Genomic DNA, 57671 nt, shown 5'->3' on the forward strand with positions numbered 1-57671 from the left:
TTTACAGAACGAATTCGATGTTCAACAAATACTCGCTTGCATGAAAACTCTTTGTTCTCTTTTTTCTGGTCAATTGTTAACTTTCCATTTCTTGGTATTTTAATCGGTGTGTCAATTAAATCTTCTCCAAGATATCCTAAATCTCCCTTAAACTTTTGTTTGGGGTCAAAGTTATCGCGGTTTTCTCGAAACAAAGTTATATTACTTTTTGGCCCAGGTTCGCCAGCTATAACATCAACGATATCCTTGGCATCCGGCAAGATAATTATCTGACTTTTAAATGTATGTTTACATGCCAAGACAAGAGTAATATTTCTCTTGTTCTTTATTATCCCCAGGTCTTTCCCTCACTTGTTCATAGCTATCTACAATTAATTCATAATCTGTAAGTATTTCTTTAACTACCATTAAGTCAGATTCGTTTTTTTTTACTTGTTCAATTAAACTGGATGGTAGCAATTCTCACTCGTATTGGCAACCAATAGTTAAATGTATCATTTGCGGTGGACTCACTCACCCCAAACTGGATACCAAGAAGCTCAAATGTAGTCAGATGCCTGAGATAAACCAACGTTAAAATTATTTGTTCTTTTAGCGATAGTTTTGGTTTACGACCTCCACCACCAGCAATAATTCTAACTTTTTTGGATTCTAATAACTCTTGTTTTTCATGATGTAATCGCTCCGCATTTTGAATTAATTGTTGTAACTGTTCATACTCCAGACCAATTAACCGCTTTGTCTTTTTAGGATTTTGTTCAAGATGATTCAGTATGTCGCTCATGTTTCTGTGTCAAAAAAGCTATTTGATGTTCTTTTACCACAGAATATTACTATTTTGGAGATGTCTATTACGAACATTCTTAGTACCCTGCATGAACTGGTCAAAAGATGGACGCTAACCCAAGCGCTTATTGAGCCGGAATATTCGTGGCGTTGCCTGACCCTATCCAATATTGGAACGTCAGTAAGAATTGAGTATCAGGGTGGAAGTGAATGCCCCTCACTCTAGGGCTATTTCATTCTAAACATAAATCGCCCAGAACTAAAGTTCCCCGGCTCATAAATAAAGTCCGTTAAAACGGACTATAACCTTTTATCAGTCGTCTTTAGACGACTTTTGTTTGCTATTAGACTCAGAATTCATTCGGAGGTGGGCTAGATGAGAATGAAATAGCCCTGCTCTCACTCATGCTTAATTTTTCTTTTGTTTGCTAATGTTTATTGACTAATAAATGATTTTAAAATATTTACTTAAGCAATTTATATAAATAAAATTTTCATGACAACCACTTTCTTCTGTAGCAGATTTATGATAGTTAATAGGCACCTAAATTTAATGCTTTTTTTTAGATAACCTGGCAAAGATTAGTAATGTATATGCCATAATGTCACGAGCTAGGGGTATATAAAGTTATTGTTATGCTTCAACACGCAAGTAGAGAAGGTATCACTATTGACTACGAAAAAATATAATGCTACTAGCTCGAACCGATCGATGAATGATGCGGTTAAAACTCCTGCTATATCTGGGAATCCAGTATTTGAATCTGGATTTAATCTACAGCAGGGGTTGATTGAGTTATGGATAGGGAGAAAATTTGATGAACTTGTTAGATATAAAGAATCCTGAGGTTAAATTAGCCTCTAATACTGATAATAACTTTGTGGACTTAACAGCAACACACCCCCGACCATTGTTAAAGCGATCGCACTGGCTAAATTTAAATGGTGAGTGGAAGTTCGCATTTGACGATGAAGGGCGATGTGTTCAACCAGATGATATCCAGGGGTGGAGTCATCATATACAAGTTCCCTTCGCTCCCGAATCTACCAAAAGTGGTATTGGTGACACAGGTTTTCATCCAAACTGCTGGTATGAGCGAGAATTTGAAACGCCTGAAGGTGACGGTAGATTATTACTGCACTTTGGGGCTGTGGATTATCGCGCCCGTGTATGGGTCAATGGTCAATACATGCTAGAGCATGAAGGGGGACATACTCCTTTCATGCTGGATATTACCACAGTTTTGAATGATACTGGCATAACTAAAGTAACACTCTGGGCCCAGGATGATCCTTGTGACCTTGCCAAGCCCAGAGGAAAGCAGGATTGGCAATTGGAACCGCACAGTATTTGGTATCCTCGCACCAGTGGTATTTGGCAAACAGTCTGGATTGAACGTGTGGGTAGAACTTACATCGATAGTATTCGGTGGAGTCCCGATATCGAGCGGTGGGAAGTAGGCTGTTATGCTGCGATCGCAGGTGATGCGCCTGCTGGTATCCAAATCAAGGTAAAACTGAGCATTGGCAATACCGTACTGGCAAACGATACTTATGAAGTGTTTAACGGAGAAATTGGCCGTCGGATCTCCCTTTCCGATCCAGGTATCGACGACTACCGCAACGAATTGCTGTGGAGTCCAGAAAAGCCTACCCTCATGGATGCCCATATTGAACTTTGGCATAATAATCAACTATTGGATGAAGCAAAATCCTACACAGCAATGCGGACTGTGGGAATACAGCGCGATCGCTTTATGCTCAATGGTCGTCCTTATTATTTGCGCTTAGTTTTGGATCAAGGCTACTGGCCCGATTCCCTAATGACAGCACCGGACGATGGGGCATTGCGGCGCGATGTCGAACTGACTAAAGCAATGGGTTTTAACGGAGTCCGTAAGCACCAGAAAATTGAAGACCCGCGATTTTTATATTGGGCAGATGTGCTGGGGTTGTTAGTATGGGAGGAGATGCCCAGTGCATATCGTTTCACACCTAAAGCAGTGGAACGCACGACACGAGAGTGGGCTGAGGTGATTAGGCGGGATATCAGCCACCCTTGTATCGTAGCTTGGGTAACGTTTAATGAATCTTGGGGAGTTCCGAATCTGGTTGAAACTGCGGCTCACCGAAACTACGTTTTGGCAATGTTTCACTTAACTAAAACTCTCGATCCGAGCCGCCCAGTGATTGCCAACGATGGCTGGGAAAGTACAGATACAGACATTCTGGCTATTCATGACTACGACACCCACCCACAACAATTAGGTCATCGCTATGGCCCAGAAGTAAAGCTATCAGATTTGTTTGATCGGAAGCGTCCTGGAGGGCGCATCTTGACACTGGATAACTTTCCGCATCAGGGACAGCCAGTAATGCTGACTGAGTTTGGTGGCATTGCCTATGCTCCTGTTGATAACCCCGATGCCGATAAACTTTGGGGCTATGAACGTTGCTCCAATATTTCCGAGCTAGAAATGAAATACGCTTCTCTGCTTGAAACGATTAATAACATCGAGTTGTTTAGCGGATTCTGTTACACCCAATTAACAGATACTTTCCAAGAAGCTAACGGTTTATTATACGCCGATCGCACCCCGAAATTTCCTATTGAGGCGATCCGCGCTGCAACCCTCTCAGGACAAGGATTATGTACTCCCACAAGCTGTTAAAGCCCGACGGACGTAAACTCAAGTTATACAGTCGCTACCCAATTACTAGTCAGTTAGAAGCCACTAGCCCTAGTAATGAGCCAGTGCAAGCTAATCCACACCTGCGCTGGCACCCCTTGCGGGGTGAATGGGTAGCTTATGCTAGTCACCGTCAAGGCCGGACGTTCATGCCGCCCGCAGAATATAATCCCCTCGCACCTACCACCAACCCTGAGTTCCCAACGGAACTACCCCAAGGTAAGTATGACGTGGCAGTGTTTGATAACCGCTTTCCCTCAATGACTCCGACAGCCAACAATCCACCTGATACCATCGTGGAAACGTTACCAGCTAATGGAGCTTGTGAGGTAGTGGTTTTTACTCAAGATGCCAGCGCCTCCTTGAGTTCCTTAGAGTTGGATCATTTAGATTTGCTATTGGAAGTGTGGGGCGATCGCACCCGTGAATTAGGATTAAATCCCCAAATTCAGTACGTGCTGCCCTTTGAAAATAAGGGTGTAGAGGTGGGTGTAACATTGCACCATCCCCACGGGCAAATTTACGCCTATCCTTTTATACCACCTGTTCCGGCGCGGATGCTGGCAATGCAGCAGGAGTATTATCAAGAACATCAACGGGGTTTACTGCAAGACTTGATTCAGAAAGAGATTGCAGCCGATCAACGGATTATTTATCAAGATGAGTATGCGATCGCATTTGTCCCGGTATGCGCTCGTTATCCCTATGAAGTCTGGATTGCACCCAAAGAGCCAGTTAGCACTTTTACCGAACTCACCCCAGAGCAACGTTGGGGACTCGCCAACGCGTTAAAAACTGTCACTCTTAAGTATGACGGTTTGTGGAATCGCCCGTTTCCTTACTTGATGGCTTGGTTCCAAGCACCCACGGACGGTTTAGCGCATCCAGAAGCGCATTTACACGCCGAGTTTTTTCCGCCATATCGGACAAGCGAAAGGCTGAAGTATCTGGCGGGAACTGAACTCGCAGCAGGGATGTTTGCCAATGATGCTTTACCGGAGGAGAAAGCGAAGGAACTACAAGCTGTGGTGGTAAATATTGAAAAACCAATTTCGGTGTGACAGGGTTTGAAACTGTAACTTAATTTCTGGACAAACCTACTCATTTATTGATTGTTTGTTCACCTCTTGAATTAGTTCATCAACAAACTCTCCTAGAGGGTATTTGAAAATTATACGCTTGTATTCAGCTCCCCCCTTAAAAAAGGGGGAATAACCTTTTCAAAGTCCTCCTTAAAAAGGAGAATTTAGGAGGATCTAAAGTTTTGGATACCTCAGTCACCACTTTTTAAACAACCTCTTAACCATTCCTTCTAATTAGGGATGGTTTTTAACTTTTTTGTAATACTGTTTCACTTTAAAAACAATCATACAAATACTTAAGACTACAGCATTGCTATGCCCTTACGAGAAATCTGTATAACTCCAGACTGGATTCTAATAGTTCTGCTATAAGCCTTCTGATAGTGTATTTCTCCAAACAAAAAAGTTTAGACTAGGGGTGCTTAGTTATTAAGAATGAGAGGTAATAGTTATGCCTAGTGGACATGCTGGCCATAAGGGCGCTTCTAATAAACCCAATATTAATGCCAATGGAGTAATTGATGATGCTGCTAATGAATCATTAAATGCTGATGATTTCTTGTCTGAAGAGCAAACTAACACAGAAGTCCATAGAGTCGAAGAAGCTGTTAAGTTTCCTCCTGCTACCGAACGCCCAGGTGAAAAATCAAATACTAGTACCTGAAGTAACGATAGGAATCATATTTAATTTTTGAAATACGCGTAGGGTGCGTTACGCTTTGCTAACGTACCTTATTGTTTAGATTTTTTCAAAAATAAAATCGAATTGCCATAGGTGTAGCAATCTGCTAACGAGTAGATAGTCACAATGAGCTGAGTGCTTGCAAGTGCTTTCAATATACAAAAATCCCCCTCTCACCTAATGGTATAAAGGGGGATGATAGCTAAGGTCAGAGGATATCTATTAAAAACTTCAACCAAATTTCCCGGCGGTTGAAGCTATAAGGAATGCTCCATAGGTAAGGATGTAGCCAACTGTGAAGTGAGCTAGGCCTACTAACCAACCCTGGACGATAGACAGAGCAACAGGCTTATCTTTCCAGTAAACTAAATTAGCTAGGGGAGTGCGTTCGTGTGCCCAGACTAGAGTTTCAATTAACTCTTGCCAGTATCCACGCCAGGCAATCAAAAACATGAAATCGGTTGCCCAAACCAGGTGTCCAAAGAGGAACATCCAAGCCCAGACAGACAAATTATTTGTGCCGTAGGGGTTATAACCGTTAATCAACTGAGCAGAGTTAGCCCAGAGGTAATCACGGAACCAACCCATCAGATATGTAGAGTTCTCATTGAACTGAGCGACGTTACCTTGCCAAACACCGAGATGCTTCCAGTGCCAATAGAAAGTCACCCAACCAAGGAGATTCAGCATCCAGAAGATAGCAAGATAAAAAGACTGTTGCCAAGAGGAAGTTTGGCAAGTACCGCCCCGACCTGGCCCATCGCAGGGGAAGGTATAGCCGAAGTCCTTTTTATCAGGCATCAATTTAGTCCCACGAGCATCCAATGCGCCCTTGACACAAATTAAGGTGGTGGTATGCAAACCTAAAGCAATCGCATGGTGAACCAGGAAATCACCAGGCCCAATCGTCAAGAACAATGAGTTAGTGCCGGAGTTGATCGCTGCTGTCCAGTTTGGCAACCAGACGTTACCGTAGTTGGGCCAAGCTGTGTAGGCGATGCTATCTGGGTTAGATAGTAACGCATCCATGCCATACAGTAGTTTACCGTGAGCAGATTGGATGAATTGAGCAAATACTGGCTCAATCAAAATTTGCTTTTCAGGAGTGCCAAAAGCAACTACAACATCGTTGTGGACGTATAACCCCAGAGTGTGGAAGCCTAAGAATAACGACACCCAACTCAGGTGAGAAATAATCGCTTCTTTGTGCTGAAGTACACGCTCCAGGACGTTACCTTTGTTTTGCTCTGCGTCGTAATCTCGAACCCAGAAGATGCCGGCATGGGCAAACGCACCAATCATGAAGAACCCAGCGATATACTGGTGATGGGTGTACAGCGCCGCCTGTGTCGTGTAATCCTTACCGATGAAGGCGTAAGGAGGCATCGAATACATGTGCTGTGCAACTAACGACAGGGCAGTACCCAGTGCTGCCAAGTGTATAGATAACTGGAAGTGCAGTGAGTTGTTATAGGTGTCGTACAGCCCTTGGTGTGGTAAGTTGAACTGACCTTCAGTTTGAATGCCAAAGAAATTTTTGGCATTAAGCATCTCTTTGATGCTGTGACCAATCCCAAAGTTAGTCCGGTACTGATGACCGGCAACGATAAAGATGACTGCGATCGCTAAATGGTGATGAGCCATATCAGTCAGCCACAGCGATTCAGTCTGGGGATGGAAGCCACCCAAAAAAGTCAGAATAGCCGTCCCTCCGCCTTGAGATGTACCAAACAAATGCCCTGGCGTTTCAGGATTCTGAGCATATACACCCCAATCACCCCTCCAGAAAGGTGCTAAACCTGCTGGGTGCGGCAAGGTAGTCAGAAAATTATTCCAACCAACATGAACACCACGAGATTCGGGAATGGCGACGTGAATAAGATGTCCAGCCCAAGCCAGAGAGCTAACACCAAACAAACCTGCCAGGTGGTGATTCAGGCGAGGTTCAGCACTCTTGAACCAAGCCAAGCTAGGACGATACTTGGGTTGCAAGTGCAGCCAACCAGCAAATAAGAACAATGCTGCTAACAGCAACAAGAACACTGAACCTTGGTAAAGGTCATTGTTTGTCCGCATCCCAATGGTGTACCACCAGTGGTAGACACCAGAGTAAGCAATGTTAACAGGATTAGTAGCACCCCCTTGGGTAAAAGCTTCTATAGCTGGTTTACCGAAGTGAGGATCCCAAATCGCGTGGGCAATTGGGCGAATATGCAGCGGATCTTTAATCCATTGTTCAAAATTACCTTGCCAGGCTACGTGGAACAATAGACTAGATGCCCACAGAAATATGATTGCTACGTGACCGAAGTGAGTAGCGAAAATCTTTTGGTAAAGATTTTCCTCGGTGATGCCATCATGGCTTTCAAAATCATTTCCTGTTGCGATCGCATACCAGAGCCGACGTGTAGTCGGGTCTTGTGCAAGATCCTGGTTAAATTTAGGATATTTTGTGGCCATGCAATTTAATTACATCTCCTTAAACGCTAATCCAGGTTGCTAGTTCTAACGAGTTAGCAACTTTTTACAATTGAATCAGCACCCTTCCAGCCTTGGATTGGAGGTCAATCTAAACAGCCAAAGCTGATGAGTATTGAGGATAAAACAGGCTTAATTCTTAGACTCACATCATTAGGCGGGATGATGCAATTCATTTCCATAGATGTAATAAAATAATTAATGACTAGCATTTCCATTTAACTATCGGACGATATTTGTATTAAATTAACTTGTAGTCTTAGATACAGCCTCAGAGCTACAAATCTTAGTAATTTTTTTATTAGAATGAGCTTAAACTTTTGTAACTACGTGATATGTTAATAATGTTTTTAGCAAAGTAAAACAAAAAATTAAGCTCAAGTTTATGTAGCTCCTGGTAAGCTCTGATACCAAGATTTTTACTTTTTTGAAACCTAAGTTAAGTAAATTAGTTAGGGGTTAATAATTCCGTAGTAAAGGGCGACAACAAATAAGAAAGTAGCCAATATAACCACGGTAAACCCATAGCGAACTAGTGGATTGGGTAAGTCCTGATTGGTGATTACATTATCCTTTTGTACCTGAGTGATCTGCTCAAATTTATCAGGTTCTTGAGCATTCATATCGTTAGGTGGGTTCTCTGGCAGAGAAACATTATTCTCTGTTATTTTGTTTTGAGTCTCTTGGGATTTCATGGGCTTTTTTTGATGTCTTTGTAGCTAGTGCGCTTTTATAATTTCAAACATTTACTAATGATTACATCATTCTTGAGAACTACCTTGGCTCAATGTGCGATTGCCTAAAGAGGTTAGTCGATGTGAAGTTGCTCTGTAATTGTCAATACACAGCAAAGAAAAATTCAGAATCAATTAGTAGATGTAGGGTATGTTATGCCGTAGGTTAATGTAGCGTCAATTCAAGGTGCAGTGCTTGGCAGCAACCCACCCCACACCTGAAAAATTAGATTTTTTCTTAATTTACTCTGTATCCAAAACCTTAAAAAGTCTAAAAAGTTACATAAAATATTTTTGCCTATTAGTGATCGTGGTATCGTATGATAATATATCAAAATATCAAGAATCAAATAACATGAAATTCAGAGGAATAAAACGCGGTCAAAATATAGAAATATTAGAGCAACTAAATAATATTCCCGATGGAACAGAAATAATTATAGACTTATAATTTATTGAAAAACAAATACCTGAGCCAAAACTAAATTTAACAGAAGAAGAGAGATTAGCTAAATTAAATAAATTATTTGGAGTATGGAAATATCAACCAGATTTAACAGAAATATTTGTAGACATTGACCAACAGCGTCATACTTATCAAGGTAAAAACATAGACTCAATTGATAATCAGGATAACGGCTAATGTATCTGTTAGACACTAAAATTTGCATTGCACTTCTCAAAGAAAACCCCCAAGCAGTGAAAAAATTAATCGCTACTTTAGCCAATATTATTTATCAACAATTATAGTTGCGGAACTTTATAAAGGCGTTTACTATTCTCAACAGATGTCCAAGAATCTGGAAAGTTTGCAACAGTTTACTGATCTATTACCCATAGAATCATTTGACTTAAAAGCAGCTATTGAATTTGGCAAGATTCAAAGCGAACTCAAAAATATTGGTAAACCAACTGGGGAATTAGATGCGTTAATTGCTGCTATTGATCGTTCTCGCAATGATATTCTCGTGACTAATAATATCAAAGATTTTAGTAATATTGATAACTTACAATTAGAGAACTGGTTAGAAAGTTAGATATAGATTAATACAATTGATACACTGCCATAACAGGATTGTTGAGTAATCCAGCAGTAATTGCGATCGCTAGTGTACCATTTGGAATACCAACCTCAGACAGACGCAGACAGACCTAGATAAATTTGATAATCATCTGTATCTATCTGTGTTTTTCCTATGAACGAAGAAGTCTCCAAAAAGCTAGAGTTAATCAGGCAAACCTTGCATGAAACCGAAGTGCAAGGCGTGCGTTTGCGGGGTACAGACTGGTTTGCCTGGGCGACGGCTGGCGCTTCTAACACCGTGCTGCTGACTGCTGAAACTGGCGTAGCAGAAGTATTAGTAACTACTGACGAGGCTTGGGTATTAACGGATGAAATAGAAGCCCAGCGTCTTAAAGATGAAGAACTACCTGCTAATTTTAAGGTGTATGTGAACCCTTGGGCTGATGGTGCTGCCCGTGAGTCTTTTGTTCGTGATGTAACTGGCGGCGGAAAAGTAATTAGCGATCGCCCCATCTCCAATTTAGAAAAGCCGTTACCCCCATCCCTGCAAAATCACAAACGGGTAATGATGTCAAGTGAATTAGAGCGATATCGTCAAGTCGGGCAAAAAGCTAGTCAGGCAATGACAGAGGTACTCAAAGCCGCCAAGCCAACTTGGACAGAATATCAATTAGCAGGTGCGGGTGCAGAGGCATTATGGGCGCAAGGGTTACATCCAGCGCTGACACTAGTAGCGGGTGAGAGGCGTTTACCGCTATACCGTCATGCAACAGCCACCGGAGAACAGATTGGACAGCAAGCAATGCTGGTGTTTTGCGCGAGAGGTTACGGTTTGTATGCAAATCTAACGCGATTTGTTTGTTTTGGTAAGCTTTCAGACGAACGGGCCGAATTACATTCCCATGTGCGTGAAGTAGAAGCAGTAATTTTAAATTTGTGCCAACCCGGAACCACACTCGATGCAGTTTATCACGCCCTAGCTCAGGCTTATGAGCAGCACGGATTCCCCAATGCCATCCGCGAACATCACCAGGGAGGAACCACTGGATATCTAGCGCGAGAAATCGTAGCCAATCCAACCACTACTGATACTTTAGCAGAAGGCATTGCTGTTGCTTGGAACCCTAGTTTAGCAGGGGCAAAGGTTGAAGATACTTTTGTGATTCTCAAGGATGGAAAGTTAGAAAATCTGACTTTTGATCCAAATTTTCCTAATGTTGAAGTAGAAGGAAGGTTACGCCCTCTACCTTTGTACAATTAAAAATTATGGATTTTGAACAAATATTCGGTAAACCACCTGAAACTCAAGCCAGTGCGCCGGGAAGAGTAAATTTACTAGGCGAACATACAGACTATAACGATGGCTTCGTTCTGCCAACTGCGATTCCTCAATCTACCACGGTACAGCTAGGTTTGAGTAGCGATAGTCAGCATCACTTTTACTCGGAAAATCTCAACGAGCAGGTGAGCATTTCAGATATCAATCATACCCCGTCTGGATTTGCCAGTTATATTTTTGGCTGTATTGAGCTTTTGCAAAAAGCAGGACACGCAATACCATCACTTTGTGTGTACGTCAAATCATCGGTTCCTATGGGTTCGGGTTTGTCTAGTAGCGCGGCTTTAGAAGTAGCAACGCTGCGGGCATTACGCCAACTTCTGAACCTTCCCATTGATGATGTTGAAATCGCCCAATTCGCCCAGCAAGCAGAAATTCAATATGCTGGCGTGCAATGCGGCATCATGGATCAGATGGCTTCTAGCTTGGCTGATACCGAGCATATCTTATTTTTAGATACTCGGACTTTAGAACGCCGGATAATGCCTTTGCCTGAGAACGCGGAGATTTTGGTTATTGATAGCGGCGTACCCCGCACCCTTGCCACTAGTGGTTATAACCAGCGCCGGGCTGAGTGTGAGGATGCGGCGCGATCGCTAGGAGTTAAAGCACTACGAGATATTACTGATGTCGAAGTAACAGAAAAACTACCCGAACCTCTACGGCGGCGTGCCCGTCATGTAGTTACAGAAGATAACCGCGTCTTGGAAGTATTGCAGGGAGTAACATCTGAGCGCTTTGGCGAATTGATGAACGCATCCCACGCCAGTTTGCGAGACGATTACGAAGTGTCTGTACCTGCACTGGATACTCTAGTAGAACTGTTGCAAAAAACTCCGGGAGTATATGGTGCGAAACTCACAGGTGCGGGTTTTGGCGGTGCAAGTGTCGCTTTGGTTGCGGTTGGTGAAGCCAGAAGTATTGCAACTCATGTTCTTGAACAATACAAGCAAGCAGGTTATAGCGGACAAATTTTGGTTCCTTCCTTGGAGTTAAGTGATGCAGCCTAAAGTTGTTTATGGAAATGCAGGCGTTGAAGGTGTAAATCGTTGGGGATGGTTTATGGGTCACTTTATCACCCCTGAAGACGATCCGCGTTCTACGGAAATGCTAGAAGTAAAATGGGCTGTTCACAAAACAGGTGAAAGTAGAACTGATTGGGCAGTAAATAACCAAGCTGCGACGCTTTCAATTCTCATTCACGGAGAATTTCGCCTGCAATTTGAAGATAGAGAAATTTTATTATCTCGTGAAGGTGATTATGTTCTTTGGTGTGCAGGTGTAGCCCATTGGTGGGTAGCTGAGTCCGACTGCACTATTTTGACTGTCAGATGGCCTTCAAAGCCGGGTGATAGTGTTGAATTGGCTGGAGTGTCAAAGAGTTCGTTTGCTAAGTAATTGAGCATAATTAATTTTAATTAGGTTCGATGCTCCCTCATTTGTCAGAATTACTTTGCTTCTCAACATCAGATTTAAGATACAAAGTCAGATACTTAAGTAGTTGGCTTAAATAATTATAGTTGCGATCGGGCAGAAGCAGGAGGAAAAAGGGTTTCAGCCTTCTTTACTTTTCTTTACATAGTTTGCTTTTATTGTGCCGACTTACTTATCATTTTCAAAAATCTTTGATATCTACCCTACAAACTTAATTATCTCTATCTTTAGTATTTTTTTTAATCCGTCGAACTCACGTAATATTAATCTAAAGATTTTTTGAAGATGAGTTTGTTTCACGTCAAGCCGTGATTTTGATGAAACATGCATCTAATGCGATCGACAAAATATCTAGACATATAGAAAATTTATTGCGGATTTCAAGTTAGTGAAGTACACAAGCTAAGTCTCAAAGTCAGGTATAAAACCTGTTTGATATCATGCCCGCCAAATTACCAATAATAAAAGAACCCGACCCCCATCAAAGCTGTGCTTTGTCTCCCCTCCCCGCCTGTGGGCAGGGGTGGGGTGATTCGATTTTAATAAGTAATCAAGCGGACATAATATTACTTCTGAATTATGAATTCTGACTCCTGAATTCTGCTGTATTGCGGCAAAGCTGGAGTCATTAGGCTTTCTTAATCCCTTGGATTGAGACGGAAAAATTATGCAGTGTATAGATTCAACTAATCAGCATTTTGTTTCATGCTAAAACCTGATTATCTACTTAAATACTTAAGCCTATTACTCGCAAACCCAGTATTAGTTATCGTACTAATGCTCACAGGATTGACGAGTGGTTGTCAAAAAAACGATCCGGCAGCTAATGCTCAAAGCCCACCACCATTACCAGTAAAACTTCAGAGAATTGACGCAGGCACAATTGAAGAAAGTTCCGAATTTGTCGGATCGTTGGAGGCGCAGCAAAAAGTCACGCTACAACCGCAAATTCAGGGTCGAATCGAATCAATTCTCGTTTCAAGTGGTCAGCGAGTGCAGCAGGGTACGCCGATCGCATCTTTGAGTTTAGATCAGGCTCAGGCCAATGTCACCAGTTCGATCGCAGCTGCTAGTTCGGTGCAAGCAGCATTGGGTACTGCTCAAGCAGAACAACAACAAGCCGAAGCCCAACGCACCAAAGCGGCTGCAAATGTTCAACTGCAACGGACACAATTCAATCGTACCCAACAGTTAGTCAGCGAAGGAGCTGTAGCTAGGCAAGAATCAGACATTGGCCGAAATAATTTACAAACTGCTCAAGCAGACCTGCAAACATCCGAAAAGCAAGTTGCAGCAGCTAGGGCATTTGTCCGCCAAGCACAGGCAAATATCCGCCAAGCTCAAGCAAGCACGGCTGCGGCGCGAGTCAGCCTCAATTTTAAGCAAGTGGTAGCACCCATTACTGGCATAGTCGGTGAATTTCCGGTCAAAATTGGTGATTATGTCAACATCGGACAAACAATCACCACACTCACACAAAACGATTCACTGGATCTCAATCTTTCTATACCCTCAAATCGATTGCGTCAATTACGAACGAACTTACCCGTTCAGTTAATCGATCCCACTACCCAGCAAGTGATTGGTACAGGTGCGATTAGCTACATTTCCCCAAATGTAAGTTCTAACCAACAGTCAGTTTTGAGCAAAGCCCGCTTTCGGAATTCCCAAGGGCGATTGCGCGATGGACAATACGTTAGAGCTCGCGTGATTTGGAATCGACAACCAGGTATCTTGATTCCCACCGTCGCAATTTCTCGCATTGGCGGACAAAGTTTTGTGTTTGTCACCGAAAACAAAACCGTAAATGGACAACAGCAGCAAGTTGTGCATCAGCGTTTAGTGCGCCTGGGAGATATTCAAGGCACAAATTATCAAGTTATCGATGGGCTTAAATCCGGCGAAACGATTGTAACTTCTGGCATTCTCAAACTTAGAGAAGGCGCACCAATCCAACCAATATCATAAATCCAGGATCGATAATTTATGATTTTTTCGATCGCGAATACCTTCATTAAACGCCCGGTATTAACTACCGTTTGCACTCTACTGATTCTGATTGTCGGTGGCGTGTGTATTCCGTTGCTGCCGCTCAATTACTTACCAGATATTGCACCGATTCGCGTTCAAGTCTCAGCTTCCTATACTGGGGCGGATGTGGAAACTGTCGAAACTGCGGTGACAACTACGCTGGAGCGACAAATTAACGGCGTTGAGGGAATGCAGTACATGACCTCGAACAGTTCCGCAGGTAGTAGCCAAATTTCAGTATATTTCGGGGCGCAGACAGATAAAAATATTGCTCAAGTTAATGTCCAGAATCGCCTCGCCCGTGCTACACCTCGCTTACCAACAACGGTGCAACAATTCGGTGTGACAGCACAAACATCTTCTACAAGTATTTTGTTAGTCTATGCTCTTTATCCCGAAAATAATGAGTATGACGCGCTGTTTATTAGTAACTATATCGATCTGAATTTGCGAGATCAACTGCTGAGAACGCCCGGAGTTGGGGATTTAACAATTTTTGGTGAAAAGCAGTATGCAATGAGGTTGTGGCTCGATCCGAATGCACTGGCAAGTCGAGGCTTAACTGTGGCAGATGTCTCTACGGCATTGCGATCGCAAAATATTCTCGCCGGAGCCGGAACGTTAGGTCAATCGCCTATCCCTCCAGGTCAAAGTTATGAAATTCCGTTGCGAATTAATGGTCAATTTAAAGATGCGTCAGAGTTTCAAAATCTAGTCATTCAAGCCGGAAGTAATGGCAATTTAATTAAACTCCAAGATGTTGGTCGTGCAGAACTCGGCTCGGAGACTTACAGCAGCAATGCGAGAAATAATGGTAAGCCGTCGATTGGGATCGCAATTTATCAGTTACCTGGTAGTAACGCCCTGGATGTGGCGAAAAATGTTCAGGCTCAGATGAATGAGTTGATGAAAGACTTTCCACCAGGCTTAAAAGCTGAGATTGTCTACGATACCGTGGGATTTGTGCAAGCGTCACTCGAAGAAGTATTGAAAACACTAGTTGAAGCGATCGCTCTTGTCGTACTGGTGATTTTTCTGTTTCTACAAAACTGGCGAGCCACAATTATTCCCCTGGTTTCCATTCCCGTTTCACTGATTGGGGCGTTAGCATTCGCTTATATATTTAAATTCTCGTTGAATAATTTAACGTTATTTGGCTTAATTTTGGCAACAGGATTAGTTGTAGATGATGCCATTATCGTTGTTGAAGCGATCGCTCGCAAAGTTGAACAGGGAATGCGACCACTGCAAGCATCAGTCGAGGCAATGGATGAACTTACCGGAGCGGTAGTTTCAACGTCGCTGGTATTGATGGCAGTTTTTATCCCAGTGGCATTTTTCCCAGGTTCGACCGGAAAAATGTATCAACAGTTTGCGTTGATTATTGCTTTTTCAATCGCCATCTCAACGTTTAATGCTCTTTCCTTTAGTCCGAGTATATCTGCAATTCTGCTCCGTCCACCTCAGCCGGCACGTGGCCCGCTTGGTTGGTTTTTTGGTCGTTTCAATCAAATTTTACAATGGATCATTGACAAGTATTTAGCCAGCGTGAATTTTCTGATTCGCCTTCGTTATGTGGTAATCGGATTATTCGTCGTTGGTTTAGCTGCGACTTATTTTATGTTTACCCATGTTCCCACCGGGTTTGTTCCGAGTGAAGACCAGGGAATTGTCTTAGGTATTATTCAAGGGCCAGATGGAGTTGCCCTCAACTATACCGACCAAGTAATTACAAAACTCGAACAGATTCTCGAAAAAGAACCAGAGGTGAGTAACGTTTTCGCCACTTCGGGATTTGGCTTCGCTGGTAGTGGCTCAAATCGCGGTGTGTTCTTTGCAAAACTCAAGCCGTGGGACGAGCGCACTCAACCCGATCAAAGTGCCTCTGGAATCTTAGCCCGAATCAATAAAGAATTTGCAACGATTCCAGAAGCTATTATTACCGCAGTCAGTCCCCCACCGATTCAAGGCTTTAGTACGTTAGGGGGATTTGAGTTACAGCTAGAAGACCGTACCAACGGAAGATTAACAATCAATGATTTTTTTGCGAATGCTCAAGCGGTGCTAGCCCAAGCAAATCAAAAACCAGCGCTCAAAGGCGGCGTTTTTACACAGTTTACTGCTAGTACACCACAGTTTCAAATTGACTTCGATCGCACTCGTTTAGAAGCACTTAACATCGATTTTCAAGAAGCTGTTACCACACTTGGAGCTGCAATTGGTTCCCAGTATGTCAACGATTTTACTTTGGGACAGCGTAGTTATCGCGTATATGTTCAGGCAGATGCTAACTATCGGCGATCGCCTGATGATATTCGACGGCTTTATGTGCGATCGGCAAATAACCAAATGGTGCCATTGAGTGAGGTTGCAAAAATCACGCCCACTACAGGCCCATCTGTAATTTCCCATTACAACGGCTTCCGCGCGATCGATTTACAAGGTAGAGAAGCATCGGGCTACAGTAGTGGACAGGCGATTCAGGCAATGCAAGAAGCGGTGACTCAAGCAGCAACACCGGGGGTTGGCAGTGATTGGATTGGCACAGCCCGCGAAGAATTAAGTGCAGGTAACTTGGGGATTTTGATTTTTGGCTTCGGGATCATTATGGTGTTTCTGACGCTGGCTGCTCAGTATGAAAGTTATATCGATCCGGCGATTATTCTCTTAACTGTACCGTTAGCGTTGTTAGGCGCATTGAGTGCCTTAGCTTTGCGCGGTTTGGTGAATGATGTCTACGCGAACGTAGCGTTAGTGATGCTGATTGGATTAGCGTCAAAGAACGCGATTTTGATCGTCGAGTTTGCCAATCAAGCCCTAGAAGAAGGTGCGACAATTCGACAAGCAGCCGTAACCGCAGCGCAAGAAAGATTCCGACCGATTGTGATGACTTCAAGCGCCTCCTTGCTAGGATTTTTCCCCCTGGTAATTGCCACCGGAGCCGGTTCTGCCTCGCGCTGGTCGTTAGGAACAGCCTTATTTGGCGGGCTACTCGTAGCAACGGTTTTGAGTTTGCTGATTGTTCCAGTCCTGTACGTAATCATCAAGACTTTGGAAGAACGCTTTTTGAAGAAAAAACCTGCTAATCCCTCTCAACCACCATCCCCAGATGGAAACCAAGATGGACAATCAAGAGCTAACGCTCATCAACATTCATCTATAATTGTCAAGCAGAATTTTGATGATAACGGACATAATAATTCGAGTAAGTAAAATCTGAAATAGCTGATTAACTAAGGTTTTACCCCACCCTAACCCTCCCCTTGTGAAAGGGCTACGGTGTACACACAAGTTATCGAATCACTACTAGTCCTCGAATTACCCCACCCTAGCCCTCCCCTTGTGAAAGGGAAGGGAACAAGATCCTCTTGTTTCCCTCCTTTCTAAGGGGGAATAAGGGAGGTAATACGACTTGTGTGTACATCGCAGTTGTGAAGAGGAAGGGCTGGGGTGAGATCAAAATCCTGTACATCGAATTCACCGTATTGTTAATGTATTGGCTTGCATTGTTAATGTACTGGCTTACATTGTTAATGCGTTGGCTTACATTAAAAACACTAAGCTTTTACGCAAAGCTGTACTTAGAAAGCTAGTTTTATTTTTGCTCTGTTTGTTTGAAACCGCCCTGTCTCTTCGCTGGTGCAGAGGGGTTCAGTATCAACTCAACTCAGAATCAGTATTATTACAAGAGGTAAAGATTAAGTTATAACTTTGGAAACCACTGACACAATGAAGAGTATCTTCTAATAATTTAGCAAAGCTATAAGCATTGGAGCAAAGCAAATGAACGCTAAATTAATCGTTTTTTCTGGCTTTGTGACAGCATTTGTAGGTGCAGGAATTGGTTTTATTACTGCTAATTTACTTCCTTGCCCTTACACAAGTCAAATGTATAAAGGTTTGGAGCAAAAATATACGATCGTTGGTGCAGTTGCGGGTTTGCTAATTGGTTCTAGTCAAGAAATGATTCGAGAACTCAAGCAAGAGCGGGATGCAGAAGAAGAATTGCTGCGGGATTTGAACAAAGCTATTCACTCAAGTACAGATCAAAAAAAATTATGACAATTTTTTGACAAGGACTAACAGCTATAGCAAAAATCTTGATCGCGGTTCTGAAAAACTGCAAGGTAAAGCGCCATTTTCACAAGTGGTAACTCTGGAATTGAACGGGTAGTTGCACTTACCTTCGCCCGTGAAGCTGCCGATGTGCTGATGTATGCAGGTGTGTCTATTGGTGGTTTCCTGAGTCCAACTGCACTATATCTGACTGTTACATGCCCTTCAAAGCCAGGCGATCGCGTTGCATTGTCTGGAGTATCAAAGAATTTAGTTATGTTAACTAATTCGTCAGAATTAATTTTAATTAATTGTTGCAGAGGATTGGTATAAGCCACTAATTTTAAAAATAGTGCGCTAGTATCGACAAGCAATAAAAAAAATTTCTAGAGGTCATTAATACCACTCTAGTTATAAGTTGAAGAGGATAAAAAAGATGGTTCAAAGTATAGGCGGTATAGCGAAATATTCAGCTACCGACCTAGACCGATTTGCTCAAGAACTGAATCAAGATGGAATTTGTGTCATTCCTGGTGTTTTTGAGCAAAAATTAATTGATGAGTGGACACAAGCTTTTGAAAAATTATTTCACGAGCGTCAAAACCAACCAGATGGATTGGCTCCTCGTGAAGTTTCCCGCTACTATCTAACCTTGCCTTGGATTTACCCATTTGCTAATGAGTTAGTTTTTGCCAATCCAGTGATTATGGGTATCCTAGATCGCGTGTTTTTCCAAGAATACGTAATGGTTCAGATGGGAGTTGATGTCCCATTCCAGGGTTCAGATTATCAGGAAACCCATCGGGATTTTCGACCATTATTTAGCGATCGCATAGTTACCCCACTTTACGCCCTCGCAGTCAACTTTCCCCTTGTGGAAGTAACCGCAGAAAACGGGCCGTTTCAAATGGCGCGTGGTACCCATGTCATACCGCGAGAAGAGGGATTAGAAAAGGTTGCTAGTGGTGAAATTCCGATGGAATCCTTTTATATGCAGCCAGGTGACGTGATGGTGCGATCGCCTTTAGCACTGCATCGCGGTTCCCCAAATCGGACAAACCACCCAAGACCGATGGTAGTCATGGGCTATGCGATGCATTGGTTGCATACGCCAAAGGTAGATTTGACTCTCTCACAAGACTACTATGAAAGCCTCTCAGAAAAACTAAAGCAGATGCTACGGTGTCAGCTAGTAGAAAGCTTACCTAAGAACAAAGTCGAAACTTACGTGAATTTTAAATACTAGTCGTCTATCGCATTAAGTCTGATAGGTGAATCAAATTTCAATTTCCCTTCTTTCCTTCTTCCTTTGCGTCCTTTACGGTTCGTTCTCTTATCTCTCAATAATGGGACAGACCACTAGCAATACGGTGCGGGTTTTGATCCCCCCGCCTACGGCGACCCCGGCTTGAAAGCCCCCCTTTTTAAGGGGGTTGGGGGATCTTCAAAATATTAAAACGTTAACCGAACCGTATTAAGACCACTAGTAGAAGAAGGACTTTTGTCATTCTATAGATAATTAAGATGCAAACTTATACTAATCCAGTCTACAAAGGTTATTTTGCCGATCCTTTTGTTTGGCAACACGAAGGCGTATATTATGCGATCGGCACTGGTGCAGCAGAAGCAGAAGGAACGGTAGATGAAATAGCGGACGCACCAGATATTAACTCCAATAACAAATCGCGTGTTTTTCCTCTGTTACGCTCTTTCGACTTTGTAAATTGGGATTATGTTGGTAACGCGCTACAACGCCCAGATCCCGCCCTAGGCGATAATTTTTGGGCCCCCGAAGTTGCTTACAGCGATCGCCAATTTTATCTCTACTATTCTGTAGGACATGAAGACAAGAATCATCAGTTACGTGTGGCTACAAGCGATACTCCGTTAGGCCCTTATCAAGATGTTGGTGAGCCAGTCGTAGATCCAAAATCTTGTCCTTTTGCGATCGACCCGCACCCATTCCAGGATGACGATGGACAATGGTATTTGTTTTACGCCCGTGATTTTTTGGATACATCGGATGGAGTGCATGCTGGCACAGCATTAGTTGTAGACAAACTCCAAACCATGACTAAGCTTGCTGGTGAGGAGAAAGTGGTTTTACGGGCGCGATCCGATTGGCAACGGTTTTTAGCCAACCGTTTGATGTACGGTGAAATCTATGATTGGCATACTTTAGAAGGCCCCTGCGTTCGTAAGCATGAAGGGAAATACTACTGCTTTTATAGTGGTGGACGCTGGGAAACTGAGAACTACGGCGTGGATTATGGCGTTGCTGACAACGTGATGGGGCCTTACTCTGATGCAGGAAACGAAACTGGGCCACGGGTGCTAAAGTCTGTTCCTAATTTTGTTAGAGGCCCGGGACATAACTCTATTGTTATTGGGCCAGATGGTAAGACTGAGTATGTTGTCTACCATGCTTGGACGAAAAACATGGATATGCGGCAAATCTGCTTAGATATGCTGATCTGGAAACCAGAAGGGCCATCTTGCAATGGCCCTACCTGGACACCGCAGACTATCAGCAACTATTGAAGATTTTGCGATACATTAACACCGCTTACTTTGGCTGGTATAACAATGCCATAGTAGCCAGCTGCGATCGCTGCTAATGCATTAAGCAAAACATTAGCACCGAACAATGGCATTAAGCCGAAAAATGTCTTACCCAAAGGCAACAATCCAATAACCGCCAGCAAAGCATAAGAAACTGCAAAACCACGAGTGAATAGACGCGCGGTGGTACTATTGTTGTAAGAAGTAATTCCTAACAACCCTACGGCACAACGTACAATGTTATGCAAAAAGTTGGTGGGAATTGCACCAAAGATATAACCAAAACCCGCAGAATAAGCACTAGTAGATTCATCAAGTGGAACAAAAGATTCGTTTGTTCCTGGTAATGAAACCAAAGCTGGTACAAATCCAGCTAAACCTAAAAGTAAATAACTAATTCCGATAGCCAAAGCAATGTAACGCTCGATCAATTTTGCCTGGTTAATGTTTTCCATCGTTTTTCTCTTGGTAAGTATGTAGATGTTTACGAAATAGTAACCGCTAGCTAAGAAATCATGAGAATCTAATTTTTTAATAGATATAAATAGATTGCTCTTAGCTAGTTAACCGTCTAAACACAATATTTATAATTCAACTTTGTCTTTTATATATTTCACTCTATCAAAGGTGATGAATACTATCTTAAGCAAGGCTTTCATGTATTCTCTGTCAGTCGTTTTAAGATTAGGTTGGAGTTTTTATACCTAAAGTCATAATTCTAATTGAACAAATTAAATCTTTCAGAGTAAAAAGCTTCCAGGACTAGCTATCTATTTTTTTGAAAACTCCGAGATAGAAAAACGCGATCACTTCTAATGATGGAGCGATCGCGTGAGGTTTATGAATTGAATTAGAACCAATGTTACACACAGCCAAAAGGCTTTTAATCCTACCCAAGGTTGAGAGAACAGATATATCATCAGGGTGAAAATTATAATACTTGTTTCTAATAAGCCAACAATACAGCATTTACGGCTGTTATGAGGTACAGTAGCAGCAACTAGCAAACCAGTTTCTTAAATGTTGAGGATTTATTAATTGGAGTGCAACTGAGATTAATTTATCAACCATTTCTGTTGTAGTTGGAGCAAAACTGCGTAAAAAAGATTTAAGTTGTGACCACCATAATTCAATTGGATTAAAATCGGGGGAGTATGAAGATAAACAAATAACTTTCGCACATAAACTAGATTCAATCATTGGCACAATTGAATCTAGTTTATGTGCGGATAAATTATCCATTACTACCACTGCTCCTGACCATAAATTTGGCACTAAAAACTTTTCAATAAATAATTCAAATGCGATGCCATCCATTGAACCATTCATTGTCATTAATGCAACCACTTTGTTAATACTAATTGCTCCAATTACTATAACTTTTGAGCCTCTATAGAAGGGGGTAAGAGAGTAAGCTCTTGTTCCCATTTGTGAACGGGCATGAGTCCTCATTAACCCAAGTAGAACACCAGTTTCGTCCAAAAATACTAAATTTTCTGGCTCTATATGTTTGACCTTTTCCCAGTAATCTAATCTTAAATTTAGGACTCTTTCTGTTCCAGCTTGGGTACTCCGCTTTGTTTTTTTTTCCGATTTAATCCTAATTTATGTAATGCTCGACACATTGCACTTAGACCCACCCAATTGCCAGTCTTGTCTGCAAAGAATTCACATAACTCTATCAATGTTGCATCTGGATGTGCTTCAACTAATTCCCTTAACTCTACTTCAGCATTTGTTAAATGACTAAATTGTGGTTTTCCTCGCGGCTTGGGTTGTAAATTTCCTTCAAGTTTTTGTTGCTTTACAAGCTTTTGTACTAAACTTTTTGAGACGGAAAATATGTTAGCTACTTTCCTGATTGAGATGTTTTTTTGAAGATGTGCTGCAACTATTTTTTCTCGAAGCTCGACAGAGTATGACTTCATTTAAAGGTATTTATACTTTAATTTAGTGTACCTCATAACAGACGCAAGTGCTGTAAAAGAAATTACTTCATTTACTATGGTTTATAAAATAATTGTTACAGTAATATGTATTAAGTGTAACAATTTAATATATTTTTTGTAAAAAAGAATACTGTTTAATCCTTAACAAGTAATCAATTTATATATACTATTAGGGTTAAATATTTAATATGAATAAAAAAGTCAGGTAATAAATAAGCTAATTTTATTAATATTAATGATAATTGTTTTAATGATTTTGTGTACGAAACCGAATAGACAGGCATAAATATGCTTACGTGTTTTTACGGGTATTAAAAATTACATTATATGTATTAATACTTACCTTTGAATTTTAGATATTCATAAAAATAGTGCTTAGGACTTAATAAAAAAACTAAATTTATATTTATTTAGGTAGATGAAAGAAGTACATATAAAATAGTACATTATTATTAATGCAACCAAGTATTTATTATACCGATTGGATATTGAAAAGCAGCAAAATATGTTGCAACCTTTTACCTGAAAGTAAGCTTGGTGCTGCCTTACAAAGAAAAGGTATTAGCGTTTAGCTAGTCAGAATTAATAATTTAAATAATGAGACGAACTATGACAAGTGAAAAATCTCAAGTTAACAACAACGGTGTCAGCAATGTTATTTCGCCGAAGCAGCGTAAAACCAAGCGATCGCAGTTAGCCCAAACACAATCATCGAGTCCGTCACGGTTGAATTTAACTTCGTCTAACAAAAAAGTTCAATCAACAGAAACCTTTAAAGACACACCTGATATAGTTTGCCTATCTCATTTGCGTTGGAATTTCGTCTATCAAAGACCACAACATTTACTAACTCGCTGCGCTCAAGGAAAGCGAGTGTTCTTTATTGAGGAGCCAATTTTCTCTGAAGAACCCTTGGCAAGGTTAGATATCAACGAAGATTCTAATGGAGTAGTTGTGGTCGTGCCGCACCTGCCATTCGGTTTAAGTGAAGAAACAATCAACGCAGATTTACAAGTATTAATCGATGGTTTGTTTGCAGAGCATAACATCAACAAGTACATCTGTTGGTATTATACACCAATGGCGATCGCTTTTACCCGCCACTTGCAACCCCAAGCTGTGGTATACGATTGCATGGATGAATTATCTGCATTCCAAGGAGCATCACCCACTTTAAAGAATTACGAAGCCGAATTATTCAGCCGTGCAGACTTAGTATTTACAGGGGGAGAAAGCCTTTACGAAAGTAAGGTGAACCAGCACCCCAACGTTTATGCCTTTCCCAGCAGTGTAGATGTCCCGCACTTTGGACAGGCGAGAAATGTTCAAGAACCAGAAGATCAAGCTCATATTCCTCATCCTCGCCTTGGGTTCTTTGGCGTAATTGATGAACGGATGGATATCGAACTGCTTGCGGGTATTGCCGAAGCACGTCCCGACTGGCATTTAGTAATTATTGGGCCAGTTGTCAAAATCGATCCAGCAAATCTGCCACAGCATGAAAATATTCATTATCTCGGTGGCAGAGATTATAAACAACTACCTGCATATTTAGCAGGCTGGGACTTAGCAATGTTGCCGTTTGCGCGTAATGAGTCAACACGCTTTATTAGCCCGACCAAAACTCCAGAGTATCTTGCCGCAGGTAGACCTGTAGTATCTACCTCAATTCGAGATGTCGTGCGTCCTTACGGAGAGTCCAAGCTGGTGCGAATTGCAGACACCGTTTCTGACTTCGTTACCGCCGCAGAACAAGGAATGCAAGAAGACACCGCAGCCTCAGAATGGTTGAGTCGAGTAGATGTATTTTTAGAGAAGATTTCTTGGGATCGCACTTGGGCATCAATGATGAAGTTGATTGACTCTGCGATCGCAGCCCGTGATGGTGAAGACAAAGCTAACTCCACAGGTGCAGCTGGTAAACAAGCACCAAATATCATTACCAGAGATTTTGTCTTCGATTACTTGGTTGTCGGCGCTGGTTTTTCTGGTAGCGTCATTGCAGAACGTTTGGCAAATCAAGGTAAAAAAGTGCTGGTTGTAGACAAACGCAACCACATAGGCGGCAATGCCTACGATCATTACAACGATGATGGCATTCTTGTACACAAATACGGCCCCCACATCTTTCACACCAATTCCCGCGAAGTCTTTGAATACCTCTCACGCTTTACTCAGTGGCGGTCTTACGAACATCGTGTCCTTGCCAGTGTAGACGGGCAACAAGTTCCGATTCCAATCAACCTCGACACCATCAACAAGCTGTATGGGATGAATCTCAATTCATTTGAGGTGGAAGAGTTTTATAAATCGCTTGCTGAACCCGTAGAAAACATCCGCACTAGTGAAGATGTGGTGGTAAGCAAAGTTGGTCGAGTACTGTATGAAAAGTTTTTCCGTAATTATACCCGTAAGCAATGGGGACTCGACCCATCGGAACTTGACAAATCAGTAATTGCCAGAATTCCCACACGGACTAATCGTGACGATCGCTATTTTACCGATACTTACCAGGCAATGCCACTGCACGGCTTTACCCGGATGTTTGACAATATGCTCAATCATCCGAACATTAAGGTAATGCTTAATACCGATTATCAGGAAATTCAAAAAGCTATACCTTGCCGCGAAATGGTTTACTCCGGGCCGGTTGACGAATACTTTGATTATCGTTACGGCAAACTACCATACCGTTCCCTTGATTTCAAACATGAGACGCACAACACGAGTGTGTTTCAAAAAGCGCCAGTAATTAACTATCCCAATGAACAGCTTTATACTCGTGTGACAGAGTTTAAATACTTAACTGGTCAGGAACACTCGAAAACGAGTATTGTTTACGAGTTTCCCAAAGCTGAGGGAGACCCTTATTATCCTGTACCGCGTTCTGAAAATCAGGAAATTTACAAGAAATACAAGGTGCTGGCTGATGAAACTCCAGGGATCTATTTTGTCGGACGATTAGCGACCTACAAGTACTACAACATGGATCAGTGTGTTGCTCAAGCTCTCTCTGTGTACAAACAAATTGCGGTTAAGGCTTAAATAATTCGTAATTAGGACTGCTCTGTATTTATTAGGGTGCGTTATGAACATTAAAACGTGTTTTCAAACTACTCGTTTAGCCTCCTAATTTTTTAGATCCCCCTAAATCCCCCTTTTTAAGGGGGACTTTAAAAGATTCTTAGCCCCCCTTTTTAAGGGGGGTTGGGGGGATCTAAGACTTTGAAAACACACCCTAGTTCTAACGCACCGAAAATTTAGCATGGTGCGCCTCCGGCATAACACACCCTACAAAACTGAAAAAGAACGCATCAAATAAATAAAATATCAGCTTGAGTTGTAAATTATGGCTTCTGCTTTCAACTCGACACTCAACAGCAACAAAGCACAACTTCCCCTAGAAGTTTGGGGTGGTGTCGAATGTACGGTCAATCGTGTGGGTGAAGAGTATTTCGATCAGTTAGAACGCAATGGTCATGCAACCCGCTTAGATGACCTAGATTTATTCGCTGAACTTGGCATACATGCTATCCGTTATCCAGTAATTTGGGAGAAGATAGCGCCCAATGGTTTGGAGAATGCTGATTGGTCGTGGGCGGATGAACGGCTGGGACGCTTGCGCGAACTCGGCATCTGTCCAATTGTGGGGCTAGTACATCATGGCAGTGGGCCGCGTGATACCAGCTTAGTAGATCCAGAATTTCCTGAGAAACTAGCGGTGTTTGCTCGTGCGGTTGCAGAACGCTATCCTTGGGTTACACATTACACACCCATCAATGAACCACTGACAACAGCACGATTTAGTGGAATGTACGGTCACTGGTATCCTCACGGAAAAGATGATTTAACTTTCGCCCGTGCTTTGTTAGGGGAATGTAAAGCGATCGCTCTTTCAATGCAGGCAATCCGGGAAATCAACCCCAATGCCCAACTGGTACAAACTGAGGATTTGGGTAAAACTTATAGTACATCGAAATTAATATACCAAGCAGAACTAGAAAACGAGCGTCGTTGGTTGAGTCTTGATTTATTGTGTGGTTTAGTTTCCCCAACTCGTCCTATGTGGGGTTACTTGCGCGACTGTGGTATCAGCGAGGCTGAACTTGAAACATTTTTACAAAATACCTGTCCCCCTGACATCATCGGCATTAACCATTACGTGACCAGCGAACGCTTCTTGGATGAAAACACAGAAAATTATCCAGCTTGGACACATGGCGGAAATGGGCAGGACAAGTATGCAGATGTAGATGCGGTGCGAGTTTGTTCTGAGGGTTTGGCAGGGCCGCGTTCATTGCTACTAGAGGCATGGGAACGCTACAATCTGCCACTTGCTGTGACTGAAGTACACGTTAACTGTACCCGCGAGGAACAACTACGCTGGCTTTATGAGGTGTGGAATGCGGCGCAGGAAGTACGACACGAGGGTGTGGATGTTCGTGCTATCACTGTATGGTCGCTTCTGGGTACTTACGATTGGAATAGCTTAGTAACTCGTTGGGTAGGTTATTACGAGTCAGGCGTATTTGATTTGCGCTCATCACGCCCCAGAAAAACAGCGATCGCTAAAATGGTGCGAGATTTAGCCACTGGGCATAAACCCAATCATCCACTACTTGATACACCAGGATGGTGGCATCGACAAGAGCGCCTATTATACCCAGCCCTCAGTTGTGGCGTATCTTTCCCATATCCCCCGCTTTCCTCCCCTGCTCCCAATCGTCCCCTGGCGATCGTGGGAGCTACAGGAACTCTAGGTAAGGCTTTTGCTCGGTTGTGTGAAGTGCGAGGAATTTCATATCGCCTATTGACACGCCAAGATATGGATATTGCCAATCCTGCTTCCGTCAATAAAGTACTTACCGAGTTGCAACCGTGGGCAGTTGTGAACGCTGCGGGATACGTGCGGGTGGACGATGCCGAACGCGAACCCGATATTTGTTTAAAGGTAAACGCTGAAGGGGCAGCGATTTTAGCTGCTGCTTGCGCTCAACATAATGTGGGGCTGCTAACTTTCTCTTCAGATTTGGTATTCGATGGTGCTGAGTCTAATCCTTATGTCGAAACTGATACCGTTGCGCCCCTGAATGTATATGGATGCAGCAAAGTTTTGGCAGAAAAGCTAGTCTTACAGGCTCATCCGGCATCACTAATGATTCGCACCAGCGCATTTTTCGGCCCGTGGGATGATTACAACTTTGTCACGATCGCCCTGCGGCAATTAGCTGCTGGTAATACTTTTGTCGCAGCCGAAGATGCGATCGTTTCGCCCACTTATGTACCCGATCTTGTCCATACCAGTCTTGATTTGCTGATTGATGGCGAGAACGGTTTGTGGCATTTGGCTAACAAAAGTGCGATCGCTTGGTCTGAATTAGCCCGATTGGCGGCGAAAAAAGCAGGTGTGAGTGTCAGCAATCTAATTGCTCTTCCTACGCAAGAACTTGGTTGGATTGCTCCCCGCCCAGCTTACAGCGTTCTTGGTAGCGATCGCGGTGAATTAATGCCACACCTTGACAATGCAATTTCTCGTTACTTGGAAGAAAGAAATTAGTACATTCGGTACAGATCCTAATGGGCTACGCTAACGTAATTGTTAGAGGATGTTTTAAAAGTAGTGGCTGAGGTATCCAAATCTTTAGATCCTCCTAAATCCTCCTTAAAAAGGAGGACTTCGAGAAGGTTGTTACCCCCTTAAAAATGAGGCTATGGGAGATATTGATACAACAGTAGACTTGACAAACATCCTCTTATATCGCAAAGATTTCATTATTGCTTATAACCCTCTAAATCCCCCTTAAAAAAGAGTACTTTAAGAAATTATTAGCCCCCCTTAAAAAGGGGGGTTGGGGGGATCTAAAACTTTAAAAACACGCCCCAATCTCCAATTATGTCAACTATTTTAGTAACGGGAGGAGCCGGATACATTGGCTCCCATGCTGTATTAGCTCTGAAAAACGCAGGTTATGAAGTAATCGTTTTAGATAATCTGTCGAACGGACATCGAGAACTTGTAGAAGAAGTTTTGCAGGTAAAATTGATTGTTGGGGATATGAGCGATCGCTCTCTTCTCGATAACATATTTTCAACTCACAATATAACTGCGGTTATGCATTTTGCCGCTTATATCGCAGTGGGTGAATCTGTCACAGATCCAGCCAAATATTACCAAAATAATGTTGCAGGCACTCTGACACTTTTAGAAGCAATGATTGCTGCATCAGTTAACAAATTTATCTTTTCTTCTACTTGCGCTCTTTATGGTGTACCAAAGTTTGTTCCCCTGACCGAAGATCATCCACAAGATCCCATTAGCCCTTATGCTACTAGCAAGTGGATGGTAGAAAGAATTTTATCTGATTTTGATACAGCCTATAATTTAAAGTCTGTACGTTTTCGCTATTTTAACGCCGCCGGTGCTAACCCTGATGGATTACTTGGTGAAGACCACGAACCTGAAACTCATCTCATACCATTAGTACTACTAACTGCTTTTGGTAAACGTGAATCTATTTTAATTTTCGGTACAGATTACCCTACCCCGGATGGAACTTGTATTCGGGATTATATTCATGTGACTGACTTGGCACAAGCCCATATTTTAGGTTTGGAATATCTGCTCAAAAGTGGAGAAAGTGAAGTATTTAATCTCGGAAATGGCAGTGGTTTTTCAGTGAGGGAAGTGATAGAAACTGCTAAAGAGATAACAGGCAAAGAAATTAAAATAGAAGAACGCGATCGCAGACCAGGCGACCCCCCTATTTTAGTTGGCAGCAGCGACAAAGCAACCAAAATATTGGGTTGGCATCCAGAGTATCCTAATCTGAACGAAATTATCGCCCATGCTTGGCAATGGCATCAACAACGACATAAGTAAAGACAATTTAAAATATCCTGTAAGGATTAGGAATTCATTCTTTAGGTACTCGTAACAATGGGAGAACTTGTTTAAATTGAAAGAATAAGTTAAGATATGTAACATTTAGTATCAGTTAATGAGCGTAATCGAGTTTCAAAATTTACCTAATGTACAGCAGTGCCAAAAAAGTACACAGCCCTCTTTAGGGCTAGTTTGCATCACCTCGGACAAACAAGTACGCTTTCGGACAATGACGCGCACCCGGTACTTAAAATTTTCCCTTAGCGATCGCAAAAGTGCCCTGAGTGAACTGTATCGCCATAACTTACAGCGCTTACATGATGCCCTCTCCTTTTGTCAGCAGAATAAAATTCAGCTTTATCGGATGTCTTCTAATTTATTTCCCCTAAGTGACTTAGAAGACGAAATCGGTGCAAATATATTAGAGGCAATGAGCGCTGATTTAGCAATAATAGGTCAACGAGCAAATGCATTGAACATCAGAATGGTGCTGCATCCAGATCAATATGTAGTGCTAAGTTCTGATTCTCCCGAAGTAGTACAAGCAAGTATCAAGAATTTAGCAGGACATGCACGTATATTTGACTTATTAGGCTTACCGCGATCGCCTTGGTCATTGATGAATATTCATGGTGGCAAATCTCAACGGGCTGAACAACTAGTAAAAGTAATTTCCGAACTTCCAGAAAACATCAAAAGTCGCTTGACTCTAGAAAACGATGAATACGCCTATAGTGCCGATGAAATTTTAGCAGTATGTCAGCAAGCTGATGTGCCGATGGTATTTGATGCCCATCACCATATTTGCCACGAAAATTTGGATAGCTACGATCATCCGAGTGTAGCATCTATGTTTTACGCAGCGCGAGAAACTTGGAAAAATCCAGATTGGCAATTAGTCCATATTTCCAATGGTGAGCAAGCTTTCAATGACAGAAAACACAGCGACTTGATTACCGATATGCCCAATGTCTACTACCAAGCACCGTGGATCGAAGTCGAAGCCAAACGAAAAGAAGAAGCGATCGCACTTTTGCGTTCTTGCTGGCTAAATGAAAAATAATTGTGTGTAATTAACGCAGTAGCCTAGCTAGCTACAATTCAGTAGCTTCTCTCTGGGACTTAAGTTGAGATGCAATCAAGGGAACTTTGGGCGCGAGGAAAAATCCAATTAAACTGGCAAAAAGGATTGGTGTCAAAGGACTTAAGTTAGTCAGTTTTGAAAGTAGCAAAGTCGTACTTATCGGTGTGCGCGTTACGGCTGCATTGATAGCCGCCATTGTACAAATCATGGCAAGGGCGGGATTAAGCCCCGGAATTAAGACTGCTATTGCTTTACCAATACAAGCACCAGTGAAAAACAAAGGGATGATGAATCCACCGCGCCACCCACCTGTTACCGTAAAGCTAATGGCAGCCATTTTGCCAAAAGCAAGAGTTAAGAGAAAAACAGCAGGAAAGTTAGTAGTAAGGACTGATTCCAACTCTTCATGTCCAAAATAACGGGTTAGGGGTAATAAAACTGCTAAAGTGCCAAGCGCAAATCCTGCTAATGTTGTGCGTATATAAATGGGGCCGGGAATTCGAGCAAACAAGCGATCGCAGCCGCGAAAAATGCCGATAAAAATCCATCCCGCCACCGCGCCGATGATGCCGAACATAATAGCGATCGCAAAATCATCGATCTTGTCTAAGTGGTACTGGGGAAAATCCCAAGTAGGTGCAATTCCCAAATGTGTAATTGCTGCAAATACCAAATAACTAGCGCAACTTGAAACAATGGCTGGCATCAAGGCTTCGTAATATTCGACAATATGTTCATGGTGTAAAATCTCCAGGGCAAACATTGCACCGCCAAGAGGTGCGCCAAATAAGGCAGTGAAGCCAGCCGCCATCGCCGCTAAACTCATGGTTCTGAGGTCTTCACCTTGGAGTTTTAAGCGATCGGCAACCCAAGTACCAAAAGAACCTGTTACCTGTACCAGTGGTGCTTCCGGGCCAGCACTACCGCCCGCCGATATACTGATTAGAGAAGCAAGAATCATTGAGGGATTTTTACGAGCATCTAAGCGTCCGCCACGAAAATGGATATTATCAACAATCACGGCAATTTCACCGGGATTTCCCAAGAAATGAATCACCAGACCGATAACTAAACCGGCTAGTGGCATCACTATCAGGAGACTAAAACCTTCAAATCGTTGCAGATGGTGAGTTAAGAATTCTAAAACATTCCAGTACAACGCAGCGAATAAACCACCAGCAATGCCCACAGCTACCCAGAGCATCACCCACTGTGAAATCATTAAGGGATTACGTTTTACTAGTCCGAAAAGTTGAGAAAATGTCCAGTGTTGAGTTTGATTGGTAGAGGTGGGCTTTTTTGGTAACACTGCTTATTTCCTATTTATGAAATGAAGAATATGAAATATTACATTTTTTATCGTAATGGCTATTTAGTTCACTGAATCATCTTTGCTCTATAAAGCAACACAGTTTACTTACAGCAGTTTTCATGTATTTAGACCACAATTATGAGACCTAACCCCCAGCCCCTTCCCTTGTAGGGAAGGGGAGAAAATCAAAGCCTCTCTCCTTTTAGGAGAGAGGTCTATTTGTAGTTCATTTACCTGAAAATCGCTGTAAGCAATTTTTATTTTTTCGTTCTCTATGCCTCTGGGACAAGACGCTTTACGTCACACGGCGGAACATTACACGTTTAGAATTTCATGGTTGATACTTCATCAGTCTATAAATCATTTTAAAAAAGCTTACTTTTGAGGTAATCATCTATATAAGTTCCTTATTTCTCTTGGTAGATTAAATCAAGATTGAAAAAGCTCAAAATAACAATATTCAACATTTAAAAACTAAACTGTAAATTGTTAGTTTTATGCAAAAAATTTATGGCAATGTTCAGGGAATCAAAGCTAGTCAGATTAAACGACTGCAAGAGCTTTATGAGCAAAATCAACCAGCAGATAGATTTATTACGCCAGAATTTGCTCAAGTTTTAGCTACAATCAGTCAACAAATTCATCACCCGATTTGTTGTTATATCAATCGACGTGGACAGATTATCCGAATTGCTGTAGGAACACCAAATCAAACTCAAATTCCGCCTGAAGAATTACCCCGCCGCAGTGCAAAACGTTTGAGCGGAATCCGTTGTATTGCTACTCAATTTAAATCAGAATCACCTGATGAAGCAGCGTTGATTGCAATAATGCGTCAGCGCTTAGATGCTCTTGTCATGTTAACCGCAATTGATGGCGAAGTAAAAGAAGCTTTTCTAACTTATCTTTTCCCCGATTCAGAAAGTCCTTGGGTAATTTCACCTCCTCTAAGTTTGGATGATATAACCGAACAGGAATTTGATGAACTAGTTCACGAATGGGAAAGAGAAATCGTTGACGCAGGGGATGGAATATTTTTATCTCAAGAAATTGTTTCCGATCAAGACAGGGTGTTGCTGGTAGGAGTGCAGACAGAAGATGTTTCTGTTCAACGATTTGAAGATGGGCTTGCAGAATTAGTGCGTTTGGTTGAAAGCGCTGGAGGAATTGTACTCGATACAATGCGGCAAAAGCGCGTAGGCGTAGCCCGTCGCAGACATCGCCCCCATCCCCAAACAGTGGTCGGTAAGGGAAAAATTGCAGAAATCACCCTTTTGGCTCAAAAAGTAAGAGCTAATCTCATCGTTTTTGACCGAGATATTTCTGCATCTCAAGCCCGCAACTTAGAACAGGAAATAGGCATCCGAGTTATAGATCGTACAGAAATAATTCTGGATATTTTCGCTCAACGCGCTCGCACTCAAGAAGGGAAATTACAAGTAGAACTGGCGCAACTCGAATATATGTTACCTCGGTTGCGCGGTCGCGGTCAGGAAATGTCTCGATTAGGTGCGGGGATTGGTACGCGAGGCCCTGGTGAAACAAAACTAGAAACGGAACGCCGAACAATTGAACGACGAATAAACCAGTTACAGCAGGAAGTAAACGACTTACAAGCACATCGCGCCCGCATTAGACAACAACGACAACAGCAAGAAATTCCGGTTTTGGCATTAGTTGGTTATACCAATGCTGGTAAATCTACTTTGCTGAATGTGTTAACTAATGCAGAAGTTTTTACCGCAGACCAACTATTTGCTACCCTCGACCCAACAACCCGCAAGGTGGTAATTACAAAACTAGAAACGCAAGAACGCCGCTCGATTTTGCTCACAGATACGGTAGGGTTTATTCACGAACTCCCACCACCACTGATAGATGCGTTTCGCGCCACATTGGAGGAAGTAGTTGAGGCTGATGCCATGATTCATGTTGTGGATCTGTCTCATCCAGCTTGGGAAAGCCATATTGCCAGTGTCCTGGAAATACTCGAAGAAATGCCTGAGATTCCAGAAAAAAGTTTGATTGCTTTTAACAAGATTGACAAAGTAGATAGCGAAACCTGGGCTAGAGTTCAACAAGATTATCCCGAAGCTGTGTTTATATCAGCAACCCAGCACTTGGGTTTAGAGACTTTAAAGGTGCGATCGCTGCAACTAATTGACGAACCCATGAAAACGATTGCAGTTCCACAAAATTCATACTAACAAGAAGAAATTATATGACACCGACCATCATTGTTCACGGTGGAGCAAAAACCATCACAGACGATAAAGTTGCAGCCAACAATGCAGGCTGCACAGCAGCAGTAGAAGCTGGTTGGGCAGTGCTAATCAGTGGGGGTACTGCCGCTGAAGCTGTGGAAGCAGCTATTCGAGTTCTAGAAGCTGACCAGACATTTAACGCCAGCCTTGGTGCAACTCTCAACAGCGATGGAGAGGTGGAATTAGACGCGGCGATCATGGAAGGCTCATTAAGTTGGGGAGCAGTTGCAGCAGTTCAGGGCATCCGTCATCCCATCTCCATAGCACGACAGATTATGGATGATAAACCCAGGCTACTAGTGGCGCGGGGCGCAGAACGCTTTGCCGCAGACAACGGAGCCGAAATGTGTAAAAAAGAAGACTTGATAGCCGAGGAACAGTTGGAGCAGTGGAAGGAGGATCAAAAAGTAATTGATCGCCCCAACACCGTTGGTTGTGTCGCTTTGGATGCTAGCGGCATTTTAGCTGCTGGCACTTCAACTGGTGGTACTACTAAGCAGCAACAAGGTCGCGTCGGTGACACTGCGCTTGTTGGCTGTGGCTTGTACGCTGATAATAAAATCGGCGGTTGCTCAACAACAGGTGATGGCGAGTCAATTATCCCGGTGGTTTTGGCTAAAACTGCGATCGATTTTTTGAGTGGCGATCGGCATCCAGATGAAGCAGCACAGATGGCAATTGACGCTCTGGCTTCTAAGGTTAAAGGTGAAGCTGGGTGCATCCTCATAGACCGTCAAGGACGCGTTGGCTGGGCGTATAATTCGTCACACATGGCTTGTGCTTATATGACCGTAGGACAAGATAAGGTAGCTGCCTTTACTCAAAAATAACTCATACCAATTCGTAACTCGTCTCGTAATGACGCTCGCAGACTCGCTAACGTAATAGTCTGCGGCAAGGTTAACGTCAATGTAATCCATAATTCAGAAAGTAACATTTGCTCTAAATTTTAAAGTTTGAATGTGTAGCTTTATTTTTTGAAATTGATGTTACTTATAAAATGAAGAGACTTGTTTGCTATCAACAACCGCATCCCTCTAGGAATGCGGTTTTAAGGGAGGACTAGATGAATTCAAAATATAATTTTCAATACTTTCAAGGGAATTCTCTTTCCGATCTGTTTGCTGAAGATATCACAGATGCATCTTATGGGTTTATTTTAAATTACCCTGCAACTGGCAGTTGGGCCGCTTATCCCAATCGGAAAAAATATTTTATTCAAGATGGCAGTAGTGAAGCCACCAAAACCTCCTTCGACAAGATTTGTCAGAAGGAACCTTGGAAAAATCTGGCTGTGTTAGGCGATCGCATTCCTGGAATTGTGATTATACCACCGTCAAACTCGCTAATTGGCTACTGGCAAGAGCATTTCGGCAGCCACTCCAATCGGTCGATGATGGATTGCTCGACTTATCTAGATGACCTCAGCCAGGGCAAAGATTTTGACAAACTGATTACTTTATTTCCCTTTGATCACCTCAAACCGCAAAAACACGCTGTTCTTCCAGACACTCATTACCGCTTACTCAGCAAAGTAACACTAGACCAACTGGGAGTGCAATGTCCAAAATATGAGAGCTACAATCTGCACCAAGTCAATCTCGAAGACATTCAATTACCACAATTCCCCTATTTAATTAAAACGTCGCATGGACTCTCAGGAGAAGGCACTTATATCATCAAAAGCCCCAGCGATTTGAACTACTCTTTTGAAGAAATCAAGAAATATCTTGATATTAAGTTGCTTAATACGATTATTGTCTCAGAGTTCGTCAAGAATGAGGTGCAGAATTACTGCGTACAGTTCTATGTCAACAAAACGGGAGAGATAACCCTCATCGGTACTACCACCCAACTTGTCACTCCCGAAGGCAACTATTTAGGCGGACTGATTGACTACCGCAACACTGACATGAGCAAGTTCTTTGAGATGATTGCTGCCATTGGTCAGTATGCTCACAAACAGGGTTATTTCGGTGTGATTGGCTTTGATGTACTGGAAGATCGAGACGGACAATTTTATGCGATCGATGCCAATTTTCGAGTTAATGGCTCGACTCCGTTGTGCTTACAGCGTCATACCCTACTGGGACTGGGAAAGGAAGTAGCTAAATATTCCAGTGATTACCGTATGGAAGGAACGTTAGATTCAATTTTAGTAAGTTTAAAATCAGAACTAGATCGCAAAGACTTGATTATCCTGTCGGCTTTAGAGAAGGTGAAATATGGAAAAATATACACCGAAATTTATGCGATCGTTACTGGAGAAACTATCCAAGAAATGCAGCATATCGAGCAGAAATTACAGAATAATGGATTACAATGGCTTCCTTAAACTACTAGAAAGTGCAGGTTTGCTGGGATGTTGTTGAAATACATAATAGACATCTCCGAAAAAGAATGTAGAGACGTAGCAGTGCTACGTCTCTACAAGGGTTATGAGTAACGCATATTTAATTTCCGGAGATGTCTAATTAACAACCTACTATTCCACTTCTATCAGATCAGTTGACTGCTTCATTGAGAATAAGAATCGCATTAGCTGGCCTAGTGGTATAGAGCGTTGCTCCTGAACAAAAACTAAGGGTACAAGTGCAACCATCCGTAGTAAGCCTGAGATCACAAATAGCCCCAGCAAACCCGCAGCACCAGGGAGAGTTGCTAGAAAGCTACCGACAGTAATACCCATTGCTCCAGTGATACCAGCAATTGCACCTGCGATCGCAAAATAACCCGACTGATCGCCCAACGGTGCTATTCCCATCATCAAATTGTTGGTACACAAATCGATTGCTGCCCACGTTGCACCAGCTAGTATATGCAACAAGGGTAGCCAGATCCAAAAAGAAATGCGATCGCTTCCAACCAAGAGCCACAGCAGAGGTGTCACCGCCACTAAGACTCCCACTAATAGTAGTATTGGGCGATTCCCAATCCGGTCGGCCAGTTTACCCCACAAAAGCAGCATTAGCATATTCGCACCAGTTCCTAAGCCGTGATAAATCGTTACCACACTAATATCTATATCCAGGTTATCCAGCATATAGAGGTTAAAAAAGGGAGCGCTGATGTTAACAGCAAAGCACCAGATGCTCAGATAAAGCACAAACTTCAAAAAATTAGCATCTTTAAACAAGCTAAAATCCATCCCGTGAGGCTGCGATGTGTCTGAATCCCCAACTTTTAAAAGCTGCGGGTTTATATCAGTCATCCAGAACTGACAGCCGACACTGATTAGCCCTAGCACGATTCCTATAACCAAGACTGTGCCATAACCTTGAAGGGTTCCACCAGGCCAAGCTGATACTACTAAACCTAGCAGAGGGACACCAACAAGGTTAGTCAAACCGAGAATACTATTGCGAAAGCCGAAATATCGCCCCCGCAACCGTTGAGGTACTAACACAGCTGACCACCCAAGCCAAGGCGCACGACCAAAAGCTTCGATAATATTAGCTACTAAGAGAATTGCCAGTGTCAACTGTATTACTTGGTATCCAGTAATACGAGATGAAGTAACCAACCAAATCGCTGGTAGAAGAATCAACCATAGCAGCCGCGACGGGATGAAAATACATAGAAAATACCAACGGAAGCTGGTACTTCGGTTTACCAAATATGCTCCCAGTGGTTGGAGCAGATTCACCATCTGAGGGATAGCCGCGAGTAGACCAATTTCGACTGGGCCAGCACCTAACTCTAGCAAGAAATTACTGAGCAATGCGCCGCCGATGATACTATAAAGAAGCGCAGCAAAGACACTTTCATAAGTTAACGCCCTAAGACTTTGGCGAATTTCTGGCTTAGAAATTTTTAGAAACAGTTTTGGAGTTGGGAAAAGTACCGTCTCTGTTAATGCCCTATCCTCTGAGATTTCTTGAATGGGGACAGGGGGAAAAGAACTAGCTTCTACTGAAATGTCATCTTCTTGGGGCTGAAGCATATTATTTAGTCAATATTTAAAAAATTAAATTGTTATAGCTGCTACTATTAGCCACAATTAGTAAAACTTATAATAGGCTCAAACCCTCTTACCTCTTGCCTCATCCAACGATAAATATTTACGCCGACCTAGTTACCGTTAAACAAACGCTTAAACTCCGCATTGACGACTTGGTAACACTCGCAGGTGATATCTTCTATACCTAAGCGGTCAAGGATAGTTATTTGCCCACGAGTATAATTGATTAGTCCCGCCTTTTGAAGAATAGAGGCATTGAGGCTAACAGTGGAGCGATTCACACCTAGCATTACGCTGAGAAATTCTTGAGTCAGTGCAAAAGTGTCTGTCTCTACTCGGTCGGCAGTCATCAGAAGCCAACGGCACATTCGTTGTTCTATTGAGTGCAGGCGGTTACACGCTGCTGATTGAGCAATTTGATTAAACAGCGCTTGCGTGTATTTTTGTAGTAGATTGTACAACGGACTATCTGCGGTGACATGAGTTTTAAATACATCTACTCTCATCCTTAAACCAGAGCCAGGGACTTGTATAAAACACTCGCCCGGAATCCTATCGGCTCCCAGGAATACTGGAAGACCCACTATTCCTTCATTGCCCACCGTAGCCACTTCGATTGCCGAACCGTCCGTCATCACTGTGAGCATAGAGGCTACGCCATAGTTGGGGAAATAGACGTACTCAATTGGTTGGTTACGTGAATAAAGTTCTTGCCTGAACTCTAGAGAGACATGCTCCATATAAGGAGCAAGACGAGAGTATTCCTCAGGGGGTAGGGCAGCTAAAAGTTGGTTTTTCACAAGTGCAGAATGCTTGATACACAGATAGCAAAAGGCTGTTTGAGCCAGTCTTATCTGTATTAAATAAACAATACCAATCAAGAACCTCTGGCAAAAGATTTATCTTTTACAATGATTATATGTTGCCCAGACAACATATAATCATTAAATGCTAGATAACATATAGCAATCCGGTAGCGAGTCAGACGCTCCTGCGTCACTAACGCTGCGCTATCGAGCGTCTTTGATTTCTGAATCACTTGTAGAGGTAAGAGACTGGAGATTGGGGAAGGTGGGGTCCCCTCTGGGACTGGGAAGAAGGAATAAAGGTGTACTGAGTTTTGTTCAAAAATCAAATAGGAGTCCTATAGCAGTGTGACTTGTGAAGCTATCTCAACAGTAATTAGACGATTGCTACTGAGCGATAAACATAATCAAAAAAAATGGCGTTACAAAAATCACATCGTATTCTGTCACATTTCCCCAATATTGCTTACAATATAGTAGCGATCGGAGCTTCTGTGGGCGGGCAAAAGCCAATCATCGAAATATTGTCGGCTTTACCAGTAGATTTTCTAGGGGCGATTATTGTAGTTCAGCACATGAATCCTCTCTACCCTAGTCGTCTGGCACATATCCTCAGAGGCTATACAGCGTTGCCCGTAGAGCAGGCAAAATTAGGGCAAATAATTCGTCCAGGAACAATTTACACTTATGTTGAAGATCGGCACTTAGTAGTCGAGGCTAACGGTACTTTGTGTCTATTAGAATCGCCAAAGATAAACTTTGTTCGTCCCTCAGTGGATAAACTATTCATGTCGGTAGGACTTAATTACGGAATTCGGGGGATTGCTATTGTCCTAAGTGGGTGCGGCAGAGATGGTGCTTTAGGAGTGATAGCAATAAAAAACTATGGTGGCACGACGATTGCTCAAGATCAAACTACTTCGGAGTACTTCGATATGCCTTCAGCTGCTATTGACACCGGGAAAGTAGATTTTGTTCTGAGTCCAGAGATGATTGCCAAGAAGTTATCCAGCCTGGCAATGAAGGAATTAGTAGCATAAGTCTTGAGGAAATTATTTCACTGGAAATTTCTATCGTAAGGTATCATTGCTCATCCTACTGAATGTGTCACGATAGACTACGCCCCGATAGAGGCGATCGCAACATGAGTAAAAAAGTTTTTTATGGCACAGACAACAATTAGCGATATATCGGTAGATAACTCTTTAGTTGATCCTGAAAAAGACCTGCTAGGATATGCCAACTTCGCCTAACAGCACTCAGAACGGGCTAAACCTTAGCTATCCGCTAACAGCACTTTGCTATACTTCTTGGTGATAAAAATACTACTACTAGATATATAAATATTCTATAACCCACGAAAGATTTAGATATCTTCAGCACTTTCTAATATCAGGGAATATACTTTACTCCCCACCTTGCAGTCATGGAATCGTATGACGTTGTAATTATTGGCGCTGGCCATAATGGTTTAGTTTGTGCTGGCTACCTACTGAAAGCTGGTTACAGCGTCCTGTTATTGGAAGGGCGATCGCTCAGGAACTTACAAAGGCAATTATTATCATATTGATATGACTTTAGAGCAGATGCTTTGCTTCCGTCCGTTGCCAGAATTAGCTAACTACAAAACACCAATTGATAACTTGTATCTTACTGGTGCTGGAACTCATCCGGGTGGTTAAATTTCCGGTTTGCCGGGACGCAACTGTGCGCGTGTGTTTTTACATAACGAGCAACCCATCGCCCAGAAACTCAAGGAAGCGGGAGGTTCAATCAAATCTGCTTTTGCATCTGTCTTGAGGAATGAATCGGACTAAGAGACTGTTTATAAAAAAAGTAAATGGCATTAGGAAATTGCTTAATTTAAAAGTTTAGTCTGAAGTTGGTAAACAGTTACGAATGAGCTTTTGCAAGCTTTCTGGGGCAAGTCCCTGATGCTTTTTAGTCGAAATTATTAAAAATCTAAATAATGCTTACAGATATTTCCTGTGACACTTCTAGATTCCCCAATAGATAGAGAACTGCAACCGTAATAGTAACTAACATGTGGGTGTAGTAGAGTTATTAAGGAATATTTGCAATGGCAACCGAAACTAACAAAGTGGTTGAATTCTCTACTGAAGCTAAAGCCTATAACGGTGTCGATCGCAATGCTTGGATTATTGGGTGGAATCCTCAACAAGAACTGTGGAACGGGCGTTTAGCGATGATTGGCTTTGTTTCTTACCTACTTTGGGATTTGGCTGGCTATAGTTTAGTGCGTGATGTACTCCACTTGGTTCGCTAAATCTTCACTTATATTTATCCACCTTGGGAAAATCAATTAAATAAACAACTTAGTAGCGTTTTAATACTTAACCTACTCGTCAACTGAGGCGAAATACTGGGGTTAGAGATGGACGCACTAATACAATTGTGAAAGAGGGAAATATGATCACTAAAGACACTATACGTGCATTAGGAGTATTTGCTAATTCTCAAGGAATAGAGCAAGCAATTAATGAATTGAAAACTGCAAACTTTACAATGGAGAAAGTTTCTGTAATTGCTAAAGATGTAGAGCAAGGCGATAACTTAGGCGAAACCCAAGTAAGCGATCGCATTGGTGATCAAGATGTCAATACAACCGGAGCCGTGGGAGAAACGCTGACAGCAACTACTTGGGGTAGCGCGTTACTTGGTTTGAGTAGTTTAGCACTTCCCGGTTTAGGAGCTATACTCGCAGCAGGTTCCGTAGGTGTAGCATTAGTCAGCAGCGTTGCAGGCGTGGCTGTGGGAGCCGCCGCAAATCAGAATTTACTGAAAGCATTAGGTGATTTAGGCATACCTGAAGAGAAAGCCAGAGTTTATAGCGATCGCCTCCAGCAGAGTTATTATTTGCTCATCCTAGAAGGCTCAGAAGAAGAGATTCATCGCATTGAACCAATATTACGCGATCGCGGTATTGAATATTGGGGCGTTTATGATTCCCCGCAGACTCAAAACGGTGGGGTGCATTAGTGAAAATAGCGTCTAATTGCATCTACCTATTTCAAGCTTTTTCTTAATCCTAAAGCTAGATGTACTTTGTGAAATTAAAGGTGAAATTGCAATAAATCATTAAATGAGGTAAGAGCCATGAAGTCTGACAAAACAATTAATTCTAATAATACTGAGCGCACGACAATCGAGGGTGGAAGTAAAGAAGCTCTCAATCAAAAAACCTCTGTGCAATTTTTACTTAGCACAGCACTGGTAGTTTTAACAATTATCTTAGTTAGTGCAAGTGCTTATTACGGGCTTATTCACTAATGCTATTTGTTTAAGATGGGTATTTTTGCTTGCTGATGACATTGAATAGCATTTGAATAATTTCAGATATAACATCAGCCCTCACAAAATTTATGGCAGTGTTTTTAGTTAATCAAAAATCTTCATTTAAATTAAAACGCTGCCATATTTCTGCAATTATGGAAAAATATCTGCGCCCAAAACTAGACAGTGAAACCTTAAAAGCGATGGTTAACTATTCTGTACAGACCCCTTCTTTAATTCCTCTCGTTTAGACCTGAATCCTTACAGTTTTATTGCCATCATCTTTAGCTCTTGAGAAATATGTTGTTAGTATTGATTATACAGTGCGATCGTTTTCAGTTGGACATATTGGTATGTATGTAACCAGCAAAGTTAAAAAAAACTTACCACCAACAATTGTAGATTGGCTGAAAGCACGAGAATAAGATATTGCCATTTTCAAAATGTTTGTACTCTAGGATACGAGATACTTTAATAAAATGGCCTTTCTTTAGATAGACGAATGTACCAATTATAAGAGTTAAATTATTGTAGTGACTATAAATTATTCACACTCTAAAAGCTCCTTCAGCTCCTCAAATATTTTTGAGGAGCTTCATTAATACTTCTTAAGAAGGATTTATTAATAAAAAAGCATTTTAAATTTATTGTCAAGGTAGATGATTTATTTAGTTTTTAAATCTTAATCAAGATACGCTTTTTCGGATAACAAATAATTACAGGCAGAAAACCGATTTTTGTGCAAAATAACAATAGCAAGCTATTTGAAGATTCAAACTTTTTTTATTATTTTAAATTAACAAACCAAAAGTGATCATAAGTATGGAAGAAGCTTATATTGTCTCAGCAGTACGCACACCACTTGGTAGGTTTGGAGGTGTTTTAACAGATTTGTCTCCAGTAGACTTAGGTGCGATCGCCATGCGTGTAGCCTTAGAACGAGCGAGAGTATCAGGAGAAGCTTTAGACTTGTATATTTTTGGTAATGTACTTAACGCAGATAGCACTCGAATCTCTACCACAGTTACAAATGCCAACCCTAGTTGTATGGGGTATTAATGACCTAGTTTTGCCAAATTACCAAGCTCAAGATGCAGTCAGCCGTCTAAGGCAAGGACACTTAGCTTTGATACCTAATTGTGGGCACTTACCCCAAGTCGAGCGTCCCGAATTATTTACCGACGCATTGAACCAGTTTCTTGCTTGTCATTTGTGAATGGGGGCTGGGGACTAGGGACTAGGGTGTGTTTTCAAAGTCTTAGATCCCCCAACCCCCCTTTTTAAGGGGGGCAAAGAGCCTCTTAAAGTCCCCCTTTTTAAGGGGGATTTAGGGAGATCTAAAAAGTTAGGAGGCAAAACAAGTAGTTTTAAAACACGCCATAGGGACTTTGTAATGAATTTTAATTCCCAGTACCCAATCCCCAATCCCTTTTAAGGAGTAACACTTATGCAATTAAAGCCAATCAATCAGCAGGTTGTTTCCGTTGTTGGAGCCTCTAGCGGTATCGGACGTAGCACAGCTCTTGAGTTTGCTAGACGCGGGGCAAAAGTGGTGGTTTCATCTCGCAGTGAGTCCAAGCTCAAATCTTTAGTGGAGGAGATTCGCAGCTTTGGCGGCGAGGCAACTTTTTACGTAGCTGATGTGCAAGAATTTGAGCAAGTTAAAGCGATCGCAGATAAAACTGTGGAAGTATACGGACGACTTGATACGTGGGTTCATGTTGCCGCGATCGGTATCTTTGCGACATTTGACAAGACAACACCAGAAGAGTTTAAGCATCTTATTGATGTCAACTTGATGGGGCAAGTATATGGTGCGATGGCAGCATTACCGCATCTCAAACGTGAGGGACGCGGGGCATTGATCCATATATCTTCAATGGAAGGTAGGCGATCGCTTCCATATCAAAGTGCTTACTCTTCAGCCAAACACGGGATTGAAGGCTTTCTCGAAGCTATGCGTGTTGAATTGATACATGAAAAATGGCCTATTAGTGTCACAAGTGTTAAGCCAGCCGTGATCAACACTCCGTTCTGGAATAATGGCTTAACAAAGTTAGGGGTGAAACCGTCAGGAATACCACCTTACTATGACCCAAGAATTGTGTCCGATGCGATCCTTTACGCAGCTGAACACCCAATTCGTGACATTTTGGTTGGGGATGTAGCTAAATTACTAGATTTAGCCCAGAAAGTATCGCCTTCGTTGGTAGATTCGTTGTTATTACTTGTTGGCTTCAATTTACAACATAGTGATGAAGCGAAATCTGAAGATGCACCCAATAATTTTTACCAATCTGTTCCAGAAGACAACAGAATTGATGGAGATTATCAAAACTTAGTCATACCCAGCATTACTGATTTAGTGGGTAAATTACCCGTGTTTCAGTGGGGGGCAGCAGCTTTATTGGCGTTATTAATAGCACATAAATTTACACAGAATAAGTAATGTTATAGAGCATAGATTAACATTAATCTCAACACTTAATCTGCCTTTTGATAGAGCTAAAATGGGGAATTATTCAGTTGCATAGGAAGTATGATATTTAGCTAAATGATTGTCTCACATAGAGCAGTTATGTCGGTTAAATATATTGGAAATTATGAGACTTTAGTTAGCAGCTACTATTCTCATGGCTTCTAATCTATTTTCCTTGCCAGAGTGTATTTCACTCAAGCAAGAAGCGCTATGTCTCGGAAAACGCAACAAAAAATTGTTGCAGTATTAAAGTATGTTTGGAGTATTGTATGCAGCAACAAAACAAAGAAAAACAAAAAGTATATTTCCTTCGGTATCTTTCTCTAGCACCAGTTCTTGCTGTTGTTTCGATATCAGTTGCCTTTTCTACCTGGGCGATTTTTAATTACTTTATCCCTGACCTTCTCTTCCATCCTCTGCCATAAGTAAGTTAGCCATAGATTTTAACCTATGGCTAATATGTTATGTGGTTAAAATAGACTAAATATATCTCTTTCGGTTGTAAATATTTCTAATATTAATTATTGAATAAAATCTGTTATTTATTGATATATAAACAAGAGTAAAATAAAATCATTTTTGAATAACTGTTTAAGTAATTTTCTATAGCTATAGGTTGATGGAAATAAAAGATTTGATTAGTTTACTAATAAATAACAGGCTAGAGAAAAATGAAATAAAAGTTTGTAGCTAGTTTTATTTTGTCTCAACATTGTCTGTAATTAATGAGGAATCCAAATGTTTTATCACACCAAGAGACTACAGTATTACACACGACCACAAAGACCAGATCCAATATATGCTAAGAAGGTTCAGGAACTTATAGGTGGTGTTTTTGGCGAAATGACTGTAATGATGCAGTACCTATTTCAAGGCTGGAATAGTCGTGGCCCTGCGAAGTATCGAGATATGTTGTTAGATACTGGTACTGAGGAAATTGGGCATATCGAAATCCTTTCTACCTTGATTGGTCATTTGCTGGATAAAGCGCCGCTCAAATTACAAGAGCAAGCTGCACAAGACCCTGTTGTGGGTGCGGTTATGGGCGGTACTAATCCACGAGATATAATTACAGATGTGATTGCGGCGGCTATGAACCCCCAACATACTATTGTCACTGGTTTAGGCGCTCAAGCAGCCGACAGCGTTGGCTTTCCTTGGAACGGTCGTTTTATTGTCTCCAGTGGTAATCTCTTGGCAGATTTCCGGTCTAATCTGCACGCCGAAAGCCAAGGACGCTTACAAGCTGTGAGGCTGTACGAGATGAGCGACGATCCTGGGGTAAAAGATACTCTGAGTTTCTTAATCGCTCGTGACACGATGCACCAAAACCAATGGCTAGCAGCTATTGAAGATATAGAAAGTTCTGGAATTGAAAGCACTCCAGTCCCCAGTTCCTTCCCTCTAGAATTGGAAAAACGCGAGGTTTCCTATCAATTCTGGAATCATTCAGAGGGTACAGATAGCGCTGAAGGTCGCTGGGCAAAAGGGCCTTCAATGGATGGCAAAGGAGAATTCGAGTATGTTGCTAATCCCCAACCCTTAGGGCCAGAACCGCAACTATCACCCGCCGATCCAAGACTGCATGGTACACCGACACCTAAACAGACCGAGGGAAATGGTTCAAGTGCACCTCCTTTGGTTGAACGCACGATTATTAGTGGCTAATCATCAGATATAGCGATGTAGGCGGCTTTGGGAAAGACCTGCCTTGACCGAATGGCACTAAGAAAAGCCCAAAAGCTTGTATAGCCTCGTTCCCAGCCTCAAGGCTGGGAACCCATTCTGGGCAAGGGCATATCCTAGTTCATGCGTCTCCTTCCTTACGCCTCCACAAACGGGCAACCGTTGTCACAATTTCTGCTGGCTCAATTGGTTTGGCTAAGTGTTGTTGAAATCCAGCCTGTAATGCTTGAGTGCGATCGAACTCTCCGGCATAAGCAGTCAGTGCAATGGCTGGAACTTGACTCGCTGGCAACTGTGCCCGAATTTGTTGTAGGAGCATATATCCATCCATGTCTGGCATCCCGATGTCGCTGACGATTAGATTGGGAGTGGATTTTTCTATTGCTTGCAAGGCTTCAATCCCGGAAGCAACGCTGGTGACGATCGCCCCTGCTTGCTCTAAGACAAAGGCGACGAACTCCCGCGAATCTGTATCATCATCCACGACTAAGATAGAGATGCTAGTCAAATCACCGATTGAGTCTGAGGATAATTCTGTAGAGGGTCGTTCACCCAAGGGAGATGCAAGCGGAATTTGGACTGTAAACGTAGCACCTTGCTCGTCACCCGGACTCTCAGTCGCAATTGTTCCGCCGTGCATTTCTACAATTTGACGCGCGATCGCGAGTCCCAATCCCAATCCACCAAACTTGCGCGTAGTCGCTGCATCTTCTTGCCGAAAATGTTCAAAGATGTAAGGTAAAAAATCAGGATTGATGCCTTTTCCAGTATCAGTGACTTGAATTTGGGCATGAGTGTCTGTGTGAGCAAGTGCAACCGTAATTTGCCCACCTTCAGGCGTAAACTTCACGGCGTTGGAGAGCAGATTCCAGACCACCTGTTGCAATCGTCCAGCATCACCGATTACGGTTTTGGCATTCGGTGAAAAGGTTGTCTCAATTTGCAGTGACTTGGCAACGGCTGCGAGGTGAACCGTTTCTAAAGCGCCTGCGATCACTGCACCCAGATCAACGGGCATCTGGTTCAAACTCAATTTGCCCTGTAGAATCCGAGAGATGTCGAGCAAGTCATTAATCAGTTGAGCTTGTAACTGAGCATTGCGTTCGATGATTTCCAGTCCAGTTGTCGTTCGTTCTGGGTTGAGATTGCCTTTTTGCAACAGCTTTGCCCAACCCAGAATGGGATTGAGGGGCGATCGCAATTCGTGCGACAACACGGCTAAAAATTCGTCTTTGATCTGGTTTGCTCGTTGTAATTGCTCTGCCTGTTGCTGAATGGAGTTGAGTAAGTTATTGCGTTCCAGGGCGATCGCCATCTGGTCAGAGACCGATTGCAGTAGGCTGGCTTCGTCTGGCGTGAAGTCGGTGCGGCGGCAACTGGCAAAGGAAAGCCCACCGAGCAACTGCCCTTGCACGATGAGGGGTTGTCCAGCGTAAGCTGTGATGCCAGGTATGTGAGATAGCTGCTTGTTCGGATAATTGGAGAGTTGGTCTTGATTCAGAATGATTTGCTGTTGTTCTTGTGCGACTATCCCACAAAGATATTCACCAAACTCAAGCCATTCGATCGCCTGCGCTGTCGCTTCAGAAATTCCTCCATAGTTTCGCAGGTGCAGCATGGGGCGATCGTCTTTCTCTTCCACCATGTAGTTGAAGTAATAATCAAGTTCTAGCTGGGTAGAGAGCTTGCTGAACAGGTTGTGCATCAGCGTCAAAGGTTGCTCGGTGGCGAGAAGGTCGCTGGTGGTGTCGTAGAGTGTCTGGAAGCGTTCCTCGGCTTGTCGTTGGGCGGTTTCGTCCCGCATGATTTTGATGAATCCGTGTACCACGTTGTCTCTATTTTGCAGGGGCATGACAAAACCTACACCCCAAAACCGACTGCCATCTTTGCGAATATGCCAGCGTTTATTTTCCGCTCGTCCTTCTGTCCGGGCAAGGTGCATCTCTTGCTCAGATTTGCCTTGTTCGTTATCTTCGGGGGTGAAAATGATCCGACCAGTTTGCCCTAAAATTTCTGCTTCGCAATACCTTAACAATCGTTGGGCACCAGAATTCCAGCTTGTGACCCGATTATCGAGATCCAGTGTGAAAATGGCATACTCTTTTGCGCTTTCAATCATCAACCGGAGGTGAAATTCACTTTCGCGCAGGTTAGCTTCGGCTTGCTTACGAGCGCTAATGTCGTAAGAGACTGATAGCGCTGCCTCTACTTCCCCCTGCTCGTTGTATAAAGGCGTACCGTGAGTCATGTAGTCGCGATCGTGACTGTGATGCTCTAAGGTAAAATGTTCGCCAGCCAACGCTTGACGATAGTAAGGTTCATGGCAACTTGCCAGATCGGGATCAAGGGCTTCCCATAGCGTTTTGCCTACCAGATCCTCAGAGATCAAGCCTGCATTATTTAGCGCTTCGCCCTCTGCTAGCAGATAGCGCAATTCGCGATCCACGATGAAAACTGCTCCATTTGGCAAGTTTGCTGCCACTCTGCGGAGGCGGGTTTCGCTCTGGCGCAACGCAACTTCTGCCTGTTGGCGTTCGCGGCGTTCTTGTGCCTCTCGCAATGCCCGTTGCACACAAAACACTAATCGCCCTATCCGTTGTTTCAACACATAATCGGTGGCTCCCAGTTTCAAGGCTTCGATCGCGAGTTCTTCCCCCATGCTGGCAGAGATGAAAATGAAAGGCAGATCGGGACGCAAGTTATGGGCAATTTTTAATGCTGAGATGCCGTCAAAAGTAGGCAAGGCATAGTCTGCCAAAATCAGGTCAAACTCATCGGTTTCTAGTGCGGTGATGAAGTCAGAGCGAGTTTCCACCCGTCGCAGTTCACAGTCAACGCCCCCATCTAGCAGTGTCACTTCAACCACCTCTGCATCCAGTGGATTGTCTTCAAGCGAGAGAAACCGCAGCCTCATTCTTGTTTCTCCTGTTTAGGTAGCGAAAAGTAGAACGTCGCCCCCCGATCGATCGCGCCTTCTGCCCAAGTGCGTCCGCCATGCCGATGAATGATGCGCCGCACGTTGGCAAGTCCCACCCCCGTTCCGGCAAACTGCTGTTGAGAGTGCAATCGCTGGAAAATGCGGAATAAGCGATCGTGATACTGCATATCAAATCCTGCGCCGTTGTCTTGTACAAAGAATACTGTTTCGTGTTCGTAATTACTACTACCAACGGTGATAATTGCTTCATGGCGATCGCGGGTGTATTTAACCGCATTGGCAAGCAAGTTTTGCCAAACCAGCCGCAGCATTGCCAAATCACCCTGCACCTTTGGCAGGGCTGCAATCTGCCAAAGGATTGATCGTCCAGTCATCTCTGGTTGCAACTGTTGCTGCACCTGTTGTACGAGTGTATTCATCTCAACAGTCGTCTGGCGCATTTGAGCCTGTCCCATGCGAGAAAACTCCAGCAGGTCATCCACCATTGCCCCAGCTTGTCGAGCCGACTGCGCGATGATATTCAAATACCGCCGACTTGTTGCATCTAACTGGGTTGAATCTAGTTTTTGCCAGAGGCGTTCTGCCGTCATGGTGATGTAGTTCAGTGGTGTTTTTAAGTCATGGGAAACTGACCGGGAAAAGGCTTCTAGTTCCTGGTTGAGTGCTTCAAGTTGAGTGGTGCGCTCTTGTACTCGCTGTTCTAGCTGTTGGTTGAGAGTGCGGTATCGTTGCTCCGAGTCGCGCAAGGCTGCTTCGGCGTAGGCGCGTTCGACCGCCGCCCAGGTGCGCTCTGCCGTTTCCTGCACAAAGGTAATCTCGTCAGGGAGCCAGTCGCGGGGGGTGTGCTGATTGGTGGCTACGCTAGCCACCAGGCGATCGCTCTTGATTAGGGGAACAACGATCAGGGCACCGATGTCGTTTCCCCGGTAAAACGCTCGCTGGTCATCTGGCATTGCGGGGTCTGTATCAACATCACGAACTACCCAGGGCTGCCCGTCCACAAGCCACGGCATCGGCCACCCCTCAAGGGGATAGCGGCGAGCATAGCTTGGTGTTCCCGGCTGATGCCAGTCGCGGGCTACGACAAACTCGCCACGTGCCTCGTCAATCTCAACATAATAGGCGCGATCGCTGCCGAGATGTTTCCCCAGCACACAGACCGCCTGGTATTCGATTTCCTCTGGGTCACTGAGCGATCGCAGTGCGTCGTTGAGCGTCACTCGGAAAGCATCGAGTTCGGCCGCGCGGCGCAGTTGGGCTTCTGCGTGTTTGCGATCGCTGATGTCGCTGGCTGCGCCCAACCACTCCACTATTTCATCTTGGGCATTCAGCAGTGGGATCGCCCGCGAAAATGTCCAGCCAACTGTCCCATTTAGCTGAATGACTCGGTGTTCTAACTCAAACGTACTTTTAGTACGAATGGCGGCTTGAATGGCAACCATCACCTCCGGCTGATCCTCAGTCAGAATGTACTGTTCCAGCCATGTACCGCTTGGATTCTCGGTGCTGGTAAGAAAATCTTTGCCTTGCAGGTAACGCATCTCGCTCCAATCCGCGCTCATTTTATACACGATGTCTGAACTTGCGGTGACGAATAAGCGGAGTTGCTCTTCTGATTCGCGCAAGGCTGCTTCCGCCTGCTTGCGATTGCTGATATCGTTGAACAAAACGGCGACTTGCCGCGCCGTCGCGTCGCCGATACGAAAGGCATAAACATCGTAAAATGTGCCGAGCGCGGTGGCACGGTGTTCAAAGCGTTGTGCAACGCCCGTTAGAGCGATGTGCCCGTAAATTTCAAACCAAAATTCTTCGTGTTGCGGCACGAACTCGCGCATTGTTCTGCCGATGACGTTTTCGAGTCCGCTTTGCCGTTCAAACGCCGGATTCGCTTCCAGAAAGCGGAAATCAAACGGTTTTTCGTTTGCGTCAAACAAAACTTCAATCGTGCAGAAACCTTCGTCAATTGAGGTGAACAGCGAGCGATATCTTGCTTCCGATTCGCGCAGGGCTTGTGCAGCGACGTATGCTTCGTGAATGTCGGTCGCCGCACCATACATCTTGACGACCTCACCACTCTCGTCTTTGAGTGGAAAGGCGTTGACGACGAACCAGCGATACTTGCCGTCGTGGCGGCGGATGCGGTGTTCCTGATACAGTAATCTGCCAGTTTCGACTGCCTTCCGGTAGCGGCGGGCGGACGCTGCTTGATCGTCCGGGTGGATGGTGTCCATCCAGCCCCAGCCGATGGCCTGCTCAAAGGTTTGCCCTGTGTATTCCATCCACCGCTGGTTATACCAGTTGGTTAACCCGCTCGGTTCGCTGTACCAAAGCAGGTCAGGGACGAGGTTGGCGACGCTGCGGAACCGATTCTCTGATTCGCGTAAGGCTTGCTCCGTTTGTTTTAGTTTAGTAACATCAACCGTCTGCCCAATAACCCGCACAACCCGTCCGCGATCGTCCCGTAGCGGCAGGCTACGGTCATAAACGTGGCGGTATTCGCCATTCTTGTGACGCACCCGGTATTCGGCTTCAGCATTTTCGCCTGTTGCACTGCTGATCTGCACCCTGAACGTTTCCTGTGCCGCCGCAAGATCGTCTGGGTGAATCAAAACCTGCCAGCCTCCAGCGGTGTTCGGTAGTTCATCAAGCTGATAGCCCAAAACGTGCGTCAAACTCTCGCTACGAATGACCTCGCCCGTCTCCAGACTCCAATCGTAGAGAAAGCCTTTCAAGGCGGCTTCAGCCACCTGGAACCGATAGTTTGCTAGCCTTAACTGTTCTTGTGCCTGCTTGCGTAAGCGAAGCTCGTCGTAGACATCGCTTTCCAGTTGAAAGCGATCGGTAATGTCCTGCACTACCCCGTAAAAACTGCCCTCGTTGCGATCGCCTGTGGGCATAAATTCGGCATAGGAAGCAACGCCATGAATACTGCCATCCGGCCAGATGACGCGGTATTCGAGTTGTAGTTTGGAGTGGTTTTGGATTGCCTGAAAGAAAGCGGCTTGAGCGCGATCGCGGTCTTCGGGATGAATATTGGCTCCCGCTTCGGCGAAAGTGTGAACTTCGTGCGGGGCGTGACCGTGCATAAGCTTGGCGCGTTCGTCCGCCCAAAACTCATCCGTGCTGAGGTTGTACGTCCAAGTCCCCAAATTTGCACCTGTCAGTGATAATTCGAGCCGTCTTTGGGTGTCGTGCAATTGGCTTTTCGACTGCTGGCGATCGGTAATATCTTGAGCTGTCCCATCTGCTGTTGGCTTGATTGCTGCTCCCGGCGAGCCAGAGTCTAACTGCTTTTCTTCGGGTGGCTTGAGCTGGTCGAGTTCTCTCAAGAGAATCTGCACCGCCGTCTTCAGGCTATCTGACCAAGTTTCGACCGCACCTAACTGCGTCTCGAACCAATTGTGCGATCGCATCAACCTTGCTATTTCACTATTACCAGCAAAAAGCTGTTCTACTGTTGAACGATCCTGGGTCATGCGTCTTTTTCCTTTCGCCCACACAAATGAACAACCATTGTTACATTTTCTGCTGGCTCCATTTTTTTAGCTGCATGAGTGGCAGGGTTGAAGGTTGGGTACGGTTATTCTCCCACCGAGCGATCGTTGGTACAGCAACTTTTAATTGCATAGCAAATTGGGCTTGGGCCAATCCTAAGAGGTGACGCAGTTGGTGGACAAACATGCCAATGTCGGTACGCGGTTCGGTTGGCGTGCAAGATGTGGTGGTCATCAATCTACCTTCTATGATCGATTAGCGATCAGTTAATACTTTATCCATCAGAAAGCATTAGGTGAGGAGCAAGCATCTACCGCTTGAAGTAGATTTAACACTCTGAGCAAGGGGTACTTAAATTTTTTGAGAATCACGAGCGACAAACATCACCCAAATTTTGCCAAAAGCTGGAATAGTAAACGAAATTTTGCTTACAGCAGGCGATCGCAGATAATTGAACTTTATATAAAATTAAAAATATCTATTTTTTAATTTTAACAAAAATTATAATTTAATACACTCTATCTCTTGATAAAAACAATAAAGAAATAACTCTATTTTTTGCGATCGCTACTTAATCTAAAATTACTTTTAACTTCACTGTTTAGTTAGCTCATGCGAATAAAATCTAACTAAAGAGAGTTTTAATTTTTCAAATAGGGTTGTAGTTTGTCATTGGTGATAGGCTAAAAAGTCTTTACCTTAGATAGTTATATTTATTTGTAATGGCTTACTTTTTGGCTCATAGTCTAATTATTCAAGCAGTCAAATCCTCTAAATTACTACACTAAGTCGATAGGGTTTTAGTATTATTAGAAAAACTAATTACGGAAAAAGGAGTATTGCCATTAAACAGTAAATCTGTCATATTTAAGGATATGATTTAAAACCAAAAGCATTTACATTATGTTAGCGACATCTATAAAAATTCTTAATGAGCATTATCAATCTCTCAACAACGAGGGTATAGATGTTATTCAAGGATTAACTCAAAGTCCAAAAACCTTACCTCCAAAATATTTTTATGACGATCGTGGCTCAGAATTATTTGAGCAAATATGTGAATTACCAGAATATTATCCAACACGAACAGAAGCATGGATTTTGCGCCAATATGCTGATGAGATTGCTCAGATTACAGGTGCTTGTGAACTTGTCGAATTAGGTAGTGGTAGTTCTACAAAAACAGAGTTTTTGTTAGATGCTTATGAAAAGTTAGCTAGTTATTGTAGATATATACCCATTGATGTTAGTCGGGGAATCCTTAAATCTAGTGTAATCAAGCTACAGCAAAAATATCCGACTTTCTTTATTGAGGGATTAATAGGAACCTATGAACAAGCACTCATAAAACTAGAATCTACCTTTGCAGCATCACGGCTAATTTTTTTCTTGGGTAGTTCTCTTGGTAACTTTAACCCACGAGAATGTGATGATTTTTTAAAACAAATTACTAAGACTTTACAGGTAGGTGACTACTTTCTTTTGGGGATTGATTTACAAAAACCCAAGGAAATTTTGGAGCCAGCCTACAACGATACTCAGGGAGTAACAGCAGCTTTTAACATAAATATACTCTCTCACTTAAATTGGCGTTTTCAAGGCAATTTCGACCTCAAGTTATTCACTCATCAAGCTATCTATAATGAGATTGATGCTCAAATTGAGATGTATCTGCATTGCCAAAAGAGTCACAAGGTATCTTTAGAAGCATTAGACTTACAAGTTTTGTTTGCAGATGGAGAAAGTATTCTTACTGAAATTTCTCGTAAGTTTGATTTAGTCATTATGCAAAAGCAGCTAGAAATACACGGACTTAAAACACTTAAGGCTTGGACAGATCCCAAGCATTTATTTGGGTTGATTCTTTGTCAAGCTTAAATTTTATATCATGCTCAGTTAAAGAATTTTAATTGCGTTCACAATAACATATCACCAGTTATTTGCTGGGCATGATATTACTTCTTCAAAATTTAATCTCAAGATATATCTCTTAACTAGATCAGTAATTATTGAGGAACGTGGATTAAATAAGATGTAAAACTTCATCTTGTTTCTAGCTTCCCTCTCCTTTATAAGGAGAGGGATTGAGGGTGAGGTAAACTAGGGATATAAATTGCATATCATTTAATTTTTATTCCAAAATAATTCTTTATCTGTACATTTTTTAAATATGAGTTTAATTGAAACCATGAACAGTTTTCAATCTACTTATCCGCCAAAACTTGATAGTTGCAATTCTCAAGTAATTCTAGATTACTTTAAGGATGCTTGGCAGATTGAAAATATATTATTGAAAAGTCTGGTTGGGGAAGAGACATTCTATATAAATCCAGATCCTTTAAGAAATCCTCTAATTTTTTATCTGGGGCATTCGGCTGTTTTCTACATCAATAAATTAATTCAGGTAGGATTATTAGAAAAACCCCTCAATCCAGAGTATGAAATCCTATTTGAAATTGGAGTCGATCCAGAAATTCCAGAGGAGTTGAATGAAGCGATCGCTCATTTGCAATGGCCGCAAATTGCAGAGACTTGGGAATATCGAGAACAAGCATATACTGTAATTTCCGAACTAATTAAGACAACCCCAATTACTCTGCCAATTCATCCCACTCATCCCCTTTGGGCTTTAATGATGGGGATTGAACACCAGCGTATTCATATTGAAACCTCTTCGATGTTAATTCGCCAACTACCGATTGAGAGAGTAAAACGTCCCCAAAATTGGCAATATGCCCCTTTCAATGGTTACACTCCTCAGAACGAAATGATAGAAGTTACTGGTGGAGTAGTAAAACTCGGTAAAGCCTTTGATGATTCGACTTATGGATGGGATATTGATTATGGCGATCGCACTGTTGAAGTTGCACCTTTTTTCGCCAGTAAATATCTGATAACGAACGCAGAATTTCTCTATTTTGTCAAGGCTAGCGGCTACGAAAATCAAGACTATTGGGATGAAGAATCTTGGAATTGGAAAACTCGATACAATATTCAGTGTCCCAAATTTTGGTTACACGAAAACGGTAGCTACAAATATCGAGCTATGTTTGATGAAATAAATTTACCCTTAGATTGGCCTGTAGAAGTCAACCATTATGAAGCAATGGCTTATTGTCGCTGGCAAGGGAAAGATACTCGCTTAATGAGTGAACCAGAATATCATTTAGCAACTTACAATAATAGCTTATTAGATAATGTAGAAAATTACAATCTCAATTTAAAATTTGGCTCACCTACCCCTGTCGGAATGTTAGAAAGTACAAAAAGTAAATCTGGATTATACGATTTGCGGGGTAATGTTTGGGAATGGTTGAGTGATAACTTAAATCCACTTACAGGATATCAACCTCATTTTCTTTATCAAGATAATTCTGCCATCTTTTTTGACGATCAACATCAGATGATGTTAGGAGGATGTTGGATAACTAATGGTATAGAAGCTTTAAAATATTACCGTAATTGGTTCCGTCCCAATTTTTATCAGCACGCTGGTTTTCGGATTGTTCAAGATATTAAAGATTAACATAATATGCCTTAGTCACATACTATAAGGTTACAGAGATGCAAAAGTTTTTGAATTTCTGTTCTGAGATAGAATTCTATCTCAAGATCGCTATTAGTTGTACGCTTGTTCAGCAGGTATTTTATTTGCTGTTAAACAATATTGAGATCAACTTGATAACGCAGGTGCTATTGTACTGGCTCCTTGGTTCTATCTCATTTTATAGTATTGGCATCCTCATTGAAAAAGGAATTAAAAGCAACGATATTTTAAGAGATAAGCTGACTGCAAGAGTCAATAAAGTCAAAAATCAAGCATTTCCTTCTTTTACGGTTCAAGGCATCATTACAGGAGAAATTAAAGCTTTTCTGTCAGCATTAATTATTCTATATCTAGCTCCAGAGGTTCATAGAGGAAATAGCTTACTCTTAAACTTTGGATGGTTCTTGATGAGAATAGTTGCTGCTGATTTCTGCTTTTATGTTGCTCATCGCCTCTTGCACACAAGATTCTTGCAGAAAATCCATCTTAAGCATCATGAGTTTCGTGATTCATCAAGTTTTGTTGCTGGACACAAGAGTTTGCTTGAATATATTATTGTTGCGATCGCTGATATTTTGCCTATTTTTATATTTGGATATGACATCACTCAACTGCTTGCATGGAGCGTTATAGGCAATGCTTACAACCTAGAAGGCCATAGTTCTTTGTCAATATTTTTCATTCCATCAGATTTCCACGATCTTCATCACACTTGCTTTAATGGAAACTATGGCATTCAGGGATTTTGGGACAGAATATTCAACACACTGAATCCTCCTACTAAGAAGCAAGGAATTATGTTTCCAGTAAGTTTTATCGAGTATATAACTATTCAGTCATCTATAAATAATGACACTGAAAAAATATAATCATTGTAAAGGCGCCGATTCATCGCGTCTCTGTCTTAACCAAACAGTATTACCTCAAGGTTTTCATGCAGATATCTGGAGTTGAGCAATTACGGCATTATTAGAAGATTAATGTTGCGTGATATTTACCGGGAGTTCATTCCAGATTATCTCAAAACTCAAAGAAAATAGACATCTCCATAAATTAAATATACTGTAATCTAACC

Annotated in this window: 46 protein-coding genes and 3 pseudogenes; 35 read left to right on the plus strand and 14 right to left on the minus strand. The window is 42.7% G+C overall.

Annotated elements, in window-relative coordinates; all coding sequences use genetic code 11:
• Window positions 1-299 (minus strand): transposase family protein (locus HWQ39_RS04290; protein ID WP_292841943.1); only part of this gene is annotated, 299 nt, incomplete at its 3' end.
• 137 nt (window positions 300-436) lie between these two features.
• Window positions 437-784: a transposase family protein gene (locus HWQ39_RS04295; RefSeq protein ID WP_292841945.1), complete on the minus strand. Its 348-nt coding sequence runs from the start codon at window positions 782-784 to the stop codon at window positions 437-439.
• An 820-nt stretch (window positions 785-1604) separates the two neighbouring features.
• Here HWQ39_RS04295 and HWQ39_RS04300 point away from each other — a divergent pair.
• The 3 genes from HWQ39_RS04300 to HWQ39_RS04310 all read left to right on the plus strand — a co-directional run bounded on the left by HWQ39_RS04300 (window position 1605) and on the right by HWQ39_RS04310 (window position 5222).
• A complete protein-coding gene (locus HWQ39_RS04300; RefSeq protein ID WP_292841947.1) occupies window positions 1605-3458 on the plus strand; it encodes a glycoside hydrolase family 2 TIM barrel-domain containing protein in 1854 nt (617 codons plus the stop codon).
• Window positions 3437-4537, plus strand: coding sequence for a galactose-1-phosphate uridylyltransferase (galT, locus tag HWQ39_RS04305; protein WP_292841948.1), 1101 nt, complete (start codon window positions 3437-3439; stop codon window positions 4535-4537). Before HWQ39_RS04300 ends, galT begins: the two co-directional genes overlap by 22 nt.
• 472 nt (window positions 4538-5009) lie before the next feature.
• Window positions 5010-5222, plus strand: a complete 213-nt coding sequence (locus HWQ39_RS04310) for a hypothetical protein (protein WP_292841950.1) — start codon at window positions 5010-5012, stop codon at window positions 5220-5222.
• 249 nt (window positions 5223-5471) lie between these two features.
• Here HWQ39_RS04310 and psaB read toward each other — a convergent pair whose 3' ends face one another.
• Both psaB and HWQ39_RS04320 read right to left on the minus strand, forming a co-directional pair.
• Window positions 5472-7700 (minus strand): photosystem I core protein PsaB, encoded by a 2229-nt coding sequence (gene psaB, locus HWQ39_RS04315; RefSeq protein WP_292841952.1) that lies wholly within the window; start codon window positions 7698-7700, stop codon window positions 5472-5474.
• A 470-nt stretch (window positions 7701-8170) separates the two neighbouring features.
• The gene (locus tag HWQ39_RS04320; RefSeq protein WP_292841954.1) at window positions 8171-8413 is read right to left on the minus strand and encodes a hypothetical protein; all 243 of its coding nucleotides are present in this window, start codon (window positions 8411-8413) and stop codon (window positions 8171-8173) included.
• Between the two features lie 394 nt (window positions 8414-8807).
• On the opposite strand from HWQ39_RS04320, the pseudogene HWQ39_RS04325 reads away from it, so the two are divergent.
• The 8 genes and pseudogenes from HWQ39_RS04325 (at window position 8808) to HWQ39_RS04360 (ending at window position 18342) form a co-directional block, all read left to right on the plus strand.
• Window positions 8808-9095 (plus strand): annotated as a pseudogene (locus HWQ39_RS04325) (hypothetical protein).
• Window positions 9095-9489: pseudogene (locus HWQ39_RS04330) on the plus strand (type II toxin-antitoxin system VapC family toxin). Before HWQ39_RS04325 ends, HWQ39_RS04330 begins: the two co-directional pseudogenes overlap by 1 nt.
• Before the next feature lie 159 nt (window positions 9490-9648).
• A complete protein-coding gene (locus tag HWQ39_RS04335; protein WP_292841956.1) occupies window positions 9649-10737 on the plus strand; it encodes a M24 family metallopeptidase in 1089 nt (362 codons plus the stop codon).
• Window positions 10738-10742: 5 nt separating this feature from the next.
• Window positions 10743-11825 (plus strand): galactokinase, encoded by a 1083-nt coding sequence (gene galK / locus HWQ39_RS04340; protein ID WP_292841958.1) that lies wholly within the window; start codon window positions 10743-10745, stop codon window positions 11823-11825.
• Window positions 11815-12213 carry a signal peptidase I gene (locus tag HWQ39_RS04345; RefSeq protein WP_292841960.1) on the plus strand — a complete coding sequence of 133 codons (399 nt, stop codon included), beginning with the start codon at window positions 11815-11817 and terminating at the stop codon, window positions 12211-12213. Before galK ends, HWQ39_RS04345 begins: the two co-directional genes overlap by 11 nt.
• A 741-nt stretch (window positions 12214-12954) precedes the next feature.
• A complete protein-coding gene (locus HWQ39_RS04350; protein ID WP_292841962.1) occupies window positions 12955-14217 on the plus strand; it encodes an efflux RND transporter periplasmic adaptor subunit in 1263 nt (420 codons plus the stop codon).
• 18 nt (window positions 14218-14235) lie between these two features.
• Window positions 14236-17493 (plus strand): efflux RND transporter permease subunit, encoded by a 3258-nt coding sequence (locus HWQ39_RS04355; protein ID WP_292841986.1) that lies wholly within the window; start codon window positions 14236-14238, stop codon window positions 17491-17493.
• A gap of 570 nt (window positions 17494-18063) precedes the next feature.
• Entirely contained in the window at window positions 18064-18342 is a 279-nt protein-coding gene (locus HWQ39_RS04360; RefSeq protein ID WP_292841988.1) for a hypothetical protein, read from the plus strand.
• Window positions 18343-18359: 17 nt separating this feature from the next.
• On the opposite strand, the gene HWQ39_RS04365 is transcribed toward HWQ39_RS04360, so the two are convergent.
• Window positions 18360-18710 (minus strand): hypothetical protein, encoded by a 351-nt coding sequence (locus HWQ39_RS04365; protein WP_292841990.1) that lies wholly within the window; start codon window positions 18708-18710, stop codon window positions 18360-18362.
• Between the two features lie 62 nt (window positions 18711-18772).
• Between HWQ39_RS04365 and HWQ39_RS04370 the strand changes: the two genes are divergently transcribed.
• Together HWQ39_RS04370 and HWQ39_RS04375 are read left to right on the plus strand one after the other, a co-directional pair.
• Window positions 18773-19582 (plus strand): phytanoyl-CoA dioxygenase family protein, encoded by an 810-nt coding sequence (locus HWQ39_RS04370; RefSeq protein WP_292841992.1) that lies wholly within the window; start codon window positions 18773-18775, stop codon window positions 19580-19582.
• Between the two features lie 278 nt (window positions 19583-19860).
• Window positions 19861-20877, plus strand: coding sequence for a glycoside hydrolase family 43 protein (locus HWQ39_RS04375; protein ID WP_292841994.1), 1017 nt, complete (start codon window positions 19861-19863; stop codon window positions 20875-20877).
• Here the strand turns inward: HWQ39_RS04375 and HWQ39_RS04380 are convergent.
• From HWQ39_RS04380 to HWQ39_RS04390, 3 genes are all read right to left on the minus strand, one after another.
• Window positions 20871-21353, minus strand: coding sequence for a DUF4383 domain-containing protein (locus HWQ39_RS04380; protein ID WP_292841996.1), 483 nt, complete (start codon window positions 21351-21353; stop codon window positions 20871-20873). The two genes, HWQ39_RS04375 and HWQ39_RS04380, sit on opposite strands and share 7 nt — an antisense overlap.
• A gap of 523 nt (window positions 21354-21876) precedes the next feature.
• Complete coding sequence (locus HWQ39_RS04385) at window positions 21877-22380, minus strand: transposase (RefSeq protein WP_292841998.1); 504 nt, start codon at window positions 22378-22380, stop codon at window positions 21877-21879.
• Window positions 22381-22439: 59 nt separating this feature from the next.
• Window positions 22440-22826: a transposase gene (locus HWQ39_RS04390; protein ID WP_292842000.1), complete on the minus strand. Its 387-nt coding sequence runs from the start codon at window positions 22824-22826 to the stop codon at window positions 22440-22442.
• Window positions 22827-23456: 630 nt separating this feature from the next.
• On the opposite strand from HWQ39_RS04390, the gene glf reads away from it, so the two are divergent.
• The 4 genes from glf (at window position 23457) to uvsE (ending at window position 30793) form a co-directional block, all read left to right on the plus strand.
• A complete protein-coding gene (glf, locus tag HWQ39_RS04395; RefSeq protein WP_292842002.1) occupies window positions 23457-25892 on the plus strand; it encodes a UDP-galactopyranose mutase in 2436 nt (811 codons plus the stop codon).
• Window positions 25893-26196: 304 nt separating this feature from the next.
• A complete protein-coding gene (locus tag HWQ39_RS04400; RefSeq protein WP_292842004.1) occupies window positions 26197-28404 on the plus strand; it encodes a family 1 glycosylhydrolase in 2208 nt (735 codons plus the stop codon).
• A gap of 336 nt (window positions 28405-28740) precedes the next feature.
• Window positions 28741-29727, plus strand: coding sequence for a UDP-glucose 4-epimerase GalE (galE, locus tag HWQ39_RS04405; RefSeq protein WP_292842006.1), 987 nt, complete (start codon window positions 28741-28743; stop codon window positions 29725-29727).
• Between the two features lie 118 nt (window positions 29728-29845).
• A complete protein-coding gene (gene uvsE / locus HWQ39_RS04410) occupies window positions 29846-30793 on the plus strand; it encodes a UV DNA damage repair endonuclease UvsE (protein WP_292842008.1) in 948 nt (315 codons plus the stop codon).
• Between the two features lie 31 nt (window positions 30794-30824).
• Here uvsE and HWQ39_RS04415 read toward each other — a convergent pair whose 3' ends face one another.
• Window positions 30825-32123, minus strand: coding sequence for a chloride channel protein (locus HWQ39_RS04415; protein ID WP_292842010.1), 1299 nt, complete (start codon window positions 32121-32123; stop codon window positions 30825-30827).
• A gap of 500 nt (window positions 32124-32623) precedes the next feature.
• Here HWQ39_RS04415 and hflX point away from each other — a divergent pair, with 500 nt between their 5' ends.
• The 3 genes from hflX (at window position 32624) to HWQ39_RS04430 (ending at window position 36725) form a co-directional block, all read left to right on the plus strand.
• A complete protein-coding gene (gene hflX / locus HWQ39_RS04420) occupies window positions 32624-34333 on the plus strand; it encodes a GTPase HflX (protein WP_292842012.1) in 1710 nt (569 codons plus the stop codon).
• Between the two features lie 14 nt (window positions 34334-34347).
• Window positions 34348-35220 (plus strand): isoaspartyl peptidase/L-asparaginase family protein, encoded by an 873-nt coding sequence (locus tag HWQ39_RS04425; protein ID WP_292842014.1) that lies wholly within the window; start codon window positions 34348-34350, stop codon window positions 35218-35220.
• 236 nt (window positions 35221-35456) lie between these two features.
• Window positions 35457-36725, plus strand: coding sequence for a carbamoylphosphate synthase large subunit (locus HWQ39_RS04430; protein WP_292842016.1), 1269 nt, complete (start codon window positions 35457-35459; stop codon window positions 36723-36725).
• Between the two features lie 150 nt (window positions 36726-36875).
• Here HWQ39_RS04430 and HWQ39_RS04435 read toward each other — a convergent pair whose 3' ends face one another.
• Both HWQ39_RS04435 and HWQ39_RS04440 read right to left on the minus strand, forming a co-directional pair.
• Window positions 36876-38333 carry an MFS transporter gene (locus HWQ39_RS04435; protein ID WP_292842018.1) on the minus strand — a complete coding sequence of 486 codons (1458 nt, stop codon included), beginning with the start codon at window positions 38331-38333 and terminating at the stop codon, window positions 36876-36878.
• 128 nt (window positions 38334-38461) lie between these two features.
• Complete coding sequence (locus tag HWQ39_RS04440; RefSeq protein WP_292842020.1) at window positions 38462-39151, minus strand: Crp/Fnr family transcriptional regulator; 690 nt, start codon at window positions 39149-39151, stop codon at window positions 38462-38464.
• A gap of 422 nt (window positions 39152-39573) precedes the next feature.
• Here HWQ39_RS04440 and HWQ39_RS04445 point away from each other — a divergent pair, with 422 nt between their 5' ends.
• From HWQ39_RS04445 to HWQ39_RS04500, 12 genes and pseudogenes are all read left to right on the plus strand, one after another.
• The gene (locus HWQ39_RS04445) at window positions 39574-40197 is read left to right on the plus strand and encodes a chemotaxis protein CheB (RefSeq protein ID WP_292842022.1); all 624 of its coding nucleotides are present in this window, start codon (window positions 39574-39576) and stop codon (window positions 40195-40197) included.
• A gap of 386 nt (window positions 40198-40583) precedes the next feature.
• Window positions 40584-40727, plus strand: a complete 144-nt coding sequence (locus HWQ39_RS04450) for an FAD-dependent oxidoreductase (protein WP_292842023.1) — start codon at window positions 40584-40586, stop codon at window positions 40725-40727.
• Window positions 40684-40974 (plus strand): annotated as a pseudogene (locus HWQ39_RS04455) (NAD(P)/FAD-dependent oxidoreductase); the annotation flags it as partial. The gene HWQ39_RS04450 and the pseudogene HWQ39_RS04455, both read left to right, overlap by 44 nt.
• Window positions 40975-41237: 263 nt before the next feature.
• Window positions 41238-41444 (plus strand): high light inducible protein, encoded by a 207-nt coding sequence (locus tag HWQ39_RS04460; RefSeq protein ID WP_292842025.1) that lies wholly within the window; start codon window positions 41238-41240, stop codon window positions 41442-41444.
• Window positions 41445-41587: 143 nt separating this feature from the next.
• Window positions 41588-42157: a general stress protein gene (locus HWQ39_RS04465; RefSeq protein WP_292842027.1), complete on the plus strand. Its 570-nt coding sequence runs from the start codon at window positions 41588-41590 to the stop codon at window positions 42155-42157.
• A 117-nt stretch (window positions 42158-42274) separates the two neighbouring features.
• Entirely contained in the window at window positions 42275-42448 is a 174-nt protein-coding gene (locus HWQ39_RS04470; protein ID WP_292842029.1) for a hypothetical protein, read from the plus strand.
• Window positions 42449-42723: 275 nt separating this feature from the next.
• Window positions 42724-42876 carry a hypothetical protein gene (locus HWQ39_RS04475; protein ID WP_292842030.1) on the plus strand — a complete coding sequence of 51 codons (153 nt, stop codon included), beginning with the start codon at window positions 42724-42726 and terminating at the stop codon, window positions 42874-42876.
• Window positions 42877-43273: 397 nt separating this feature from the next.
• On the plus strand, window positions 43274-43510 hold the full coding sequence (locus tag HWQ39_RS04480) for a hypothetical protein (RefSeq protein ID WP_292842032.1): 237 nt from the start codon (window positions 43274-43276) through the stop codon (window positions 43508-43510).
• Window positions 43482-43667: a hypothetical protein gene (locus HWQ39_RS04485; protein WP_292842034.1), complete on the plus strand. Its 186-nt coding sequence runs from the start codon at window positions 43482-43484 to the stop codon at window positions 43665-43667. Before HWQ39_RS04480 ends, HWQ39_RS04485 begins: the two co-directional genes overlap by 29 nt.
• Window positions 43668-43898: 231 nt before the next feature.
• A complete protein-coding gene (locus HWQ39_RS04490) occupies window positions 43899-44900 on the plus strand; it encodes an SDR family oxidoreductase (RefSeq protein WP_292842036.1) in 1002 nt (333 codons plus the stop codon).
• A gap of 299 nt (window positions 44901-45199) precedes the next feature.
• On the plus strand, window positions 45200-45355 hold the full coding sequence (locus HWQ39_RS04495; RefSeq protein ID WP_292842038.1) for a PsaJ protein: 156 nt from the start codon (window positions 45200-45202) through the stop codon (window positions 45353-45355).
• 313 nt (window positions 45356-45668) lie between these two features.
• Window positions 45669-46598, plus strand: a complete 930-nt coding sequence (locus HWQ39_RS04500; RefSeq protein ID WP_292842040.1) for a manganese catalase family protein — start codon at window positions 45669-45671, stop codon at window positions 46596-46598.
• 139 nt (window positions 46599-46737) lie between these two features.
• On the opposite strand, the gene HWQ39_RS04505 is transcribed toward HWQ39_RS04500, so the two are convergent.
• Genes HWQ39_RS04505 through HWQ39_RS04515 form a run of 3 tightly spaced genes read right to left on the minus strand, consistent with a single transcriptional unit; the run spans window position 46738 to window position 53283 of the window.
• Window positions 46738-49530, minus strand: a complete 2793-nt coding sequence (locus HWQ39_RS04505; RefSeq protein WP_292842042.1) for a response regulator — start codon at window positions 49528-49530, stop codon at window positions 46738-46740.
• Window positions 49527-53030 (minus strand): PAS domain-containing protein, encoded by a 3504-nt coding sequence (locus HWQ39_RS04510; protein ID WP_292842044.1) that lies wholly within the window; start codon window positions 53028-53030, stop codon window positions 49527-49529. The genes HWQ39_RS04505 and HWQ39_RS04510 overlap by 4 nt, the downstream gene beginning before the upstream one ends.
• A 40-nt stretch (window positions 53031-53070) precedes the next feature.
• Entirely contained in the window at window positions 53071-53283 is a 213-nt protein-coding gene (locus HWQ39_RS04515; RefSeq protein WP_292842046.1) for a DNA-binding transcriptional regulator, read from the minus strand.
• A gap of 669 nt (window positions 53284-53952) precedes the next feature.
• Between HWQ39_RS04515 and egtD the strand changes: the two genes are divergently transcribed.
• The 3 genes from egtD to HWQ39_RS04530 all read left to right on the plus strand — a co-directional run bounded on the left by egtD (window position 53953) and on the right by HWQ39_RS04530 (window position 57465).
• Window positions 53953-54927, plus strand: a complete 975-nt coding sequence (gene egtD / locus HWQ39_RS04520) for an L-histidine N(alpha)-methyltransferase (RefSeq protein WP_292842048.1) — start codon at window positions 53953-53955, stop codon at window positions 54925-54927.
• Window positions 54928-55237: 310 nt separating this feature from the next.
• Window positions 55238-56575, plus strand: coding sequence for a 5-histidylcysteine sulfoxide synthase (gene ovoA / locus HWQ39_RS04525; protein WP_292842050.1), 1338 nt, complete (start codon window positions 55238-55240; stop codon window positions 56573-56575).
• A 38-nt stretch (window positions 56576-56613) separates the two neighbouring features.
• Entirely contained in the window at window positions 56614-57465 is an 852-nt protein-coding gene (locus HWQ39_RS04530; RefSeq protein WP_292842052.1) for a sterol desaturase family protein, read from the plus strand.
• Window positions 57466-57671 lie beyond the last annotated feature (206 nt).

The organism is Nostoc sp. NMS8 (assembly GCF_017115045.1).
Lineage (GTDB): Bacteria > Cyanobacteriota > Cyanobacteriia > Cyanobacteriales > Nostocaceae > Nostoc.

Coding starts and splice junctions, on each gene's coding strand:
- HWQ39_RS04435 (WP_292842018.1), bottom strand. CDS start 38,333: ATGCTTCAGCCCCAAGAAGATGACATTTCAGTAGAAGCTAGTTCTTTT.
- HWQ39_RS04430 (WP_292842016.1), top strand. CDS start 35,457: ATGAATTCAAAATATAATTTTCAATACTTTCAAGGGAATTCTCTTTCC.
- HWQ39_RS04530 (WP_292842052.1), top strand. CDS start 56,614: ATGCAAAAGTTTTTGAATTTCTGTTCTGAGATAGAATTCTATCTCAAG.
- HWQ39_RS04295 (WP_292841945.1), bottom strand. CDS start 784: ATGAGCGACATACTGAATCATCTTGAACAAAATCCTAAAAAGACAAAG.
- HWQ39_RS04310 (WP_292841950.1), top strand. CDS start 5,010: ATGCCTAGTGGACATGCTGGCCATAAGGGCGCTTCTAATAAACCCAAT.
- HWQ39_RS04400 (WP_292842004.1), top strand. CDS start 26,197: ATGGCTTCTGCTTTCAACTCGACACTCAACAGCAACAAAGCACAACTT.
- HWQ39_RS04505 (WP_292842042.1), bottom strand. CDS start 49,530: ATGAGGCTGCGGTTTCTCTCGCTTGAAGACAATCCACTGGATGCAGAG.
- galE (WP_292842006.1), top strand. CDS start 28,741: ATGTCAACTATTTTAGTAACGGGAGGAGCCGGATACATTGGCTCCCAT.
- HWQ39_RS04470 (WP_292842029.1), top strand. CDS start 42,275: ATGAAGTCTGACAAAACAATTAATTCTAATAATACTGAGCGCACGACA.
- HWQ39_RS04370 (WP_292841992.1), top strand. CDS start 18,773: ATGGTTCAAAGTATAGGCGGTATAGCGAAATATTCAGCTACCGACCTA.
- HWQ39_RS04335 (WP_292841956.1), top strand. CDS start 9,649: ATGAACGAAGAAGTCTCCAAAAAGCTAGAGTTAATCAGGCAAACCTTG.
- HWQ39_RS04445 (WP_292842022.1), top strand. CDS start 39,574: ATGGCGTTACAAAAATCACATCGTATTCTGTCACATTTCCCCAATATT.
- HWQ39_RS04345 (WP_292841960.1), top strand. CDS start 11,815: ATGCAGCCTAAAGTTGTTTATGGAAATGCAGGCGTTGAAGGTGTAAAT.
- HWQ39_RS04350 (WP_292841962.1), top strand. CDS start 12,955: ATGCTAAAACCTGATTATCTACTTAAATACTTAAGCCTATTACTCGCA.
- HWQ39_RS04500 (WP_292842040.1), top strand. CDS start 45,669: ATGTTTTATCACACCAAGAGACTACAGTATTACACACGACCACAAAGA.
- HWQ39_RS04465 (WP_292842027.1), top strand. CDS start 41,588: ATGATCACTAAAGACACTATACGTGCATTAGGAGTATTTGCTAATTCT.
- HWQ39_RS04375 (WP_292841994.1), top strand. CDS start 19,861: ATGCAAACTTATACTAATCCAGTCTACAAAGGTTATTTTGCCGATCCT.
- HWQ39_RS04460 (WP_292842025.1), top strand. CDS start 41,238: ATGGCAACCGAAACTAACAAAGTGGTTGAATTCTCTACTGAAGCTAAA.
- psaB (WP_292841952.1), bottom strand. CDS start 7,700: ATGGCCACAAAATATCCTAAATTTAACCAGGATCTTGCACAAGACCCG.
- galK (WP_292841958.1), top strand. CDS start 10,743: ATGGATTTTGAACAAATATTCGGTAAACCACCTGAAACTCAAGCCAGT.
- HWQ39_RS04450 (WP_292842023.1), top strand. CDS start 40,584: ATGGAATCGTATGACGTTGTAATTATTGGCGCTGGCCATAATGGTTTA.
- glf (WP_292842002.1), top strand. CDS start 23,457: ATGACAAGTGAAAAATCTCAAGTTAACAACAACGGTGTCAGCAATGTT.
- HWQ39_RS04490 (WP_292842036.1), top strand. CDS start 43,899: ATGCAATTAAAGCCAATCAATCAGCAGGTTGTTTCCGTTGTTGGAGCC.
- HWQ39_RS04485 (WP_292842034.1), top strand. CDS start 43,482: ATGCCAACCCTAGTTGTATGGGGTATTAATGACCTAGTTTTGCCAAAT.
- HWQ39_RS04360 (WP_292841988.1), top strand. CDS start 18,064: ATGAACGCTAAATTAATCGTTTTTTCTGGCTTTGTGACAGCATTTGTA.
- ovoA (WP_292842050.1), top strand. CDS start 55,238: ATGAACAGTTTTCAATCTACTTATCCGCCAAAACTTGATAGTTGCAAT.
- HWQ39_RS04320 (WP_292841954.1), bottom strand. CDS start 8,413: ATGAAATCCCAAGAGACTCAAAACAAAATAACAGAGAATAATGTTTCT.
- uvsE (WP_292842008.1), top strand. CDS start 29,846: ATGAGCGTAATCGAGTTTCAAAATTTACCTAATGTACAGCAGTGCCAA.
- HWQ39_RS04390 (WP_292842000.1), bottom strand. CDS start 22,826: ATGAAGTCATACTCTGTCGAGCTTCGAGAAAAAATAGTTGCAGCACAT.
- HWQ39_RS04510 (WP_292842044.1), bottom strand. CDS start 53,030: ATGACCCAGGATCGTTCAACAGTAGAACAGCTTTTTGCTGGTAATAGT.
- HWQ39_RS04480 (WP_292842032.1), top strand. CDS start 43,274: ATGGAAGAAGCTTATATTGTCTCAGCAGTACGCACACCACTTGGTAGG.
- HWQ39_RS04515 (WP_292842046.1), bottom strand. CDS start 53,283: ATGACCACCACATCTTGCACGCCAACCGAACCGCGTACCGACATTGGC.
- hflX (WP_292842012.1), top strand. CDS start 32,624: ATGCAAAAAATTTATGGCAATGTTCAGGGAATCAAAGCTAGTCAGATT.
- HWQ39_RS04380 (WP_292841996.1), bottom strand. CDS start 21,353: ATGGAAAACATTAACCAGGCAAAATTGATCGAGCGTTACATTGCTTTG.
- HWQ39_RS04425 (WP_292842014.1), top strand. CDS start 34,348: ATGACACCGACCATCATTGTTCACGGTGGAGCAAAAACCATCACAGAC.
- HWQ39_RS04300 (WP_292841947.1), top strand. CDS start 1,605: ATGAACTTGTTAGATATAAAGAATCCTGAGGTTAAATTAGCCTCTAAT.
- HWQ39_RS04495 (WP_292842038.1), top strand. CDS start 45,200: ATGCAGCAACAAAACAAAGAAAAACAAAAAGTATATTTCCTTCGGTAT.
- HWQ39_RS04355 (WP_292841986.1), top strand. CDS start 14,236: ATGATTTTTTCGATCGCGAATACCTTCATTAAACGCCCGGTATTAACT.
- egtD (WP_292842048.1), top strand. CDS start 53,953: ATGTTAGCGACATCTATAAAAATTCTTAATGAGCATTATCAATCTCTC.
- galT (WP_292841948.1), top strand. CDS start 3,437: ATGTACTCCCACAAGCTGTTAAAGCCCGACGGACGTAAACTCAAGTTA.